Raw genomic sequence first — 52187 nt, 5'->3', positions numbered from 1 at the left:
AGGCTGAGCGGGCCCGCCGGAGAAGCCGCCTCCGGCTCGCGCCGGCCTGTCAGGACGCTGCCCCAGAGCCAGTCGGCGAAGACGCCCAGTCCCTTCGGCCAGACCAGCATGATGATCACCACGGCGGCGCCGAAGGCGGCCATGTAGTAGGTCTGCAGATCGCGCAGCGCCTCGGGCAGGATCGTCACGACGATGGCGCCGAGCATCGTGCCGGGAATTGAACCGAGGCCGCCAATAACGACCATCAGCATCATCTTCACGCTCTCGGCGATGGTGAAGTTGGTGGGCGCGACGAAGCCGACCAGCAGCACGTAGAGGCCGCCGGAAAGCGACGCCCACAGGCTGCAGATCACGAAGGCGATCGTCTTGACCCGGACGGAGTTCACGCCCATCGCCTCCGCGGCCATCTCGTCGTCGCGCACGGCGCGCAACTCGCGGCCGAGCGCAGAGCGATGAAAGAGGATCATCAGCAGGTAGCTGGCAAGCATCAGGCCGGCGAGCGGCAAGTACAGCTGCTGCGTGATCGACTCGCCGAGCCCCGGAATCCGCAGCGTCGGGATGTTGCGCAACCCCATCGGGCCGCCGGTCAGCGCCTCTTCGTTGACCGCGACGATGCGGAAAATCTCGTTCAGGGCGAGGGTGACGATGGCGAGGTAGTGGCCTTTGATGCGGGTCGAGATCAGCCCGAGCATGGCGCCGACCGTTCCGGTCAGCGCCATCGCCAGCGGCAGGGCGAGCCACCATGGCAGAGACAGGCGCATCATCAGCAGCGCCGTCGCGTAGGCTCCGATCCCGACGAGGGCGGCTTGTCCGAGCACGATCTGCCCGGCGACTCCGGTCGCGACCGAGAGCCCCAGCGCGGCAATGGCGAAGATCCACGCCAGGTTCAGCACATGGAGATAATAAGTATTCATGCCTATCGCGATGGGCGCAACAATCGCGGCTGCAATCAGCAGCCAGGCAGTCAGACGCAGGAAAGAAGACATCGCGAGCACCTCAGGCGCGGTCTGCGTTGCGCTCGGGGATGAGCCCTTCGGGGCGCACCACGAGGAAGACGAGCAGCAGCGTGAAGGCGATCGCGTCCTTGTAGGTGGACGAGATGGTGAAGGCGCCGACATTCTCGATGACGCCGAGCAGAACGCCGCCGACGATCGCGCCCGGGACGCTGCCGAAGCCGCCGATGATCATCGCGACGAAGCCCTTGAGGCCGACGAGCGTGCCCATCTCCGTGGTGACGTAGAAAAGCGGTGCCAGCAGGATACCTGCGAGCGCCGCCAATACGGCGGAAAAGGCGAAGGTCCCGGCCAGCACTGCATTGACCGGGACGCCCATCAAGGCTGCAGTCTCGCGGTCCAGCGCCGTGGCGCGCATGATCTTGCCGATCATGCTGTAGCGCAGGACGAAGTACTGAGCCGCGGTGACGACGACAACCACGACCATGATCAGAAGCTGCTGCACGGACAGGCGGAATGCGCCGAAATCGAGCATGTCATCACCGAACGGGCTGACATAAAGCAATGGCTCGGGCCCGTAGAGGATGCGCGCCATCTCCTTCAGGAAAATGCCGAAGCCGACGGTCGCAATGATCGCCACGAGCGCGCGCTGGCGCTGCAGGCGGGCGAAGACGAGGCGCGAGAACAGGGCGCCGAGCGCCGCCATCGCAATCGCCGTCAGGAGCAGCGACAACCAGAACGGCAGGCCCAAGCTCATCGTGAAGGTGGCGACAAAGACATAGGCCGCGAAGGTCAGGAACTCGCCAGCAGCGAAATTCACGATCGCCATCGTGTTCCAGACATAGGCATAACCCAGCGCCACAAGGGCGTAGATGCAGCCCATCGCAAGGCCGCTGGCGACCACTTGACCGAGCATTTCTCCTCCCGCCCCGTCGAGCGGGCGGAAGCCGCCAGTACTCCGGGGGTGCTAGCTATTCTTTGATTTCACCTGGCCGGCCGACGAGCAGACACGGTGAACACTCACTAACATGCTACAGCGTGTTTTGCATTCGCTTATGACGTTGTCAAGCCATCACGCGGACCTGCTGGAAATGCGGAGGCCGGGGTGATAGGCTCCTGCGCGTACGAGGAGCCAACTTGTCCAAAGCATTGAGAAAAAGAAAAACGCCGGTCGTGTCCCAGCGTCTGCTCGCCTATGAGGGATTCCGCGAGAAGATCATAAGCGCACAAATCCGCCCGGGGCAGTTCGTCTCGCAACGTGAGTTGACTGAGCAGCTTGGTCTACCGCTCGGCGCCATTCGTGAGATGATTCCGCGGCTCGAGGCTGCGCGCCTGATTGTGACCGTTCCAAAGCGAGGCCTGCAGGTCGCTCCCGTCGATCTCAAACTCGTGCGCAACGCATTTCAAGTTCGCAGCATGATCGAGTGCGAGGCCGTCCGTCATTTCGCGAGGACGGCCTCCGACCAGGAACTCGATGCGCTCGAGGTCGCCCATCGCGATATTCTGCGGCGCGCTGAAGGTTCGCATGACGAAGAAGCGCTTGACGCTGAGGCGAGAGCAGTGGATTGGGGCATGCACGATCGCATGGTCGACGCCATCGGCAACGAGATCCTGTCCGAAATCTATCGCGTCAACAGCCTGCACGTGCGGTTGATCCGGATCGATGCCGATCGGGTCGTACGTCAACGAGTCTTGCCGGCCATGCAGGAGCATCTTGTCATCCTCGCTGCTCTGAGGAAACGAGACGAGACGGCTGGCATCTCAGCGATGATGGCTCATATCGAGAGTTCAAAGCAGCGCGTGCTCGAAGCCATGCTTCATGGTTGATTCTGCGGCTTTCCACTCCAGCGGAACCGTGGTGTCAGGGCCTCTGTCGAATTAGCTGCAACATCGAGGTGCCGGTTCCGGCCCGACGAAGAGCGAATTCGTCGGGCCGATCGCTGCGCCGGACCTGCCGGCAATGTCAGAGCGGCTTGATCTGCACTTTCCGGAATTTGACGACGCCGGAGCCGTATTGCAGGGCGAAAGGTCCTTCGGCGTGCTGGGAGTCCTGCACGTCGGCAGTCTTCTCGCCGTTGAGCACGACGATCAGATGCGGACCCTGCGCCGTAATCTCGTAGGTGTTCCATTTGCCCGCCGCTTTGGGCATTGAAGCGGGCACCTTGGATACGTCGACGATCGCTCCGGTGGCATAGGTCTGGTCGGGGCGCTTGTCGAAAATGTTGACCTCGTAGCAGACCTTGGCATTGATCACCTTAGGGTCGCCATCGCAGCGGATGAATATGCCGCTGTTGGCCGCCTCGTCGGTCCAGAACTCTACCTTGAGCTGAAAGTTTTTGTAGGCGTTCTTGGTGACGAGGTAAGAGTCGTCCTTGCCCGGTATGCCGGCGGTGAGCTTGTCCGCAGCGAGCGTGCCGTCTTTGAATTCCCAGTTGGCTTTGCCGACCTCGTCCCACTCGCCCATCTTGGTATTGTCGAGCAGCGTGACCCAGCCGCCGTCAGCTTGGCTTGATGCGGGACTGGAATATTGCAAGGCGACAAGGCCAATAGCAACGCCGGCCGCAAGCGCAGTGATGCGTTTCATAATAGTGCTTCCCCCTGTTATCGTTTCTAACAACTTTGTTAATACGCGTTGACATGTTACGCTAGCCTTTGTGCGCCGGTCAATGAGCCTGCCAGGCCGCACGGAACGAACGGAGCCAGGCATCGCTCCGCAGCGGCTCCTCGCCTACGAGGACTTCCGCGATCAGATTGATCAGATTGCCCGGACCATTCGCCTCGCAACGCCAGTCGACCGAACCGCTCAGCTCTCGTTCGGCCGCGAGACGATGCCCGGCTGGGGACAGCGCGCCTGATCGTCAGTGCGACACGAGGCAGAAAGTGCCATCGATGCAGCTATCCGGGGATACGATTGCGGTCACCGCTCGCGGGAATATTGCAGAGTGTTGTCGGATCGCTGATCGCTCCGACGATCCGCCGCTCGCCGTCTTTTCCAGGACGCCCCGCGTTCGTGATGGGATAGGGGCCGCGGCCCTCAAGAGCACAGAATCGTGGACGATCGGAGTTTTGCGGGAAAATCGTGCAAATGGCGGAGAGAGTGGCCGCCTTTACAGGGTCCGGAAAGCCCCGAAGACCCCCGAAAAGGACCGGCGGCGAGCCCCCAAAAAGCCTTGCGCCGCAGGGGTTTCCTCACTTGTTCTTGCCCGTTTTGACCCGATATTGGTCGGTACGTACCGGCATGGCCGTGCCGGGGGTCTAGCCGGGGGTTTGCGCCTGGCGGAAAGTGGAGGTTGCGATGGCGCTCACCACGAAGCTGGTCGCCAAACTCACTGAGCCAGGCCGCTACGGCGACGGAAAGGGGCTTTACCTTCAGGTTGGACCGACCGGCGCCCGCTCGTGGCTGCTGCGCTACGAGCGCGGCAGACGCGAGCGCGCGATGGGACTGGGCCCGGTCGAAGACTTCACCTTGGACGAAGCCCGCGAGCGAGCCCGCAAGGCGCGGCAGCTGCTGAAGGACGGGATCGACCCGATCGATGCCCGCAAGGATGAACTCGCCAAGCAGATCATGGAGAAAGCCCTGGCTGCGGCGGCGAACGTCACCTTCAAAGAATGCGCGGAGCAATATCACAAATTTCATTCACGAAAATGGAACAACGCCAAACACAGCGCGCAATTTCTCTCGACGATGAAGATGTACGCGTACCCGGCGCTAGGAAAGATGCCTGTCGCGGCGATAGACAAGGCTCTCGTCCTCAAGGCGATCGAGCCAATCTGGTATACCAAAACCGAGACGGCGAGCCGAGTGCGCGGCCGGATCGAAGCGGTTCTCGATTTCGCGAAGACACGCGGTTATCGGACGGGAGAAAATCCAGCTACATGGGATGGCAACTTGGTCCATGCCCTGCCCGCCCGCAACACAATTGCCAAGGTCGAGCATCACGCAGCCCTGCCCTTTGCTGAAGTATCCGACTTTATGGCTCAGCTCGCAGCTCGCGAGGGCATCGCCGCGAGGGCCTTGGAGTTCGCGATCCTCACCGCCAGCCGCACTAGTGAAATCATCGGCAGTCGCTGGTCGGAGATCGACTCGGATGCGAAGCTGTGGACCATCCCGGCCGAACGCATGAAAGCCAAAAGAGAACATCGCGTACCGCTGAGCGGCCGTTCTCTTGAGATTTTGAAGGCGCTACCTCGTGAGGGGGATTTTGTATTCCCCGGTGGTCGCAAGGGCGTTCCCATCTCAAATATGGCGATGGCCGAGGTGCTGAAGCGTATGGATCGACTCGACATCACCGTCCATGGCTTCCGCTCTACATTTCGGGATTGGGCGGCGGAGCGGACCAGCTATCCTAATCACGTCGTCGAGATGGCACTCGCCCATGTGGTTGGCAATAAGGTCGAGGCTGCCTATCGACGTGGCGATTTGTTCTCCAAGCGTGCGCGGCTTATGGCCGACTGGGCGAAGTGCTGCATGACGACACCGGTGGACAGGGCGGCAACTAATGTCACGCCGATACGGAGGGCAGGACAATGACCAGGCAGCCACCGAGCTTTTAAGACGCCTGCGGGGTTAAACGGGGTTTAGCGGGGCTAAGATTTAACGGGGCTAAAAGCAGAGTTGCGTGTTTGTCCGGTGCTATGGCATACTAATATTTAAGGGCTTTAGAAGCAGGCCACTTCTATACAACAGCACCTTTGGTCCTTTGCCTTTCAATGGGGTGGCGCCCCGGCTCCCCAGCCGTAAAATGGGGAACGGTCTTCAGGGGTGCGACTACCCCAGTGCGGTTGGCCCATCGAGCCGCGCAAATGCAGTCCGTCCGAGCACTTAACTGTGCTGGGCGGATTTTTGTTTGCGCTCGGCAAATCGATGGACACAACGAGATGTCATCAATTCCAAATTCTGAAAAATCAGATCGCTCGGTCGGCAAAGGCGCCGACCGCGGGCCGATCGGCAAGCTATTTGTCGAGATGGATCCCAACGAAATCGTACGAACGAAAAACGGACGGAAAGTTTTCGGTTTCGGACCAACGCAGATCGCGAAGAAAATCAAGCTCGGCGAAATTCCGGCTCCTATCAAGCTCTCCGAAAGCGGCAGGGCGTCTGGTTGGACGGGACGCCAGATCAACGAATATCGTCGCGTGCAGGCAGAGCGCATCCAAGAAGCCCCTATCGCCTCCGCAGCCAAGACCGAGGGGGGCAAGTGACATGTCCCAAAAGAAAAACCCCGCCGCTGTGGCAACAGCGGCAGGGGCACAGGGCATTGCTGTATCTAAGAATACCGCAACTATAGCCCGAACTGGGGGCAAGGCCAATAGGCCCGCAATCACCAGCATCCGGCGCAGGCCGTACGGCAAGGCCGCGTGGTTGGTGTCGATCGAAGGCGTCTGCGCCGACACGCCAGTACGCGATCGGAAATTGCGCCGCTACCGCAGGTTCTGCAACGCCATCAATTATCGGTTCGGCGTCACCTTCGATCCGATGCCGCAGGTCGATTGGTTGGCCATGGTCGAGGCGGCGATGGCGGAAGGCGGTGTATCATGAGCATCGTCACAAAATTAAAGCAGCCGAGCATCGCCGAGCAAATGATGCGGCTGTTTCCCGCGAGTCAGCGGGCGCATGCCACTTACGATCCTGACGAGTCCACACACACGAGACGGGCGGACGGTAAGCTCGCGGTGCCGTACCGGACGGTGCGCAAACCTGTCACACTCGATCTGTGGAAGCGGCACCTCGCCGGAAACTCTCCGCTCGTTCTCAGCATGGCCTGCGACGACTGCACGAGCGGCGTAAGTGTGGTCGATGTCGACCAATACGACACCGACTGTACCGCGATCGTCGGAGCGATCAAGGCGCACAAGCTGCCGGTCTACGTTCGGCCCTCCAAATCCGGCGGCGCGCACGTTTACGCTTTTCACGATAAGCCGATCCCGGTGGCAGAGGCGACCGCGGTCGCGGAGGGAATGGCGCGGCGCCTTGTCCTCACAAAGGTGGAGTTTTTCCCAAAGCCGCAGAACCCCGATCCCGCCGTGCTATCGAAGCCGCTGAACATGCCTTATTTCGGCGGTGCAGGCGGCTTCATTCGTCCCGGTTCTAAGGTGCGCGACCAGATGCTCGTGGAGGAGTTTCTGCGCAATGTCAATCGCCTGACCGCCGAACAGCGTGCCGAGTTGACTTGGCTCGCCACGCCCGCCAGAAAACCATCGCCTCGCGAAAACAGGAACGATCACGTCCACGATCCTGTTTTGCTTGCTATCATGAAGGCCGATGCGGATAAGGGCGTATCGACTGATCCCGACGACTATTTCGCCGATGTCCCTGACCTCGAACTGAAAATCAGAGCTGCGCTCTCAGTAGTTCCGAGCGACGATTACGACCCTTGGTTTCGCATCGGCGCAGCAATTTACTCGGCGCTCGGCGACTCCGGCTTCCCACTTTTCGACGAGTGGTCCCATGAGTCGTGGAAGTACGATCCGCGCGCGTGCCAACGCAAGTGGCGGGAGTTCGCAGAGATCCGCTCCATCCGGGTCGAGACGATATTCTGGTATGCCGACCAGCACGACCGTGGTTGGCGCGCGTTATATCGGCGCCTGATCAACGGCGAGGTGGCGGCATGACCAAGCCATCAATCGCAAAGTTGAAAACAATGCAACAGGCCGACGCGCAAGGCTACGAGCTGGTTCGCGCTAAAGACGTTATAATTCGGGGGAAGCAATGGATCTGGCCGGGCCACCTGCTGCGTGGCGCGCAGGAGCTTCTGACTGGCATTCCTGGCCTCGGCAAATCGCAAACGCAAATTCACTTTATCGGCTGCGTGAGTGCTGGTCTCCCGTGGCCAGATGGTGCCAAGGCGTTGCCGCCCGCGAACGTCATCATGCTGACGGCAGAGGACGTACTGCACGATGAGGTAGTACCAAGGCTGCTGGCCGCCAACGCGAACTTAGATCGAGTGCACATCCTTAAGAAGATTAGAAAGGATGGCCAGGATCGTCAGTTTCTGCTCGGCGAAGATCTCGACATGTTGGAGCGGGCAGTCGCCGATATCGGCGAAGTCGGCCTCATCACCATCGATCCCATCACAGCGTACATGGGAGGAAGGCTGGATAGCCACAAGACGACTGAGGTTCGCGCCCAATTGGGGCCGCTAAAGGATTTCGCCGAGCGTAATAACATCGCGGTCTCGACGATAACCCATCCACCAAAGACCGCGGGGCAAAAGGCCATCGACCACTTCATCGGCAGCCAGGCATTCATTGCTGCCGGACGAATCGGGCACGTGTGTATCGAGGAGGTCGAGGAGGACGACGACGGCACAAAGAATCCGACTGGGCGCGTCCTCTTTGCGAACGCGAAGAACAATCCGCACACCAGGATGCCAACACTCGCCTATCGCATCGCGGAAACCGTCGTCGGTCGCGACCCTGAGACCCACGAAAACATCGCCGCGCCGCATGTGGTGTGGGAGGGCGCAGTAGACATCACCGCCGATCAAGCTGTCGGCGCGGCATCGCAAAGCGGTGGCAAGGAGAAGCGGAAGCCGCGCGGCGAGCAGAAAAAGGTTCAGGCGTTCCTGCAGTCCATCATGAACGGCGCACAGCCAGAGCTGGATGGCACCCGGACCGTGGCCGCAAGGCCCGCACTAGAGGAGGCAGCGAAGCGCGGCATTACTGCCGAGCAAATCAAGACCGCCCGCAAAAGGATGGGCATCAGCTCAACACAAACGCCAAAGGGTTGGGTATGGCGTGAGGAATTTTGAGCCGGTCTCCTTAAAGCCCACAGCCCCTCTGCCCTTCTGGCTGCAAATAAATGTACTTAGCCGCAGGGGGTATTATCTTCTGCCCCAGAAGGTACCCCCTGCCCCAGAAGGGCCTTTAAGTGTTTGTTTTTGTATCAGAAAGGCAGAGGGTCCCTAATCTCTAATAAGAGAGCCCCTGCCACTCTCCACCAATGGCCCGCCCTAAGCCCGCCCAGCGTCTTTGGCCGCCTAGCCTGCCCCCCACAACCCCGCAAGCCGCGCTGGACGCACCCAGCGAGTCCCCAGAGCCATGGCGTTTTTAATATAACCCGGGTATAATTAGTCCAAGGGTAACACCGTTGCGAGGCAGAAGCGGTGCGGTAGCTAAGTTAGAGGATAGGTAGGCGATACACGATGCCCCGCGGCCATACAGCGAGCTTGAAGATACCTAAGAAAGGCGAACGCTTTGGGGGCCGTCAGAAGGGCACCCCGAACAAGGTGACACGCGAATTGCGGGACGCAATAATTCTTGCGGCCGAGAACAGCGTGCACTCGAAGACCAAGGACCTCGTCGGTTACGTCAAGTACCTTGCGGACAGTAAGCCAGAAATCTTCGCCAGTCTGCTCGGCCGCCTGATCCCGCTGCAGGCCAAGGTGACGGCGACGTCGACCATCGAGCACACCATCAAGGCCAAGCCAGAGCCGACCATGACGCCCGAAGAGCTGGCAGACTACTACAACAAGCTGCGCGCATTGCCAGCGAGCTCGAAGCCCCTCGTCGTCATCGACAACGATACCGGCGAGCCGCTGTACTCGAAGGCCGCAAAATGATTGTCCTGCTCTGGCCACGATCGCCCCCAACAGCATGCGATGCTCGGCGCTGCTGGATGCCGAGCCGCGCGGGTGCATCGTGCAAACTCCAGCTCTGCTTGCCGTCGACCCGGAGAGGCGCTGTCCCGCTGGTACGCGCACCCCCAGTGTGCACAGCACCCGCCGCGACCTCCGCATGACGGGTACTGTGGTGTCGCCCACTGGGCGGGCAAGTCCGCAAAAACTGAAATCGAGACGGCGCTCGGATTTCCTCATGGTGCCTCCTACGGCGCTGGAGTACCAAATATGCCGAAATCACGCTTTTCAATCGCATTCTGCGTGTTGGTGAACCTCGTAACCTCAGACGCAAAGGCCAATAGGCTCTTTTCACTAGAGATTATTCGTACCGGAACCATCGCTTTCTGAACTGACTCGGGATTTAGGGTCGCTGCCGCAAAGATCGAACCTACTGTTTGCGCGCCATTCACGACACAAAAACCGGTGCATTCAAAGATGCCCGTTTCGGTCGAGTTTCCGCCTAATGGCTTCTTCGCCACGCCGGATGCAACAACTGTGATGCCGTTGTTGAAGTACCAGAAATCCTCCGGACGCTTCAACAGCGTGTCCACGATGTCCTGATTGACCTGGCTCGTCCCCAAGAACTGCCGAAGGTTCTTGTCAAACAATCAGCTACCGTTGGCTTTCATCCAACTGGCAACATCAGCGGCGCACACCTGGCCATAGACACCGAAATGCGGTTCTTTTGCTTGCCCCCATCCATATAGCTGAACTTCAGCCGATACCGGGGCTCCCGCCAACCCAGCCGCAACGGCTTTGTGTAGATCGCCCTGCTTCAGCACACGCACGAACATTAGGTCAGACGTGTCATTTTGCGATGTCACGTAATTGTCTAGCGCAGCTTGGACCTCGGTACTCAAGTCCTCTTGGCCGGTATGAGCTACAACGAGCACAAAATTTGCATTTGCGTCGAACAGAGCACTCTCAATGTCCGGCCTCTTAGCCTGTATTCGCGAATTTAGCGACGCGATGTCATTGTCGAGAAGTTTCTTCACGCCGTCGATAAACTTCAGGACCTCGCCGAGTTCAATGGACCCGTGTAGGTCCTCATGCCATTTTGTCTGGACCAGATATAGAGTTCGATCGTTCGGACTGAAATGGACCAAATCGATACCGCCATCCTGCGCGCCGTCCGTCACTGACTTCGCCAGTTCTTCGATATAGGGATGGACGTGTTCACGAGAGATCAGTCTCTTCTCACCGGCTGATATCGGTCCACTTCCCGATAACAAAAGTCACACAATTGCGTACCAAACCAACCCGCCGGTCGCGTACTTCTGCTCGCACCCCCGCCCGATAACTGCACTGAACTATGCCGCATTCGGCCAAAACGCTCGCGCAGTCTTCGAGCAACCGCAATATAGAACTTTGGAGAGTTCATCCCGATTGCTCAGAGACACTGTGCGAACTTTGGTTAGTCCCCAGATGCGAGGTGCTGAAACGGAGCTTGCGCAACGGGTCAGGACGAGGCGACCTGCCGAGCCGACAGGCTCTGCAGCTTCCGAAAATGTGGAGAAGGTGGTCGAGGATATTTTGGTGGCGCGAGAAATGGCGCGGCTCGATCTCGGCGTGGACCTTCTGATCACGCAGCCGCGGGATTAGTGGTTATTCGAATCCGCCAGCCCGCAGAAAGCCGGCGGGCGCTACATAGGGTCCTGCGCATCGGCACCGCGCATCCCGCGCAGCGTCGTTTGCAAGGAAAGGAATTTTCGATGACCAAATATTTTGGAAGGAAGTACGTCGAGGTCGACGCGGACTTTCTCGCGCCTGATGGCGCCGCGCCTTATTTACAGAGGGACTCAGCGCTCGTTCCGAGTACCAGAACGGAGTTGAACGGGGAACCGGAACAGTCCCGCATGGATGTGCAGGAAATGTTCGGGACCAACATGAGGCGGTGTCGCCTCGCGGCAGAGTCAAATGCTTCTCACACTACGCCGCAAAATCTTGCACGATGACAACTGCTGGCTGACGGCCCATCGGTCGGTCGTCCCAGGACTTTGGTTTTGTTCTTTCTCCAGAGCCACTCTTTCATTGCTAGAAATTGTTCTCGAAGCTCCGGCACGAGATTTACACGCTGCCCACGCCCAAGATTTTCCACGGCGTTGGCAATCAATCCGTACCTTGATTTATACTCGTCAGTACCCTTCAGGCCAAAATATCGAAAATCGCGACTCAGAAGCACATTGGCCCTTGCATATTGAGGGAAACTACCAAGGTCGTGGTTCAGATCGGATGGCTTGTCATGAAACTTTGCGCCAGCACGCCTAACATAGTGGCCGGATCGTAACCTAAGATGCAGTCCTGGCGCGAAGAGAATGTATCACCCTCGTAGTATTCCCCATCCGTCAGCTTCTTCGTGATGCGCGCCGCGTAGATTAATCGATTGCGCGGATCGATCGAACTAGCTGTAAAACCAAAAATCAGATCATCGACCTCCGCACTGCTGCGCATCATCGGCTTACAAATCGCCAACGATAGCATGCCGCGCTCAACGCAAGGTGCTGCTCCTGCATCTACCGTCAGCTTATAGAAATAGATGCGCTCGATGATAGTCATCTGATCGGAGCAAGAGAATTTGCGCTCGGAGGCGGACGATTATTCCCACGAATGCTGTTTCAACCGTTCCGCCAGTTCATTTATGTTACTGGGCGGGGTGTGACCTAACACTTCTTGAAGATCGAAATATCGGTGTCCCATAATGCCGCCGGGCGACGTTTTGCGGAACACTGTGTCTACCATTGTGTCACAGAGAAAAAATTTGTGGTTCGAGTTCAGATCCCAATCGCGCTCTAAGGCGGCCCTGCTTGCTCCAATAATTCGCGCCTGTTCCTCCGCCGTCACCGTTTCAGGCTCTCCCGGCTGTACAGTTACCGTGCCGGCATGAATGTCAACATTACAGGCGACAACTTTGGCTATGCCGCCAATCGCTCGGACGCACTTGTCCTTGTAGATGCCTAGGTACTTCGCGTTGCGACGGGTCCATGTCACCGGACAATAGTATAGACGAAACGCTGTGTTTTCGTCGAAGGATTGACCGCATGGCGGTACAAATATCGTATACTTGTCCCTAGGCAATAAATCCATGTAGCTGCAGAAGGCCTCGTAATCGTTAACAAGTGCCACCATTTCTTCCTCGTGTGTCGACAAGCAATTGCGGGCCTTTTCGACAATTTCTTCAAAGGACGTATGAACGACCTGTATGTTTCGCGGGGCCGCGTGCTCACGTATGGAAGCAAGTTGCTGACTTGAGTGTGCTCCCAGCGATGGACTGAGCAAGATAAGGAGCTTGTGTTGCTCTGCTCCAAACACAGCGAGGTGGTTCGTGAGCTGGACGGCATCGAAGGTCTCGGCCAACTTTGTCTCGACGGCAATCTTGACGCTGTCTTGCGCGATGAATCCGTCGACGACGCTTTTTCCCGTCCCCATCTGTTGCCGAAACTGTAGCCACGAACTGGCGAGCTGGATCTCTTGGTCAGAGCAAATCGCTTCCATCAGCTTCTCGAACTTGAAGCGATTGTATTCCCGAAATCTCAATAGTAGGAGCAGCGTGTTATTTGTGACCACGTTCTCCGGCTGCGAGTACCGCGGAAAATAGTGTAACTCGCTCATCTCTGCCCCTCCTGTGCCAAGTACAATTGATGCTTGCCCCAGCGCCCTAACGCCGGTTCACGGAGCAAAACGCTTTTCAATCTGTATACGATGCTTCCCGACTGGGCCATGAGATGGCCAAGTCTGCAGCCAATCACGGTAGCTAAGCGCGTGGAATGATACTTCGGCACCCCGCACTCGGTCAGCAAAGCGAGCAATCTCACCTCGGTGGTCGGAAAACGACTTGGCATCGATATCGTTGCCGTTCAACGACTTCGGTTCAGCGTAAATGTAAACCAGTACCGGCGACTTCGATCTGCGCTTACCATCCGTCACAAGTCCAAAGGCGTGCTTTACCAGTTGGGCAGCGTCCAGATAGCGGAAAGGTTCGTCGTCAGCCCTCAGGATATCGCGCATGCGCGCGAAAGGCGCCATCCTAGAGCCCCAAACGTCTCGGTCGTACGCTGTCGACAATGAAACGACCTTCTTGTCCCTGTACGGTTCGAAACGCTTGGACTCTACGCCGATGAGCTGTCTGTCGGTTTCGATGACAGCGTCGAGCCACGGGTGCCTCCCACCATTCCACGGAAAACGTGCACAGTATTCGATCTCGATCCATCTTGCCGGAAATGTCGCGGCCAACGATGGAAAGGCCGGTAGCATATTCGGTCGCTCGACGAACCACCCGAACGCATTCGCAGCAAGCGCCGCTGAACTCTCTGAACTTAAAAGCTTGCCGCTTGCCAGTTCATTGCCACCGGCCTTCGCAAGACGATCAAGAATGTGAGCGGCAGGAACTCCAGGAAGAAATGATACTTTGATATTGATTGCCATTTGAGCTTTCGGCTGTGCGCGCCCACTACCGCTCGGGCTTGCTGGTTATTTCTCGCAACGCCAAGCTAAGCTCCATCTCCGTGAGCTGCTCGATCAGCAGCTCTATGATCTCCTCGCAGTCCGGCCGCGTCAGCGAACGCACGTCGCGCATTGCCAATTGATTCTGGAGGATCGTCGCCATCATGGCTTTAACGCTCACGGGGGCCTCGATTGAAAATCAGATCGTCATGAAAAATCAATCTGAAGTAGATGCCAAATATCGCGTAGGAGCAACGCCCGTGAAACTACGGACAGCAGAGGTGTTCGCGGCGCACAATAGACCAAAGTGCTCTATGGACCGACGCAGGGACCCTTGCGTGTGGAAGAAGCTGGTCGAGCATAAATCAAAGGGCGGGACAGATCACCGATCTCTGCCAGCACCCCGACAGCCGCAATGAGATCAATCCCCCGCACGGCCTGCAGGGCCGCCACAACCTCGACAAACGACCACTCGGGCACCGCGTCGCGGACAGCTTCCCAACGCTCGACGCGCTCGTTTTCCTGGCGCATCCCCTCAAGTAGTTCTTCTAACGTGATGCGCTGCTCGCGATGCTCGAGCTTCTGCGTCATCAGCCACTTCATGTGGGTTGGTCCCCACGTCGTCTTGCCCGGATAGATGCGTCCCAGCCGCAGCATCAATGACGAGATCGGTTGACCCTTGGAGGTCCTTCTTCGCTGCCTGACGGGCGCGCGAGAGATCGCGCATAGCCTCATGGCGCTCGTCCGGCACCCATACCGCGGTGAGCTCGCCTGCGCGCAACAGCTTGGCGAGGCTTACCGCATCGCGTCGGTTCGTCTTCACTCGGTCGCCCGCCGAACGAGTGAGGGAGCCACCACCAGGCACTTGTGAACATCATTCAACTTCAACGTCCTGCCGGAGACGTGCAATTGATCCCCATCGAGGTCGGCATCCCGCTGGACGGTACGGGATAAGTCGTTCCATTTAGGAGATCGGCATGAGAATTATCGTACTGCTCTTGCTGTTGCTGCCGGTCTCGGGTGGGACAATAGCTTTTGTGATCCCGGCGCGGTTATGTGCCGTGTTCTTAAGAACGGCCATGTCGAGTTTCACGTCAGTGGGCCGGATCGTTGCATCTACGTCATCGCCAAGAAGGACCGGGACAACGCGGATACAGCCAAGCCGATCAAGTCTACCTGCAAGTGGGATAGGAGGAAGCCATGAGGTTCATCGTTCTATTCGCACTGTTGCTGCCGGTCTCGGCGAATGCGGCCACGTATAACAAGGCCGATTGCGAGTGCTTGCAGCACGCGGCCGAGAACTGCTATGGTGGCTACGGCGCGCTCCGCTCAGGTGCCGAGGCACGTTGGGGCCAAGAGTTCAGTGAGCGTCATCCGAGCTTCAATGCGCTGTGTCCGCAGATAATCACCATACATCACAAATACTGCAATGCCAGTGCTACACCAATCACCAATGGATGTGAGGGGAGGTCGTCGCTGTGCAACGAACTGCCGGACGGCAATTTAGAGTTCAGGTGCTACCAAGGCACCTATGTCGCCTCCAAAGAGACTGGAAAAATCGTCAAAGACAACTGCAACAAGTACTAACACGGACTCGCGCGTTCACCTTCAATCGGCGCGGTGCGAGGATCAATGTGCTGCGTATATCCAGTAGATATGCCCAGCGGCGCTTAGCCTGCACCAGCTAACGAGCCAGCCGAGTTGCCAAAAAAAGCCTTGATCGCGGCCTCGCGGTTCTCCGCAGCAATGATCAAATTTACAGAATGCGGTGACAAAACGCATCCTGTCGGCGACAATCCCATGATGTTGCAGAACCTCACCTTAAACGGCAAGTCTGAAGAAACGCCGCCGAAGCGGTCAGCGTCTGCATGCTGTGGATTAATCGCCGATGCAATCGAACTAAGATTGACCGCCGTACAGACGTTGTGCACCCACAACGTGCCTCAAGCCTTGTCATCAATTTTTGTCTTGCGCTTTTCAAGTTGTTGCGACATGTTTCACCCGCAGGGGTTGGGAATGTCATTCTTCAAATTGACTAGGAGCGCCTCGCGCGATGCTTTCGCCGTGGATGCTCCGTCTCATTCCACAACGACAAGGTTGTTTAGCGCATCTGCGCCGTGAAAGGCGGTGCTGTGCATGAGGTGGCGTGTGCTTTAACATCGGCTGATCTACAAGGGAGAAGCCAATGCCGACCACCGGGAAGAAGGCGCGTGGAGAGAAGCGGATGACTCAGGCTGGAGTCGCAAAGCGGGTTGATGAGGCGCCGTCGAACGCGGCCGAGCAGGCGAACGCTGGTCTCGGCGGAGCATCCGGCAGTGTTCCGCACGCGAATGGCCCCCAATCCGCGAATCAGTCGGATGGCGCCGCCGGCGCGCAATTACCGCAATCGCCGAAGACCGTATCTCAAGTGCTTGGCGAGATCACCTGGTTGATGACGCAAAGCCCCCGTCACAAAACCATTGCGCTCGGAGACCTTGAGTGGCTTGTGATGCCGGCGATCCTGCTACAGCAGTTCCGGATTTTTTATAAGGGCGAGCAGCCGGTTGGTGTGGCGTTCTGGGCACTGGCGGACGAGATCGTCGCGAAGCGGATCGATGCGGGGGACATGCGCTTGACGCCGGCGGAGTGGAAGAGTGGGGCGAATAAGCGGATCATCGATGTTGTCGCGCCGTTTGGGGGCGAGGGAGAGATGATCCAAGCGTTACCCACGTGATACCAAAGCTCGATGAGAAGATGTCGCTTAACCTCCCATTCAAGGGGGCGATGCACGGCATCCTGATTTGGATGCTGCCATCCCTCTTTTTCGCCACGGCGATTCACGCTGACGATACCCCGAAAGCTCGTTGCAGAAGTGTTGCTTCACTCGCGCAGGACGTTCGGCCGAGTGACCTTGCCGAATTGAGCGATATGCAGCGCTCAAATGTCCAGTACTATCTCGAAGAGCAACGGAGAAATGGGGGCACTATCGCCCCCAGAATACACGTGCTGAACGGGCTAAAATTCAGAGATCCGTACCTTAAAGATGTGGAGTTGTCGTTTTCGGTCATTTTCGAATCGCGAGATTGCGAAACGGTATGCACGGGTACAGCAGTGTTGCCCAGAGCGAGCGGCAGAACGTCACGTAAATTCTCCTATCGGAGGAATTTGGTCGTTCGTCCTGTGCCGGGATTGCTCCCTGCCCAAGATGCCGAGCGTGAATTTGGCTCTCTGATTGTGTTGGACGAGTCAGGGAAGTCACTCGTTGCTTTGTTCGATCTTTATCGGAATGCCTCAAGAGACGAAAGCTCTCACGAGAAGGCATACGTTCGGTCGGATTATCTAAAGATTTCATCTGGCCCAAATGGACATGACCGCGCGAACTATTTTGCATGTTTGCGGGACATTTTTGACATAGATGCTCCGATGCCGGGCAGCGGTGCAAGATAGAAAGTTTGATTGAGGGGGGCGGCGTGGTTGATGTGAAGATCAATTATAGTGGGCTTTCGGCTGCGATGTTGCCAAGAACGCAGCAGGTGCTCAACACGATCGTGAATGACCCGACCACCAATCTGTTGATCGGTAGTCAAACGCAATCGCTCTCGATCAAATTCGGAAACCTCGGGGCTGACAAAGCTTTCGGGATAACTGATGGCGGAAAGGCGATAACCTTCAATTTAGATCGCTTAAAAATTGATAGTAATGGAGAACTTGTCTTCAATACCGGACAAGGCGTCGATAAGCCGTTCTACGTTGTTGCGGTTCACGAGGTCACTCATGTTGAATTTCCTGATCTAACAGGTGGTGGATATTTTCACGGTGAAGTAGGCCAAACTCCGCCGGGCGATCTGGTTCTAGGTCAAGACGCCACCGGCGAAGTCGCCTTCAGATTAATTACGCTTCAGCAGGTCCAGGTATTATTCGGGTCAGCAACGCCGGATCCATTCGAACTTGGAGCGCTCAATCGGGCCAAAGTGGAGCTGAACGGAAATCCTACGACAAAGCCGGCCGTTTCGGGAATTAATTGGGATTCGTTGACCGCCGACGATATGTACAGGCTTTTGGCTGACAAGAGCAGTTCGTTTTATTCGCATCTGCCGATCAAAGCGCAAAATCGGAACTACGATACGGTCGATCCCACGCAGCCGAATGACCCAAATCTAGTTCAGGAGGATTTTTCGAACGGCTCGTCTACGATTACTGAGCATGATCTTTATAATACTCAGGCGTGGCTCTCGTACGCTTTCTTTCGAGAGGCGGATGGATATCTGCAGTTTCAACAGGAGGTGTTAGATTCCGGCGAGCAGATGCTCAAGTACTGGGACACTCACAACAAGCACCCCTACTCCGAACTCGACGTGTCCAAGGACGAGACGGGCAAGATTACCGCCGCCAACGTCCTTCTTGATCCAACAGTTGCGAACACAGGCTCCGTCGGTCAGATCTTCGGCTCGGCAATCGGACGGGCCGTTGCGGGTGACAATCAGTTCGCGCAACTTGCGGCCGGCGCAGTCGGCGGCCTAATTGGTCAGAAGCTTGGCCAACTCGTCGCAGCTTCGCTGCTCACTGACGGCTCGAGTGTTGCGATAGAGGGCGTCTTCAGCAACGTCGGCCTCAATATCGCCGGCGCGGCCGCCGGCTCGGTTGCCTCGTTCCTCACGGCCGAACTCGGCACGGCCCTCGGGCTGAGCGGCTACGGTGCCCAATTGTTCAACTCTGCCGTGGGCGGCTATGCCGGCAGCGTGCTCAACCAAGCTCTTGCCCATACGTTCGAGGGCACCGCCCTAGCCATAAACTGGACCTCCGCCTTGAGCACCTCCGTTGGTGCTCTCAGCGGCTCCGTAGGGTCGCTTCTCGCAAACCAGATTGTTCACGCCGAGAACATGGGCGGTGCGATCGGCGGGCAGCTCGCGGGGGCCGTTGGAGGGCTTATTGGGGTGGCCGTGGCCGGCGCCAGTCTCGCACTTAACCTGGTGCTGCCGGGCATCGGCGCCTTCCTCGGCACACTGCTCGGCACGATCGTCGGCGATTGGGCCGGCGGCAGTTCAACTCCGCTAGCGACAAATGTAGTGAGCCAGGGCGAGCGCTTCTACTCCACCAGCCTGAACCACGTGCAGGACGGTGGCGATGCTAGCGTGTCGGCTGCGATGGGTAACGCCGCCATCGGCATGGCCAACGCCTATTTGTCGGCGGTGGATGGCGTTGGCATGACGGGAATCGCTACGACCCTGATCGGTTATGCCGTCGTCAGCAATAACACGGGCGTGATCTATCGGGCTTCCCTCGACAGCAGCACGCAGAACTTCAATAACCTAGCCTCGGCCGACGAGGTGACGCGTTGGCTGGCCGTAAACTTGCTCCAAGGCACCGAGGCGATCGGCGGCAATCTGCTGCTGAAGCGCGCTCACCACAACGGCAATGTCGCGGATATGCTGACGCTGGCGGGCGACCTTCAGGTGGCGCAGGACTATGAGCGCTATCTGGACAATCGCGAGGTCATCAACGCGCTGATCGCGGCCAATCCGAACACCGCCTTCACCGAAGGCTGGGCGGCGACGTTCGCGCGCGTTCAGGACCTTGGGCTGAGCCACTACGGTGCCGTGGATTTTCTGGGCGGCATGGTGACCGGTTATCTCGACTCCATCCGCAAGGCGGGGCTTAGCTTCAGCCTGGCGGATTTGTCCGTGAAGCACGGCGGCGACGGTAGCGTCACGATCGCCATTCACGTCCCCGGTAATGTCGACATTCCCGGCGCGCTGTCGGTGTTCGCGAGCCACACCGACGTGGTGGTCGATGCGACTGGCAAAACGGTCGAGTTCGTCTTCGCTGACGGGCTCGCGGCCGGGAGCTTTCATGGCCCGGCGTCATCGACGATCGTTAACGGCGTCCAGGTGGTAACCGGGTCGAACGGCAACAACATTTGGTTCGGTCGCGACGATATGCCGAACAGTTTCAGCGGCTCGGCGACGAGCCAGAACGTCGCGGTCGGCGGCGCGTTGAATGACTCCATCGCGGGTGGCGCAGGCGCGGACTTCTTGGACGGCGGCGCCGGCAATGACACCCTTTTCGGTGGCCAGGGTAACGACGTCCTGCGGGGCGGCAAAGGGAGTGACAGCCTCAACGGCTGGCTAGGCAACGATACTTACGTCTTCAGCCGGGGCGATGAGACCGATACTATCTTCGACCACGTGGTCGTGTCAGGAACAGTGGTTGGCCATATTGACGGCGGCCTCGATACCCTAGCCTTCGCTTCGGGCATCAGGCCATCTGACATTGTCTTCCAGCTTTCGGGCAACGATTTCATCGTTGGCATCAAGGACCCGGCCAACCCGAGTTTGTCGCTCGCTCAGATGACCGATCGCATTACGCTGCAAAATTGGCTCGACCCGCTCGACCGCATTGAAAAGCTCGTTTTTGCCGACGGCACGACGCTTGACTTCTCGCCTCGAGCTGGTTTGGCGGCGGGCTTTGCGACAATTGATACAGCCGGTTCGACGAGCCTGATGCAGATCGGGACCAATTACTACTTCTACGCCGATGGCATCGGACCAATGTTGAAATACGGCGGCGTGCCGTTCACGTCCGACATGCTGGAAGGCCGCACGCTCCTTGGCGTAGAGCAGACCTCATTCGGCTACGAGCTCGCGATCCGCCTGCCTGGTGCTGACCAGTATACCGTCTGGAACACCGACAGCAGCGGCAATGTCGTCGGCAACGGCACCGGCGGCGTCGTGCAGGGAAACAGCACGGAGCTAATGTCGCTCGAGCCGAGCTTCCACCAAGATTTGAACGGCGACGGAGCGATCGGCGTGCCACCGGTTGAAGAAGCCGGGTCAACTATCCTGATGCTGTCCAACAACAACTATTACCTCAACAGCAAGACCACTGGCACCGGACCGGTCCTGAAGTATCAGGGTTCGCCGGTGATGGCCGCCAATTGGGGCGCGTGGTCTGTCATTGCTGCAGAGCAGGTTTCGGGTGGTGGCTACGACGTCGTCTGGAAGAGTTCAACGAGCGCGCCGCACTATTCTGTCTGGAGTACAGATAGCGACGGTAACTTCCTCACCACACTAGCCGCCGCTCCTGAAGTGCTTGGCAACGATGCCTCGCTCCTAGCGCTGGAACCGGTGCTCCATCAAGACCTCAATGGTGACGGCACGATCGGCGTCCCCACGACGATAGAGGCGCTCGGATCGACTAGCTTGGTTCTTTCGGCGAACAATTACTATCTTATCGGCTTGAGCACGGGGACTGGGCCGATTCTGAAATATCAAGGCTCATCGGTGCTTGCTTCGGCTTGGGGCGCATGGACTGTCATAGCCGCCGAGCAAGTGACAGGCGGCGGCTATGACGTCGTCTGGAAGCATTCAAGCGGGCAATTCTCGGTGTGGAGCACGGATAGCAACGGAGCGTACCTTTCGACCCTTGCGTCCGCTCCCCAAGTCTCGGGAACAGACCCTTCACTTCAGGCGCTAGAGCCGACATTCCACCAAGATCTCAATGGCGATGGCATCCTCGGCATCGTCCCGATGGAAACCTTTGGATCGACGGGGGCAGTCCTGTATGGCGGCTACTATTACCTGAACAGCCTCAGCACCGGCACCGGCCCACTCCTGAAGTATCAGGGCTCTGCAGTAATCGCCGCGAACTATGGTGCGTACAAGGTCTTTGCCGCTGAGCAGATGTCGGATGGCGGTTATGCCGTCGCTTGGAAGGACGCCTCGTCCGGTTACTATTCGATCTGGAACACAGACGCTAACGGCAATTTTGTGAAGACTCTTGCGGCTGCCCCTGAGGTCCTTGGCAATGATTTGTCTCTTAAGGCACTCGAAACAGTTTTCCATCAGGATCTTAATAGCGATGGCACCATTGGTGTACCTTCCATCGAATTGAATGGCGCGACCAGCACGGTCCTCTATGGCGGCTATTACTACATGCTCAGCACCAGCTCGGGTGCCGGCCCGATGCTGAAGTATCAGGGCTCTGCGGTAATTGCCGCCAACTATGGAGCCTACTCGGTCATCGCTGCTGAACAGGTGTCAGGCGGGGGCTATGACGTCGCCTGGAAGAACTCCTCGACCGGAAAGTTTTCGATCTGGAGCACAGACAGCAACGGTAACTTCCTGACAACGCTCGCCGCTGCTCCTGAAGTGAGTGGAAACGACCCCTCTCTGAAAGCGCTTGAAGCCACTTTCCACCAGGATCTCAATGGCGACGGCGTGATCGGTGCTTCTCCTGTCGTGCTTGACCTCGATGGCAACGGCGTCAATCTCGTAAGCTTGTCCAACTCGTCCGCTTCCTTCGATATGGACGGCCAAGGTGATCCCGCACATACGGCCTGGATATCGGGCGGCGATGGCCTGCTCGCCATTGATCTCGGTGCCAATGGCTGCGCTGGCCCAGACGGCGCGATCAATCAAGCCAAGGAAATCGTATTCACGGCTTGGGCGCCGGGCACGACCTCCGACATGGCTGCGCTGGCGCAGGTGTTTGATACCAATCATAACAGCCTACTCGATGCCGGCGACAGCCGCTGGAGTGACTTCCGGATTTGGCAGGACGCGAATGGCGACGGCATTTCGCAAGCGGGCGAACTCAAGAGCTTGGATGCGATCGGCATCGTCTCGATCGGGCTCGATCCAAAAGGCCCGTTGCAGACCTTTGCCGATGGCTCAATCATCAGCGGCTTGGCAAACTTCGCATGGAAGGACGGCACGGTTGGCACAGCTGGGGATGTCTCTCTCGCTTATGAAGCTGGAAGTTCGGCCGTCCACCAACTCTCTCAGCTGGCGGCCGACGAATTGCATGGGGCTGGCGCTCACGTTCCAGCGCTCGGGGAAGGCTTTGCCTTTGCTGTCAACTCAAGCGCGTCGATGGATGTTGATCACCTAGCATCCCACGTGATGAGCCAGCTTGGATGGCACGTGGCATAAGAGGGTTGGGGGACTCATTGACTGCGATCGAGCGTGATCACCTTGCATCGAGGAGACGACTTCGATGCAGGTGATCTTGTGCTCGCCGCCTTTTGACGCGTCTCAAACACACAACGCGCCAATCTCGACGGCGACCAGGTCGATTCCGATACGAGATGTTATGGAACATTTCCCTAAGAGCCGCATTGGCGGTCCGAGACCGCACTTCAGCGACTACCGCAATTATCCAACCAGCTTCAAGCCAGCATCACCGGTAATAGGAAAACCCAAGCGCAGCCACCCTCGTCGTTCATCGCGGACTGCCCCCTTAGTCCCGAGTGAAGCCCGCGCAGAGCCAGCCGATCAACCAGAAGCCGGAGAATGAAAGAGCCGCGCTAATCAACGTGATTGCCAACCCGATGAAAAACGGCTGCACCGCATTTTCGAGCATAGCAGGCGGCCCCGCCTTTGCCGCCCTCAAAACCGTCTCTAGGGAGTCTCCGTAGAAGTAGTATCCCCCACAGCCGGAGTCTTCATAGTCGATCTTGCTTTGATCGTAAGGTTTCATCTTGAAGGGGCGCTTATCGCGGACCAAACCTGCTATGCAACTGCGGCAGATCAAGGAAGCAGAACGGTCGCTAAGTGCTTAGGCTGGCTCCGGCATCGGACGGGACTCCCTGGCGCCGCAGAGTGAAGCAAACTCACTCCCTTGAAACGATCGCCGCACCTACTGCGGAAGGCGCGTTTAGTGGAGACTGGGGCGCATCGAAGCGAGTGGCTGCCTTCTCCCGGCCTGCAACCAACCACTGATTAGGCGGTGCTTTCACAGGATGGTTCCAGCTTCGACGAAGTGCGTAGTGCACCCGCGGAACCCCTAGCCGCGCAGGACGTTAGAGAGGGTTCGGGCCACGGGGGTTTTGCCCAATGTCCCTTGTTGAACAGGCTGGCTCGTATCGGGCCGTCCTTCTCTCCCACCGAGAGCACCTTTATGTCGAATGTCGAAGAATTTCCGCTGGCTGCTCGTCGCCCAACGGAGTTCGAAGCGTTGGTCGCGGCTGGACACGCGGCCCTCGATGCCATTCCTGGGGCGGTGTACGTCTGTGACGCGGAAGGATGGCTCGTTGCTTACAACAGCGAGGCCGTGGACCTGTGGGGACGAACACCAGACGCTGCCACGAAAGAGCGCTTCTGCGGTTCGCATCAACTGTATCTGATGAATGGAACGCCGCTCGCCCATAGCGACTGCCTTATGGCCACGGCGGTGCGTCTCGGCAGGCCTACGCGCAATGCCGAAGTCATCATGGCGCGGCCGGATGGGTCCCGCTTTACGGCCTTGGTGAACATCCGTGCGTTGCGCGACCACTCCGGCCGCATTCAAGGCGCTATCAACTGTTTCCAGGACATCACGGGACGCAAGCAGATCGAAGAGGAAGTTCGTCGGACGACAAAGGATTTGGAGGACTTCTTCGACAACGGCGCCGTCGGCCTGCATATCGTCAGCAGCGCGGGCATTATCCTCCGCGCCAACAAAGCTGAACTTGATATGCTTGGGTACAGGCCTGAGGAGTACATCGGCCGTCACGTTGCGGAGTTTCATGCCGACGCTCCGGTCATCGGCGATATCCTTCAGCGGCTTTCGTGCGGCGAGCCGCTCGACCGCTATCCTGCCCGGCTGCGAGCGCGTGATGGCTCCTTGAAGCATGTGCTGATCACGTCCAACAGCCGCTTTGTGGATGGCAAGTTCGTCAACACGCGCTGCTTCACCATTGACGTGACGAACTTGCATGCTGCTGAAGACGCACGCCGAGCCAGTGAAGCCCGGTTGGCCGCAACTTATGAGGCCGCCAGCGTCGGCATCTCAGAGACTGACGAGAATGGGCACTTCTTGCGAGTGAACGATTCCCTCTGCCGCATCACGGAGCGCTCGCGCGACGAGCTGCTGCGGATGTCCTTCTTCGACTACACCCATCCGGATGACCAGACCGAGGATGCGGAACTCTACACGCGGCAGGTCCGCGGCGACATAGAGAGCTACACCGTTCGCAAGCGCGCCCTGCGGCCCGACGGCTCCGTGCGCCATCTCGATATCTTTAGTTCATCGGTGCGCAATTCGGAAGGTCGCTTCCTTTACGGCGTGCGTGTCGCCCAGGATGTCACCGCCACCAAACAGCTGGAGGATCGCTTGCGCGAAGGGGAGCAGCGCATGCGCGATCTCCTCGAGGCGCTGCCCGCAGCCATCTATACGACCGACGCAGAGGGCCGAATCAATTTCTTTAATCGGGCCGCGATCGAGATGGCCGGGAGAACGCCGCAGCCCGGCGACGAGTGGTGCGTAACCTGGAAACTCTATTGGCCTGATGGCTCTCCGCTGCCGCACAACGAATGCCCAATGGCCGTCGCGCTGCGCGAAAACCGACCGGTTCGTGGTGCCGAAGCGGTGGCCGAGCGCCCGGACGGCGGGCGCGTGCCGTTCATTCCCTATCCGACGCCGCTGCGCGACGCGGCCGGTAACCTGGTCGGCGCTATCAACATGCTCGTCGACATCAGCGAACGAAAGCGGGCTGAGAACGCCCAAAAGGTGCTCATCGACGAGCTGAACCATCGGGTGAAAAACACCTTGGCCACAGTGCAGTCCCTCGCGAGCCAGACTGCTCGTCATGCCGCAGACCTTGACGAGTTTCTGCCGACGTTCACGGGACGACTCCTTGCGCTCGCCCGCGCGCATGACCTGCTCACCAAGCGAAACTGGCAGGATGCTCCGTTCGAAAAGCTGGTGCACGACATCGTCGCCTCTGTTTCGGGCGGAGGGATGGTGACAGCGGGGCCACACGTCGATCTGGACGCGCGCACGGCGCTAAACATCACCATGGTCCTCAATGAGCTTCTGACCAATGCCGCGAAATATGGCGCACTCTCAGTGCCAGAGGGATCGGTGTCGCTCACCTGGCGGTTCGGCGCCGGTGAGCGGCCGCAAAGCGTGCTGGAATGCGAATGGCGCGAACGTGGGGGACCGCCGGTCACGCCGCCCAAGCGGCGCGGATTCGGCACGCGGTTGATGGAGCGTTGCGTAGAGCATGATCTTGCCGGGGAGTTCGATCTGGTGTTCGAGCCGGAGGGGATCCGCTGCCGCGTGGTGTTTCCCATCAAGGTTCCGGTGTCCAATGGCTGAGGTGTCTGGCGCCAGGGTTTTCCTCGTCGAGGATGAAGGGCTGGTCGCCCTCATGCTCGAAGACATGCTCGAAGAATTGGGATTGAAGGTGGTGGCCTCGGCTGCCCAAGTGAAAAAAGCCTGCGAGCTCGCGACCACGGAATCGTTCGATTTGGCGCTGCTTGATGTGAACCTTGCTGGCGACTTTGTTTTTCCGGTGGCTCGCATCTTACGCGACCGGAGGATTCCCTTCCTCTTCAGCACGGGCTACGGCGGACCACCGCTTGAGGAGGAGTTCAGAAATGCGCCCACCATTGGGAAGCCGTTCTCCGTAGATCAATTGAGCGAGAAATTGCGGACGCTTTTGCCGGGTCTCTAGTCATGGGCATTCACCCTGCTCGCGCTGCCACTGCTGGGCGCAGCATGATCCTGCTGGCGGCATTCATCCGGCTGCTCGCGGAACCGCTTTGCGTCTTCTTGGCTCATGGGCCGAAATGCCACAACGTCGCTTGAGCGTCCACTCCGTCAGGGTTGGGCACGCGGTGGCGGCTCGAACTGCTCAATCTTCGCGTTGCCCCGCCATAACTCAACGGCGTGACCATCAACAAGCTGCTTGGCGCGCTGGCGTGCGCTGTCCTCGTCTTCACAGAGGAGGTCGATCCGGCTGGTAATGTGACCGTCTTTGTCGACGATATATGCTCGGTATTCTTCCACCTTGCGCTCTGGTCTGTGCCGTCCCGAGGGCATTTTAGAACACTTCAAAACTTGGCGTCCAGACCCTACCCACCAGGGGGGGCCCGCCCTGGTGCCAAACGCAGCCCGACAAGGCTGTTTGGCGGGAGTTCTCACGCTCCGCCTGTCATCTCACCTGATTAACAAATCCATCCCCATCAGGGGCGCCTCGGCGCGCTGGAACGTTTGGTGCCGCGGCGCGTCCTGAAGGCATCGATCCTGTTGCCTGTGATCGACCGATGGACACAGTAGTTGCCTATGCGATCTCGGCCTTTATCGTCGGCTTTGGCATCGGGATCTTCATTGCCGGTCTAAACTCTGGCGCGCCAGCTTTCTGGGCCTGCGTCGCCCTGATACCCGTTGCGATCGGGCTCCTGAGCGCTTTCGGTCCCAAATAGGAAATCCATCTCCCCTTCAAGGGGCGCTTCCGTGCGCCAGGGACTGTTGGGACCGTTGACCCCACTTACCTGATCAAATTGCCTACTGCCATAATACGCGCCCTCGGCTGATCGACGCCGGCAGAGAAACGGCCCCAGCAAAATCACGATGGTGCTGGGGCCGCTGGAGTGCCTGGCGGTAATGGGAAACGCCAAGGTGGTTCGAGCCTAGGAAAAACCGGCAATCAGTTCTGTCCGCTTTTGCACACACCGGGTATAGTTCCCGTTCGGGAACGGACCGACCGCAATGAAAGACATGCAGGCTCAGTTGGAAAAGCTCCGCACGGATGCGGCGGAATGCGCCCTCATCCGCGATTTGGCCAGCGATGCTAAGAAGCGAGAACTCTTCAGCCGGCTGGCGGATCACCTGAGCGGGCTCGCCGCCGAAGTCGAGCGCGCGATTGCGGAGGGTGTGAAGAGCAAAGGATGACTGGCGGCTGGGGCGGCCTTTCGAAGATCCGATAGACCTAGGCGGGGCTCCCAAGCTGGTGACCCGCTAGACGTCGGCGAGTGCAGGAAAGGCCCGCCAGAAAGAGGCCGCCAATTGGGGCGGCCTTAGTTCATCTTCCGGCGGAGGTTCCGGATGATCTCTCGCAAGTCGTTGGCGTACTCCTCAACGATCCGACGAGCCTCCTCCAAGAGAGAGGGCTTGGCCTCTTTCTCCTCGCTCTGTTCCTCGGGCTTGGTCATGGCCCAGTGGTGCAACTAGCTTAAAAGAGGCCCGTTGACTTGAATCAAGGAGTGACCTTACTCCGTTTACCGCAACTCCGGTGAGGTAAGCCAATCGCTGAGATGGGCGCCGGTCTCAGCTAAGCGTGCCCTCCTTAGGAGCCCCTCGCGCTCACTTCCGGCGGGCAATTGGTCGGCCAGTGCTTTCAGCTTGGCGGCCTGTTCGGCCAATCGTTCTTCAAGGGTTCGAGTTTGCTTCACTCTTCGGCGGCGCTGTGTCATGGCGCGTTCCTCAGCCTTTTACGACGACTCCGCAACGGTATTGGGCAGTTTCAGTTCCTAACATGAACCAGGCCGCGCCTCGGGAAGCCAGGCCTGCGTCGCTAGTGCTCAGAAGGGGCTCTCCCTTTGGGCTTTGCGCGCCATCTCCATCCACTCTCCTGCGAGCTTCAGCCAAGCCGCCTTATCGACCTCGCTCGTGGCCTTCCCTGCCTCGTCTAGGCAGTCCTGCGCTTGCTGGACGTATCTTGCAAAATCAGCTTCGCTCATCGCGATCAACGCGACCCCGAAAGGAAGGTGCCTACAAAAGTAAGCCGCAGGCGCTGCCTTGCGACATATCCCGCGGCCGGTGCCGCGACGAACCGCGCAAGCATCGCGATGCAGGACGCGCATGCCAAGTGCCCTTAGCTCGATCCCAAACCGCTAAACGCCTCGCGATCGCAGGCGAAATGCTCTTTCGTTGGCGAGTTAGAGTTAGCCCCCTCGATTGCCGCCTACACGCCGCACCAGGGGGTATCTTACGAGGAACGACTCTCCGGCCGAGGATATTAAGATTTTGGTCTGTGGCGCGATACCTGGACCACTCCAGCTTCGCGACATCCACCCGGGACGGCCCATCGTTCGAACGCGCGTTTGGCGATGGGTCGGCTCTCGCATGGCCTTTATCGTAGGAACTACCAGCAAGCGACTGGATTGGTGCCGTGCTCCGGCTCAAAGCCCCCCTTGGTGCCGGAGCGTTCCAACGGCCCCAGCCGCCGCCAAACGCTGGGGCCGTTTTTTGTCGATCGACCACCGCCGCCAAGTTTGCCTGTGCCATAGCAACGATGGTCGCGCAGGAGAATCGTATTGGCAGCTTTCCGCACCTGGAAAATGCCATGCAGTATATTGCATATGCGGTCGATTTGTTCGGCATTGCTCGCGCAGTTTACGAGATCGATTGCCAGACAGACAAAGACGCGGAAGATCGGGCCGAAAAATTTCTAGATCCGCACCCTGTTGTAGAGGTGTGGGACGGTCCCCGCAGGGTTGTCCGGCTAGCGCGCGATAGCTCGAACTGACCGGTCAAGCCGCATCGGCCGCCGATTTCACGCGGGCGGGCCGCTGCCGGTTTGAGAGGGCTGCTTCTCCGCAGGCGAAGAAGTAAGCGACCGTAGCACTTGTTCAGCTTTCTCCTTGGTCAAACTGGCCGCCCAGGCGGTCCCGATCAATGCTGGGCCCTTGCGTTCTCGATCGTAGACCATCCAACCGTTGCCTCCGATTCGAACCAAAAATCGGCTCTGCGATGGAACTTCGTCACTCAATGAAGCATGCTCCCGATTGCACCTAGCAGGGAGGACATTCATCTTTGAAGCGTCATTCACGTATGTGAATCGCATCGGGAAAATATGGCAATGCGCCAAGTTTTCCCTGGTGGAAATAATCAGGGGTCGGCGTGGCTCATGTCGGAACCGGGGTGCGTTGTTCGTCTTGAATCGTGCAACAACGTTCCGGAGTTCCGCGTTATGGCCCCTCGCGCCAACTGGAAAGGCTTCCTGCGCCTGTCCCTCGTCACCTGCCCCGTGGCGCTCTATCCGGCTACATCCGAGAGCGAGAAGGTCTCATTCAATCAGCTCAACCGGCAGACCGGCCACCGCATCAAATACCTGAAGGTGGACGCCGATACCGGCGACGAGGTGCCAAATGATGACATCGTTAAGGGCTACGAGCTCGAGAAGGGCCAGTACATCGAGGTATCGAAAGAAGAGCTCGAGGAGATCGCGCTGGAGTCCACGCGGACCATCGAGATTGACGAGTTCGTCGACAGGTCCGACATTGACCCGCGCTACCTGATCCGCCCCTACTACATCCGGCCTGACGGGAAGGTTGGCCACGATGCCTTCGCGGTGATCCGCGAGACCATCCGCGAGATGGACAAGGTCGCGATCGGACGGGTCGTGCTGACCAACCGCGAGCACATCATCGCGCTTGAGCCAATGGACAAGGGACTTGTCGGCACGCTGCTGCGCTATCCTTACGAGGTGCGCAGCGAGCAGGAGTATTTTGACGAGATCCAAGACGTAAAAGTCACAAAGGACATGCTCGACCTAGCCAAGCACATCGTGAACCAGAAGGCCGGACGGTTCGATCCCGAGAAGTTCGAGGACCACTATGAGACCGCGCTGATCGACCTGATCAATCAGAAGCGTGCCGGCAAGGTTATCCAACCCAAGGAGAGGCCGAAGGGCGAGAACGTCGTCGACCTGATGGAGGCGCTGCGGCGGAGCGTTGGCAAGGAGGCCCCTGCGAAGGCAGACAAGCCTGCCAAGAAGCCCAGGAAGGCGGCGGCAGGCCAGAAGGAGATGCTGATGCCGATCGCGGGCAAGAAGGCGGCCGTCAAGGAGTCGTCCGCGAAGAAGTCCGCGGCGGGGGCGCGGCGGAAATCAGCGTGAAGCATCCGGTGACGCTAGATGGACGCTACTTCGTCGTCCGTGGTCGCCTTTGGAGAATGGCCAACCCGAATCTCGGAGAGGATGAGCGCTCCGGGCTGGTGAAGCGGTTGATGGCGGCCAGGCGGGCGGTCCGCGACGCGAAGGCGGACAAAAACCTGGAAGGCGAAGTGGCCGCGCATCGCAACGTGGATCAGGTCAAGCAAGCGCTGGGGGAGCGGGGGCCGGTCTGGTGGAAAGATGGCGCCCCGGACTTCAATCGGCATATGGCAAAAAATACGCCTTATGCCGCGTGGTACGCCAACATCCAGGCCAGTCTCACTGGCCCTCGTCAGAGCACTCTGGACACGAGTCGCCAATTGAATCGAGGACATCGTTGATCTCCGCCACGGCTTGATCCGCGGAGACGCCGTGTGGTGGATCGTGGCGGGCGAGCTCGAAAGCGCGGTGGCGGGCGTGAGGGTCCGCCCGGTCTTGAGCCCAACCGTGCTCCTCGCATTCGTGAATGGCGCCGGCCTCCTGCAGCACGGAGAGCGCCCAGCCTCTCAGGGTCCTGATCGCCGGCCGCCGTTCCTTCGTCATCAGCATCGAAATCACTCCTGCCGGGACGAATCCTTCCGCCCGCCTGCTCGTTCCAGCCGGTTAGCACGGGTCTGGGATTCAAAATCGGTAGGGCTACGGCTTGTCCACGTGTTCCGCGGGGCCTGTGCAGAACGTTACGTTCCGGAAGCGGCGTCTTCCTTCACCCCGCGCGCGACGATCCGCAGCGTCCCAACCGGCTGGGGCCGCTGCAGCTTCAAGGCTTCGTCCGCTGGGGCCGTCATCCATGTCTCCACCTCGTCGGGCGTTCTCAGGATCACAGGCATCGCCTTGGGATGGATAGCGCCCACTTCGGCGTTCGCATCCGTCGTCAGGAACGCGTATACGTCGTTGGTGGTCTCCCCTTCCTTGACCTTTCTGACGGAGGTCCAGTTGGTCCAAATGCCGGCGAAACAGGCGAGTGGTCGCGTCTCGTCCAGCGCAAACCAGATGTCTCCGCCTTCCGCCTTGTTGAACTCGCTGAACGAGTTGAACGGCACCAAGCAGCGATTCTCGAGGCCGAGCCAGCGCGTCCAGTGCTTCCCTGCCAGGACCGATGGAGATTTGGCTGGATCCGCAAAGGCCATGCCAGCGGAGTATTTCACGCAGAGAGCGCTGCAGGCGGGCGCAAGGAGGACTATCGGGTGGGTGGCACCTTCCATCCATAGGACTGGCGCGGGATCTGGCCAGTAATGTCGACGTCCTTTTCGTCAGAGAGGCGCCAAGCCGCTACTCCGAAGCAGATGGTCAGGACCACGGCGGTTGTTAGCAGCAGAATCGATAGAAACTGGCTCACATCTACACCCCTGAACGCGACGCATGGGCGAGCGACCATGGAACTTCGATTCGGAAAATGCAGATGCGTTGACCTAACGGCAGAATTTCCCCAAGCTTCTGCTACCCGGCCGAACTTAAGTGCTGGAGGGGACCATTAGGGCTGGCGCAAACCGTTCCGAGAATGTTGCGGCCTTTGCATCCCGCGCTGCAGAAAGGGCGGCCGAAATAAACGATGAAAATCCAATCGTTGCTACAGCCACGAGCACTACGCCGAAAATCAGGCTACGCATCTAACCCTCCTTCAGGGGCGGCAATCGTTCTCAGTATGGGATCGCATTGTTTCAACACCGCTTCGTGCGCGACCAAAATGGCTTCGTGTGGAGGAAGCGGTCGGATGAAACGGAGCGTGAGATTTACGGATCGCTCAATCTGAACAAGCTCGCGACGCGGAGCTCAGCGTTTGCGCATTGCAACAAGACGGGTGCCAGACACGCCGCGGCTGGAGCTAGCCATTTCTCGGACTTCGGCGCGTCTTGGGAAGTCATCGCCGCCATTGGGGGTGAGCTTCGAATGCGTTCGGTAGCCGAGGAATAGTGGTCGGAAAATTCACGGCGTCGAGCTGATCGGGCTACGCCAGCCGATTGCACTGGCCCAGTTCAAGCCTGCCCTGGCGATGAACGCCGACATCCTCGCTCGCTATGCCGCCAACCGATTGCGCGTGGTCCGGCAGGCCCGCTACTCTTTGGCGAGCGAGAATTGCATCGATCTGGTGCTGTTCCTCAACGGGCTTCCGGTCGCGACTGCTGAACTGAAGACGGACTTCACCCAGAGCATCGACGACGCCATCGACCAGTATAGGTTCGACCGCAACCCGCGACCGAAGGGCCAAGGCGTCGAGCCGCTGCTGAACTTCCTCAGCGGTGCCCTGGTCCATTTCGCCGTCAGCAACAGCGAAGTCCACATGACGACGCAGCTTGCCGGTCCAGCAACCGCCTTTCTGCCCTTCAACAAGGGCGATCATGGGGCGAAGGGCAACCCGCCCAATCTGGCTGGCCACCGCACCAGCTACCTGTGGGAGGAGGTATGGCAACGGGATAGCTGGCTGGAGATCATTGGCCGCTATCTCGTCACCCGGCGGGACGACAAGAAGAAGATCGCCAGCATCACGTTCCCGCGTTACCACCAGCTTGACGCGACGCGAAAGCTACAGACCAAGGTTCTGGAGGAGGGGGCGGGCGGCAAATTCCTCATCCAGCACTCGGCCGGTTCCGGCAAGACCAACTCCATCGCTTGGTCTGCACACTTCCTTGCCGATCTCCACGACGCGAAGAACGAGAAGCTGTTCTCCACCGTCATCGTCATTTCCGACCGCAACGTGATCGATGCCCAGCTTCAGGACGCGCTGTTCGACTTCCAGCGCACCACCGGAGTGGTCGCCACGATCAAGTCCGAAGGGGCGAGCAAGAGCGGGCAGCTTGCGGAGGCATTGGCGGCGGGCAAAAAGATCATCGTCTGCACCATCCAGACCTTTCCCTTCGCCCTGGAGGAAGTCCGCAGGCTTGCGGCCACCGAGGGCAAGCGGTTCGCCGTGATCGCCGACGAGGCGCACTCATCGCAGACCGGCGAAGCCGCCGCGAAACTCAAGCAGGTGCTATCACCCGAGGAGCTGGCCGAGCTGGGAGACGGTGGCGAAGTCAGCACCGAGGATATGCTGGCCGCTCAGATGGCGGCTCGCGCCAACGACAAGGGCATCACCTACGTCGCCTTCACCGCTACCCCGAAGGCCAAGACGCTGCAACTGTTCGGGCGTCCTCCAAAGCCCGATCAGCCGGTTGGTGACGACAACCTCCCGGCGCCGTTTCATGTCTACTCGATGCGCCAGGCCATCGAGGAAGGCTTCATCCTCGACGTGCTGAAGAACTACACACCTTACCGCCTGGCCTTCCGCCTCGCCAACAATGGGAAGGAATGGGACGACAAGGAGGTCGAGCGCGATGCGGCGCTGAAGGGGATAATGCGCTGGGTGCGGCTCCACCCCTACAACATCAGCCAGAAAGTTCAGATCGTCGTCGAGCACTTCCGTGAGACCGTCGCGCCGCTGCTGGAAGGCCGCGCGAAGGCCATGGTGGTGCTTGGGAGTCGCCTTGAGGCAGTGCGCTGGCAGCTCGCCATCGAGAAATACATCAAGTCTCGTGGCTACAAGATCGGGACGCTGGTTGCCTTCTCCGGGGAGGTGGATGACAGCCAGTCCGGCTCCGATCCTTTCACCGAGACCAGCAAGGTGCTCAACCCCGGCCTGAACGGGCGCGACATCCGCGACGCCTTCAAAGGCGACGAGTTCCAGATCCTCCTGGTCGCGAACAAGTTTCAGACCGGGTTCGACCAACCCCTGCTCTGCGGCATGTATGTGGATCGGCGTCTGGCAGGCATCCAGGCAGTGCAGACGCTGTCGCAGCTCAACCGTGCTTACCCCGGCAAGGACACGACCTACGTGCTGGACTTCGTAAACAGCTCGGAAGAGGTGCTCGCAGCCTTCAAGACCTACTACTAAAGCGCCGAACTTGAAGGTGTGACTGATCCGAACCTGATCTACGACCTGCGGGCTAAGCTGGATGCGTCAGGGCACTACGACGAATTCGAGGTAGATCGCGTCGCGGCGGTCGAGATGAACTCTAAGGCCAAGCAGGGTGACCTGATCGCCGCCCTTGAGCCGGTGGTGGACCGGCTCCTGAAACGGTTCAAGCAGGCGCAGGAGAGGCTAAGGGCAGCACAAGCGACGAACGATGCCAAGGCTATGGTCGGCGGCTCGCCGCAACAAAGGCAGGGTGCCGGGTGGTTCGGCTTTCGCCCGAAATCGACGATCTCATTTCCATTGCTCGGCTGGAAAAGCGCATCCGCGAACTGCTATGGCATCACGACAAGCCCGATAACATTTCGGCTGCGCGCACACTGGTTCGAGAACAGTCGCGGTTGCAGCTTGCCTACGAAAGGCGCCATGGCAAGCCGGCAGACACGAGGCGCATGCCATGATTGGTCCAACTCCCGAAGAGCGCCGTGCGATCGAAGCCAGGGTGTCGCCCCAGCGGCGAGCCGAGATCGAAGGCCTCGTCAAATCGCTGGCACCGGTGATCGGCGATTTCGTGCTGGCAGCAATCACGCCGCTGAAAGACCGGATCAAGGCACTCGAGTCGCGTCCCACACTGCAAATGCCGAGTTGTGCCGCCATCGCGATCTTGCGCTCACCGCATACGCGCGCCTTCTGCTTGCGCGCGGTGCAGACATTGATGGAGAAGAGTTTCGCGCGGACTTGTCGAAATACGCCGGCGAGCTGGAGGCGTGGCGGAGCAAGGCTATGGAGGGCTTGCGGCAATTTGTCGAGGCGATGATGGAGCGGCCGTCCGCGACGTTGCATTAACTGGGCGATCCTGGCTCTTAACGCGAGCTCGTAGCGGCGTTAGTCTGCTGTTCTGGGAAAAGCGGAAGTCGCGATTGCGTAGTTCGACTTCCGAATCTGACCCATTTGAGACATCCGCCGTCGGTAGAGGCGAACCGTCTGGATAATTGCGAGGGAGCTTTCGCGCCTTTCAAATGGCTGACGTGCAGCCTCAACTTCCCAAAGATGCTTGGGGTGCGACGATCTGCATCGAGCGCCAGGCCCTGCACCTGGTATCCTGACGCGTCCCCTCTCATTACCTCCGAGGCCCCCAAATGAGGCGGCGGGAGTTCATTGCGCGTTTCATGGTCGCGGCAACTCTCTTGCCTTGTGCGGCTTACGCAGAGGGCCGCGCCTTACCATTAATTGGCTATCTTGGCTTCGACTCGGCCGAGAAAAGTAAGGATTTGCTGATCGCCTTCCGCGATGCTCTCCGCACAAAGGGCTTTGTTGAAGGCCAGAACGTCGTAATCGAATATCGTTTCGCTGATGGCAAATATGATCGCTTCCCAGAATTGATTGCAAGTCTCATTCAGGCTCGCGTTCAATTGATTGTCGCCGCAACTGGTACCAACGGCGTCATGGCGACCACGGCCGCGACGAAGACAATTCCAATCGTGTTTGCAATTGCCATGGACCCGGTGCACCTCGGCGTGGTTTCCAGTTTGAACAGGCCGGGAGGTAACGCGACTGGCGTGAGCATGTACACTCCGCAACTCACCGCCAAGCGACTTGAATTGTTGACTGAGGTGACGCCTGGAGGCGGTACAATCGCCATGCTTGTAAACCCGACGAATCCTAACGCGAATTTTGTAGTGTCGGATGCTGAAGTTGCGGCCAAGTCGCTCGGCCGAGAACTTCACGTGTTGAAGGCGAGCACGGACGAGCAAATTGCTGCTGCCTTCGACGAAGTCAGAAACCGAAGGTATGCAGCGCTTCTTGTCAGTCCAGATGCATTTTACATTGCACGCCGCGAACAACTCGCCGCGTTGTGCGAGCAGTATCGTATACCCGCAACTTATGAATGGTCATTTTTTGTCAAATCTGGCGGACTGATGAGTTATTCGCCTCGCATTACCGATGTTCAGCGTCAGCTTGCCAACTATACAGCGAAGATTTTGACCGGCGCTCTACCCGCTGACCTTCCCGTGGAGCAGCCAACCGTATTCGAGTTGGCGATCAATCTCAAAGCTGCAAAGAATATCGGCCTTACTATCCCGCCTAATCTCCTGGCGCTGGCCGACGAGGTGATCGAATAGACCCCTTCTGCTGCGCTGCACGAGACCGGAAGTGGCCCATCGCTACCGTTGGGGCGGTGCCGCTACATGTCGGCTCAGAGCGGTAGACCGGAAGTTTGCAGCGGAGTGCTAGACTGACGCTTTTGACCCGAAGCTGCCGTTGTAACAAGTGGCTCAAGGAGCGGCCGTCAGCTTGAGTTTAAATAAGATTCTCGGCGCCTTCTCGCATCTTTCATGGCAGCCTGTGTGCTCAATGGAAACCCATTGGCGGTCTATATTGCGTGCGGAGGGCGCCTCGTCGAGTACGCCATCCGCACCCGCAATAGGTCTCTTAGGAAGAGACGAGGCTTAAGCCTTCAGGTCCGTGATCCGCATGATTGCGACCACGTTCCCATCGTTGAACGCCTGCTCTTTTGTGTCCTTGTTGCAGGTCCAGACAAAGTTCTTCTTGGCCGTAAAGGTCTTTCCATCCTGCTCGAGCCGCATCTCACCTTCAGTGATATGGCAGATCATGGCATTCTCCATCGGGGGACCCATAGTCTTCGATCCCGGCTGCATAATGACATCGCGCATTGAGACGGTCTTAAAACTGGGGATCATGGATGGTGTCTCGCCATCGTAAGCGCGCACCACGACGCCTGGCCACGGCGTCGCATCCTTGTAGCCCGTGGTTTGAGCAGTGGCGGGCTTCATCATAGCCACCGAAGCCGCTGCCAACCCGATTCCCAATGCTGACCTTCGATCGATCTTGTTCATCGCTTTTCTCCAGAGGTTACGCGACAGCAGCCGCAGAAGCGGCGTGCGCATTTCGTGGAATGTGAGTGGTGGTGCGAAACCAAAAAAGGGTCGGTCTCTTCAGAGCGCGCGCCTGCCGATGGCATCCAATGCTGCTTGTCCGCCCCGAACGAAGATTTCGGCACGTCCCGCTTCAAGGGCAACTACATTCATGCGCGACTTAACGGCCTGAGAAACAGGTAGTTCCGCCCGGAAGATCCGATTGCCATCCCGTCCGAGGCGATGACTGCGGCTCCCAGGAATGTCGGGAGTTGGCCCATCCCGTCGGTTGGCGCAGTGCAGCGGCAGGTCTGGAACCGGGAGTAGAGCCGAAGTCATCGCCCCCTGTGCAGATCGGCCGTTGAGGTCGGCTGTTAGTGCAGTAGTCGGGCGATCTCTTACCGACGCTTTACGGCGGCGTGGGCTGGCGATGCTGATCTTTCAGCAGCGCGGGAAGCGAGCGCGAGCAAGCTCTGCTGGTCATAGCTCGCGCTCCATCGCTGGACGCTTGCGGTTCTTCACTTTGATCCAATAGCGACAGCGACCGTCCTCATAAGGACGGTCCCGCCGCTTGGACACCAGTCCCTCAAGCCCGATGTTGCAGGCCGCTCGAAACAGATCAGGCCCAAGCTCACCGCGTTCGAAGGGATTGACGAAGACACCTTCAGGCCGCCGCGCCAGCAGAGCGCTCCAAGTTCACCTTCCGCATCGACAAGGGCAGCATGCGGAGGTCATCACCGCCTTCGGCGAGAATATCAAACGCGCAGAACTGCACTTCGTGATCATGTTTGCGCGAGTGCAGCGCGTTGAAATCTGAGATGCCATCGACGCCCAGCACGACCGCTTCGCCGTCGAGCACGAAGTGCTTCTGGCGGACCTTACGAGCGGCTTCTACGATCCAAGGATAACGGCTGGCCCAATTGTAGCCTCCGCGCGTGATCAAGCGCACGCGGGCGCCGTCGCGCTCCAGACGGAGGCGGTAACCGTCGTATTTTACTTCGTGAAGCCAATCGGCGCCGTCCGGGACCGTGGTGCCCCTGGTCGGCAGGCAAAACTCAAATGAACGCATGCGGAAAAAATAGGTATTCCCGACCGTTTTGGCAGGTCGGCAGACCCGTAGATCGCATCTACGGGAAAATTTGTAGCGCTCTGAGCGGTAGTTATCCGGACTCCCCCCGGCACACCGATACCTTTAAGTAGACAGCGCCGGGGCTGGCATTTCATCCCGAACAAGATTGTAACCGGCAAGGGGTCGCTGTGAGGCGGCCCCTTTCGGTTTTGGTGTCTCGCGCAGATTAAGCTTGAGCAGCCGCACTTACGGACCGCTCCGAACTTCGGGCGGATTTCGCACTGCACAATTGGTTCCCATGGTCCTCCCTTGAGGCTTGGCTCCGAGGGCAAGATGGCGATCTATCTGCATCTACAGACCCACGGCATGGCGCCGAAAGAGGTTGCCTGCATCACCAAAGCATACGAGCAAACGTTGCATGCCCTCTCTGTCAAGGATCGCGACGACCCGCTAACGGAACTGATTGCGAAAACGATCATCAAAATCGCGCAGACCGGCATCAAAGACGCTTCCCACATTTCGGCTCTGGCGATCAGGGAACTCGAAATGCGCTAAGGCGCCCCCCGTGGGAAACCGAAACATTTCCGAGCCTCCGGGAGTTTGGTTCTCGGCTCGGGGCTTCGCAATCACGCGAGGCGCGCTATGACCCATTTACCGGCGGGCGACGCAGTTCTCACTGTCGCCATCATGGGCATCACCTTCCTCATTGAAGTGGCTTTTTTCGCCTGGATAGGGGTGTTCTGAATGCGCCGCCCCGGATGATTGATCGAGCAACGGCAGCACCGGCTTAAACGGCGTTTCGGATGGTAAGGGCGGGTGACAAGGTTGTAAGCCGCCCGTTAAGCCTTCCGATTGAACGGGAGGAGTAGCGCGAGGTATCTCTCTCTGACGGCTACTTCTTCAACAGTATCCCTAGTTCGCGCCATTCGCCTCACTGATCCTGCGTGACGGCCCAGCTCTGCTGCTATCTTCGATACGCCAGCGCGTGCCCGAGCGAGCCTGACCAATCGTCGGACTTCCTGCTCGTCCCATTGTTTTGGCTTCGGTGTTTTCGGTGCGGCGCTCAAGACCTGCCGACCCAAGTTGCCCACACTTGGGAAATTTACGGGTGGGTGCCTGCCACCAGGAGGCTCAGCCGGTGCGGCGGCTTTGGCGCGCGCGAGATGGGGGCGCGGCGTCCAAGTTCATCGCGCGAACTCTAATGGGATCGGTCTGGTGTCGTTGGCGCAGGAGGTCCGGTGTCAAGGGTAGATCGGACCTGCCGTATGCGAGCACCGGACCGCCGCTTTTGACCCGAAGCGGACTAAGCCGCCGATGTGCGAACTGCCTTGGTGAGGCGTCGCGCATCCAGCGCGGCGGCCGATTTATCCATAGACATAGAAGAAGCGCTGCGCTTCAATCGCCTTGCGGGCTAAAGCACTACTGGCAATTCCGGCGAGAGTGCCGATAGCCACCTCATAATATCCAAAGAGGAGGACAGTGAAATGCGCAGAGCACTGATGTTGGGCGCTGGCATTGCGCTCGCTTTATCAGCTTCCGCCTATTTCGCATTTGCGGAAGATGCGCCTAAAGACAACCAAGGATACACGACCCCGAAGACCGTCGTGATCGACCTCAGTAACGAAATTCCAAGCATGGCGGGTTGGCAACTGCGGTTGCGTGTTCTGAACATCGCGCCGGGCGGGCACATCGGACTACACAGCCACAAGGACCGGCCGGCCGTGGTCTATTTCCATCAAGGGACCGATGTCATCACAAACGAAGATGGCACTTCGAAAACATTCCACTCCGGCGACACCACCGCTGAAGGCGTCAACACAGTGCATTGGCACAAGAACGCCGGCAATGATGCTGTGGTGATTTACACTGCCGATCTGGTCAAAGCACCGGCGAAGTAAGCTGCAAGCCCACAACCGCAGCCGCTGCGCGGACTGCGAGCGCGAAGCAAGCCTCACGTTCAGTTCACCTGCCTCTGTTCTTTTCAGTGTCGCAATATATCGAACGCGGCTCAAGTCGTCGCCACTCTGTTGCCGCACCGCCCTACAAAGGCTTGATCTGCACCTTGCGGAACTTGATCGCTCCCGCGCCGTGTTGCAAGGCAATCGAGCCTTCATCGAACATTCCGTTCCGGAGTTCGGCCGTCTTCTTTCCGTTGAGCACGACCGTGATGTCGCGTCCCTTCGCTGTGATCTCGAACGTATTCCAATTGCCGCCGGCTTTCGGCATCGGATTGATCTCGATGTAACGTGTGATCGCGCCGGTGCCGTAACTTGGATCGGGCCGCTGGTCAAAGATATTTGCTTCGTAGCAGGTACGGTCGGTGATCTTCTTGGCATCGAGGCAGCGGAAATAAATGCCGCTGTTTGCATCATCGCTGGGCCAGAATTCGATGCGCAGCACGAAGTCCTTGTACGGCTTCTTGCTGACGAGATAACCGGCCTCTTTGTCTTCCATCTTGTCGGCAATCACCGTGCCGTCCGCCAGATGCCAATTGGATTTCCCGACCTGATCCCATTGTTCGAGGTCTTTGCCATCGAACAGCGTGATCCAGCCGGCTTCCTCACCTTTAGCCTGCGGCAGCGACTGACTCACGGTGAAACCCAAGGCGACGAGTGCAAGAGCGAATTGCAAAGAACGGAGTAACGTCTTTGGCATGATTGACTTCTCCTGGTCGGTCCGCCGATTGTCCTTCCGGTCGGTAGTCTTGATGATAGGGCCTTGCGTAAATTCTGGCTAGGCTCCTCGCTCACGCATTCAACGAAGATACGGGGGGCATCAATGGACTAAGGCTCCCTATGCTGAAGTTGGCGATGCGCAGGAGTCGCTCGCTGCCTTCGATGAGGTGCCCTCTTGGGGCGACGAGGCGCTGAAGCTGTGCGACCGCAGCATGCTCGTCGTGGACGCACTGCGCTGCCGATCGCGACGTAACGAATAAAGCCGGTCTCCTAATGCCGTCTGTTGGCCCTTAGCAGAACCGCGTACGAGCCACTGCTATGTCTGTTCTCCAGCCGACAATCGGACGTGACCGTGCATGTCCGCATCCGGTTTACGCAACATGACATTCAGCGCGTAATCCGCCATTGGCCGTTGCACGACTTCGCCTCGTCCACGGCACGCACCCAAACGTGGCGCCGCTTAAGGAATTGGTTACTGGTCACTGTCACCATTTGCATATAGGTCGCCGTTGTGCGGCAGCGCATTCTGAAAACAGTCTATTACTTCAACACGCCCGGTTGGCGGTCTCTTGTAGGAGAGGCCCAATGTTTAAGGGCTTCACGGTGGCAGTTGTGGCGCTGATTAGTACAGCGCAGGTGGATCAATACCTAACCCACAGTCGGTACACCGACGCGGCTATGGCTATGCTGCGGCAAATCAGGCACGCGTTTGGATTTTGAAATGTCCCTCGGGGACGGATTTGAGGCGCATGATGGAAGGCATCTCATGGGCTGATCTCGACGCCAATGAGCAACGCGCTATTGCGGTATTGGGAGCCGGACTTTCTATCGAGCTGTGTGACGCTGTTGCTCTCGTGACCTTAAGGCGGCTCGGGCTGATCGTCGGGTCTCATCTGACCGCTGCTGCGCACGAGTTGCGGAGGCGCATTGTTCTAGAAGAACTCAGTAGGCGTGATTGCAAGCTTGAGAGTTATGAATGAGGCTCTGGGAAATGTTGAGAGCGATTGAACAGATCGTCGAAGGATACGTTTCGCTCAAGGACCAGAAGTCTCTCGACGAGCTTCGGATGCAGCGCCGGAAACTGATTTCAGACCTCAATGCGTGTACCGGCATCGACTGCACGAGCACTATCCAGCAGATTGAGGAAGACATCGTCGTCATCGAGACTGGACTGGCGCGGTTGGACGGCGCGACGGCGAGATAACCGGTCGCTCTGTGTTCACGTTCAACCTGTTGGCCCGTAGGTTGCGGAGGTAATAGCCTTGTCGCTCAACGGCTGACTTGATTTCCTCGCTGACCTTGAGAACTCTTTTTCTGCTCTTGCGCCATTTATGTGCAGAGCAAAGCACGGGGACGGCAGAGCCTGTGCTTAGAACGAGCAAGTCTCGCTTATCATTGCGATAGACATCAAACATTTTTGCCCCGCAGTTCGTATGAACTAAACAAGAAATATGTTTCGGTTGTCTCAATAGACCAGCTTAGTGTCTCGGATGTCGTCGCGGGTTGTAAATGTGCAACGTCCGGGATTTCTTCAACCTGTTCCGGATTAGGAACGAACTGGTGCAAGCTATGCGCGGATGCTCGAAATCCCCGTTGCGATCACTGCAAAAAGAATTCGCGCCCAAAGAGCTGACTGTGTTTGCGCCACCGGCCGGGGACGGCGAATTGATCTGCGCTCGGTGCATCGAAATCAAGCTCCGCCGAACCATCGCGAAGCTGCCGCTCGGCGATTACTGATGCCCCCAATGCAGCATTCTCGTGATGTCGGTTCCGGTTGCCGAAGTAGCGGTTGACCCCGCAATGCGGGATTTGATCGCCTAGTTTGGCTTCAACTCACTGGCCTTCCGCACGTGTAGTCCTACGATTTCAAGGGCCAGATCATCTTAATAGCGAGCGCCATCGCGATAAAGCAGACAACCCACAGAATTATCGGCCCGGACGCCTCTTCGAGCTTTAATCCCGGCAAGGTTATGATGATCTTACCAGACACCTGCCGGAACAACGTAACCATTACGAATGCGCCAGCGGCGGCTGCGGGCAACCCAACAATGGCAGCGTAGTGCTCCCGAAGAATTTGTATTTGCCAATCCGATCTGAAATTTGCAATCCAAACCGCGAAAGCAGCAAGAAAGCCAAGCGCAATGACAACAACCGCCGCCCAAAATGCGACTGTTTGATACCAGTCCATGTCTGCCATTTCAGCCCCACCGACGCCCCAGAGAATTCGACCAATATGCTCTATTCAAACGATGCTAGATCGACCGTTGTCGCAGCGGGGTAGTCAAAAGCAGGCTGCTCGATCATTTCGTTTGAACAAACTATCGGCTCTAGCGGTGAGTTGGAGAGCAACCGAATTCCGCCACAACCGCGTGAGCAAATACGCGGATGCACGAAATCCCCCGCTGCGATCACTGCGAAGACGAGTTCGCACCTGAAGAGCTAACAGTTCTTGCGCCACCGGCCGGGGACGGCGAGCTGATCTGCGCTCGGTGCATCGAAATCAAGCTCCGTCGAGCTGTCGCGAAGCTACCGCGTGGTGATAACTGATGCCATCCATGGAGACCTGATTAGCGCTGCTCACGGCCGCTGCATGAACTTCGCCCTATCCCAAGGCGCATGCCATCAAGACATCGCGCTCGTGCTTAGTCTGAATCAACAACATGCCTCTTACCGCGAAGCCGAGCAGCAACAGCCCGCGAAGTGATCGCGGAGCACAGCGCTAGCGCCTCGATGCCCATCAGGGCCGGACCAGTTCGAGCGGGAACACCGGATAGCCTCTGCCGGGCTCATACGACAGACCAAGAAAGGCATGGGTTATCATGGCGGTGTTGAAGCTAGCGCCTTTCAAGAAACGTTCGACGTTGACGCTATCCAAGAACATCTCATCGGTGTGAATGACCAGCACATACCGTTCGTAAGATCGGGTTAGCTTTGCCGAGTCTTTTGCTACCAGCAGTGCTTGAAGCGCGGCAATTAAATCATCGCGTTCCCAGATAAAATAAGCCTCAGGTCGCTCGGGGGTTTCGCCTCTCGAACGCTGTCTCACCGCTTTGATGGATCGCTCAAGTGTGGGGCGATGAACTAGCTCCGTAACCTCAACTCCAGAAAATGTGCCGTCTAACGTTGCTTCGCAATCGGGCGGGTCTTGGTCCAGCGACCTTAAACCCTCAACTTGAAACCCGGCCCCCTCAAGTATGTCGCGGGCAATGCCACTTTCAGCAATTGGCTTGTCGCGCCAAAACCAGAAGCAATTCCACTCGCGCCTATTGGCCAGAACCAACTGTTTGAAATCCTCATCGTCGTCCATTTGAAAATGATCCTTCGCGTCTCAGGACAGTCGGGGGTGTGTACACTGTACAACGGCGGAGCCCCGCGCGGCTGAGGTTCGTGGCTTGGCTATTCAGCGCGACCACGTAGTCTCGAACTCTTTGAACAGCTCCTTGCAGTCCCATCGGCTGTCTATATGAACTTGCCAAGTACCCCCACGCGGGCCAAGCATTTCTCGCATTTGGCCGTCGATTTCTTTAAGTGCCGATGACGAGCGTTGGATTCCAGTTGCGTAGATGCTGACATTGCCGCCTCTTGCGGGTAATGCGGCGCGCAACAATCTCATGTTCTGTTCATGAAAGTGACAGCCTAGAAAAACGATCCGCTCAGCGGCCGACACTTTGTCGGCCAGCTTTTGCAAGAGCTGCGCATCTGAGATTTCCTCGTTGAACGTAGTGATGTGATTCCAGAGGTGGACCAAATCGCGAGCCTCCGGTTTTCGGCCGAACGCAAAACCATGCCCCTTATCTTCCCACGGCAAGTCTGCGACCTTTCCGTATACATGGTTTATGTCGAGTCTCGCATTGATGATAGCGGCGGCGTCTTTTTCCGGCAGGTGGTAGGCGTGTTGCAGCCCTATAAGAAGGAAATGCTCAAGGGTCCTGTCGTAGTTGAACGAGATCACGTTGAGCTTGTCGAAGATGCTTTCAAGATTCTTGCTTCTAATGATGCCGGTTTCCAGAATTGACCAAAGTTGCTGAAACCACGATTGGCGAACTTTTGCCGGGTCGCGAAAAACAAGCCCGCGTGGCGAACGCGAATCGACGTACATGTCGCAACCGTTCTCGCTCTCAAGAATGACCTGCGCGATGGCAAGTTTGCCGCACTGCTGCACTAGCGGTTGGTCTTGATGACGATTCAGATAACCGTCGATCGACGAAGACCAGCCGACTAGTCCTTCAGCGATTTGTCGGCCAGCGTGATAGTAAGGGTTCGGATCGGCGCGGTGGTCAGCTTCTCTAGCGAGCAGTTTTATTGCCTCCGCCGTAAGATCATTGCCGCTCCTTTTGCGGTATCCGTCTTCGAAGCTGATGTTCACATACTCCGCGATCCGGCGGGCGAGCTTATCGCCCATGGGCATCTGAATATCGAAACCGGCGCCCGCGCCGATTATGAAGAGGGTCCTTCGTCCAAGCATCAGGGCCTCTGCTTTGGTGGTTTTGAAAAGTTGATTCGCGCGGGCCAAGGGTGACACAATGCAGAATAGCAACGCGAGGATCGGGACGCTTGTCCCGGTTATTCACAAGGCTTGATTACTTTCCGTGGTTTCGCAGTTGCGAGCCACGCCCCACGCCGAAGACGGATCTGAGAGGGACCGTATGACGTTCTGGCGACGACTATTTGGTCTTGAGCAGAGCGCCAGCCTTGTGCCTGGACGCGGTTGGATCGTGCCGGTAGTTGGCGAATCGAACTATCAAGGAGTGCTGGAGTCGCTCTATCGGGAGCACGGGGGGACGGAGCACGACGTCAAAGTGACCGCAGGGCTGGTGCCGGAGGATGGCAATGCGTTCGATTCGAACGCGGTGCGGGTTGAGATCGATTCGTGCTTTGTTGGTTATCTCCGGCGAGACATGGCTCTGCAATACCGGACGGCACTAGGCCAATTCGCCGGCCAATGCAGCGCCAAGATCGTCGGCGGCTTTGAGCAGGAGGACGGCACTTCGGCTTTCTTCGGCGTCAAGCTGAACCTTGCGTGGCCACCGCGCATCAAGTGACGGATGGGTTATTTCGGCCGCACCTCCGCGTCGCGCTGGCCGCACTCCAACACCCCACTGAAGTCTCTACTGAAGACACTCTTACGATCGAGGTCGGCCCCAGGGCGACGCTTCCGGTGTGCTTCCGGTGAGAATTTCCTGGGAAGCAAAAACTAAAGAAAACCTTAGTTTTACTGGCGCACCCGACACGATTCGAACGTGTGACCTTTGCCTTCGGAGGACAACGCTCACTCGATTCTGGTGGGCGGCCTTCAAAGATTGATTTGACCAAGTTAACCGAGCTCCAGGCTCGGGCGCCCGTTCCTTGGCCTAGAAGTGGCGTCAAGGACGGCACGCGGCTTTCAGGGGGCATCGGGGAACCCGTCGGCGGCAAGCCGCCAGCCTGCGGCGCCTTGCCGGACCGGCGACCGCCCGCCTGGGGCAGCTTTGGGTCTTGGGCTCTGTAACCTGGGTCGGGCTCGGGGACGCAGCCTTTTTAAGTTGTCAAACCTCTTATCGGCACCTCCAGACAGATGGCCGTACTGGGGGTGGATCCGGGGGTCACTTCAATTATATCGACAAAACTTCAATCAATTCAAATATATATGGCGGAGAGAGTGGGATTCGAACCCACGGTACGGTTTCCCGCACACACGCTTTCCAAGCGTGCGCCTTAAGCCACTCGGCCATCTCTCCGGAGCGCCTCTCTTGAAGGGGCGCCGATGATTTTGCAAGGGATCGAAGGGGAATCGGGTGAATTTTCCGCAACTTGTTGTATTTGCAAGATAATATCTGTCGTCATACATGTCATGGCCGGCCTGGCGGCTGAACCCGCGGCGGGTTTAGGACGACGATTCACACGAGAACGCCAACACGACCGGGGATGCCATGACGATCCGCAAGACCATCACCGTACTGGGCCTGATATCGGCCCTTGTCCCCGTCTTCGCCGTGCCGGCCCTGGCCCAGGTCTGCACGCGGCAGGGCGTCGATGTGAGCTGCAACGACGGGCGGCGCGGGGTGCTATCCGGCGATGCCATCATCTGGCCGGACGGCACGCGCTCGAGCTCGACACCGCATCCAAGCGTGATCATCGGCAACAAGAGCTCGGTGCATGTCGGGCCCGGCGTGTTCGTCGGCCAGGGCAAGGGGGTGGTGCCAATGGACGATCCCAACGCGCCGAACAAGCGGCAATGCGCGATCCTGGATGGCGTGTCGTATTGCTATTGAACTGCTATTGAAGCTCGTTATTTGCGGCTGGCCGTCATGCCCGGGCTTGTCCCTGCGCGGCCGAAGCCGCTTCGGCCGCGCAGGGGGACAAGCCCGGCCATGACGCAGGATCCTAAATCAACCGCACGCCTGATATCGCCGACCTCAGCCAGCGCAGTGCTTGCGGCGGCTGCGCTGCGAGCGGCGCTTCCACGGCCTTCTCGGTCCGGCATTTTTCCAGCTCTGCGACGAAGTCGGCCGACCATTGCTGGATGGTGTGGCCGCGCAGCTTCTTCATCATCGCATCCCAGCGCATCTTGCGCTCGGTGAGCGGCATTGCGGCCGCCACCGCGATCGCGCGCGCCATGCCGTCGATGTCGTGCGGATTGACCAGCAAGGCGGTATCGAGCTCGTTGGCCGCGCCCGCAAACTTCGACAGCACCAGCACGCCGGGATCGGCGGGATTCTGCGCGGCGACATATTCCTTGGCCACGAGGTTCATGCCGTCATGCAGCGGCGTCACCACGCCGACCTGCGCTGTCCGATAAAGGCCAGCGAGCACGGCCTGGCTGAAACCCTTGTTCAAATAGCGGATCGGGGTCCAGTCCACTTCGCCGTGGCGGCCGTTGACGTCGGTGACGAGACGCGCGACATCGTTCTGGAGATTGCCATAGGCCTCGATCGCGCCGCGCGATGGGTTGGCGATCTGAAGCAGCGAGATGCTGCGCGCAAACTGCGGCTGATCCGTCCAGAGCCGGTCGAATGCGCTGATGCGGTTGACGAGACCTTTCGAATAGTCGAGGCGGTCGACGCCGATCGCGAGCCGCTCGCCGTTGAGGCTGCGCCGCAGCCGCGACACATCCGGATGCGATGCCGATTTCGCGGCATAGGCTGCGAACTTCTCCGCATCGATCCCGATCGGGAATACCTCGCAGCGGGTGCGGCCATGCTGGGAGATCGCAACGCCGTCCTCGATGGTGAGGCCAAGCTCGCCGCCGACATAGCCGAGGAAGTTCTGGCAATCCTCATTGGTCTGGAAGCCGAGCAGATCGTAGGCCAGCATCGCCGTGATCAGCTCACGATGATTGGGCACGCCTTGCATTACCGCGGCGACGGGCCACGGCGTATGCAGAAAGAAGCCGATCGGATCGTTGACGCCGAGATCACGCAGTTCCGCACCGAGCGCGAGGAAGTGATAATCCTGCACCCAGAACGCGGTCTTGGTTTTTCGGAAGCGCATCAAGGCGCGCGCCATGAAGGCGTTGACCTCGCGATAGCTGACATAATCTTCGCGGGAGACGCGAATCAGATCGCTGCGCGAATGCAGTGCCGGCCACAGCGCCGAATTGGCGAAGCCTTCGTAATAGCCGCCGTAATGCGCCGCCGGCAGATCCAGCGTCGCAATCGCGCCCGTTCCCAGTGCTTCGATCTCGGCGAATGGCTCCTTCTGATGACCATCACGCACCCGGCCCGAAGATCCCACCCAGATCGCGCCCGAATGTTCCACCACCGGCAACAAGGCCGCCGCGAGGCCGCCCGTCATGGGCTCGTTAGGCTTGCCGCGCGCGACGCGATTCGAAACGACGACTAAGTTCACAGGTCGTCCCCTCCTGTTTCATTCCACCCCGTTTAACTGCCGTTCATCAATATGGTTCCTGATCATCGTTTCAACGAATTGAAACCAAAATCGGGCGCGCGCGTTGGAACTGGTTTCGCTTGTGGGAACCGGGAATTTCACTGCAAAGACAGCTTTTGCGGCGATGTTGCGCGGCACTCATTGCGGCCGCATGGGCGCCATCCCCAGAGCTTCATGTCGGCGGCGTGGCGCTGCCTTGGTTTCACCTTGGATCGAGCAGGCGGGCAAGGAACGCGCGGACGTCGCTCGGGGCGTCGAAATGGCCGTTCACGCCCATGGCACGGCGGCCGACCGAGAAGGCAAGCCCGTTCATGTCGGGCATGATCGCGAAGACGGTTTCATCGGTGACGTCGTCGCCGATGAAGATCGGACGCCGCCCCTTGAATGGCTCCCGCTTCATCAGTTCACGCACGCCGGTCGCCTTGGTGAATCCGGAATGCTTGATTTCGCAGACGAACTTGCCGGGCAGCACCTCGATGGGCGCATTGGGCAGGTCGGCGCGGATCACCGAGACGGATTCATAGATCGCTTTCTCCGCATGCGGCGCGAGGCGGTAATGCAGAGCGAGCGAATAACCCTTGTCCTCGAGCAGAATGCCCGGGCTGAGCTTGGCGATGGCCGCCAACCGCCGCTTCAACTCCTTGTCCAGCGGCGGCGCGTGCACGGCATCGGCCTCATTGTCGACCGACAGTCGCATCTCGGCACCGTGGCCGGCGACGGCGCGAAACACGTCGGGCGCGAAGATCAGGTCGATGTCGTTGAGCGAGCGGCCGCTGACCAGTGCCAGTGCGCCGGAGGTGCGCTCGGTCAGATGTTTCAACGTTTCCGATAGCCCCGGCGGCACCCACACCTCGCGCGGGGTCGGCATCAGGTCGAGCAGGGTGCCGTCGATGTCGAGCAGAATTGCGGTCTCGTTGAGATGCGGCACGAGCGCATGCGGCACCGGCACCGTTTCGGGCGTGTCGTCGTCGAATACGGTGGGCTGCTGGTCCAACGCCATTTCTGCAAGTTCCGATTTCATCAGTCTACTCCATAAAGGCGAGCGGCCGTGCGATTTGTTCGAGCGATTTGCGCTCCGCCGCAACGGCATAGCGCCACGCCACGATCGCGGCCGCGATCATCAGGGCTGCCCCCAGCAGATAGCCGGCGAACACGCTGGTGCGTGATCCCGTGTCGATCAGCGCGCCGAACAGCGCCGGCCCGATCACGCCGCCGATACCGGTGCCGACCGCATAGAACACCGCGATCGCCAGCGCGCGAACTTCGAGCGGAAAGGTCTCGCTGACGGTGAGATAGGCCGCGCTCGCGGCGGGCGAAGCAAAGAAGAAGATCACCATCCAGGCGACGGTCTGACCCTGCGCGGTGAGCACGCCGATGGAGAACAGATAGCCCGAGATCGCCAGCAGCAGGCCCGACATACCATAGGTGAACATGATCATGGCGCGGCGGCCGAGCGTATCGAACAGCCGGCCGAGCAGCAGCGGCCCGAGGAAATTGCCGGCAGCAAAGGGGAGCAGGTACCAGCCGACGTTTTCGGCACTGATGCCGTAGAAATCGGTCAGCACCAGCGCGAAGGTGAAGAAGATCGCGTTGTAGAAGAACGCCTGCGCGCTCATCAGAACGAGGCCGACCAGCGCGCGCTGCCGGTACATCGAGAACAGCGTGTGCACGACCTCGCGGATCGGCGTGTGGTCGCGCATCTTCAGCCGGATCTTGGGGAAGCGCCCCTCGTTCGTATGGTCGCGTCCGATCACGGAGCGCTCGATCTCGTCGACGATCGCATGAGCCTGATCGGGGCGACCATGGATCATCAGCCAGCGCGGACTTTCCGGAATCCACATTCGCATCAAGAGCACGACGAGACCGATGCTCGCGCCGATGAGATAAGCCAGACGCCAGCCGAGATCGGGCGCGATCACGGCGGGATCGAGCAGCACGATGGCCGCGACCGCACCCATCGCGGCGCCGATCCAGAAGCTGCCGTTGATGACGAGATCGGTCCAGCCGCGATAGCGCGCCGGCACCAGTTCCTGGATGGTCGAGTTGATCGCGGTGTATTCACCGCCGATGCCGGCACCGGTGAGAAAACGAAACAGCGCGTAGCTCGCCACGTTCCACGACAGAGCGGTCGCGGCCGTCGCCGAGAGGTAGAGCGCCAGCGTGATGAAGAACAGCTTCTTGCGGCCGATGCGGTCGGTGAGCCAGCCGAAGCCGAGCGCGCCGAGCACGGCACCGGCGAGATAGGCGGAATTGGCAATGCCGAGATCGAGGTTGGAGAAATGCAGCGACGAACTCTGCTTCAGCGCGCCCGAGAGCGCGCCGGCAAGCGTCACCTCGAGCCCGTCAAGGATCCAGGTGATGCCGAGCGCGAGCACGACGCGGGTGTGAAAGCCGCTCCAGGGCAGCGCGTCGAGGCGCGAGGGAATGCTGGTCTCGACGATGCGATCGGCGGCGGCCGCCGCGACCACAGGAGCATAGTTCGGCGCTGGGCTTTGCTGCAATGCCATCGGGTTGTTGTGTCTGATCAATGGACGTGCCCCCGGCTCACGTGTTGTGGACGGGGTCGATCCGATCATCGGGGTGCGGCATTCCGCCTGCCACCTGCGACAACGTCTGCGGCGAGACCAGGTTCCCACGGGCACGGCCCTTCCTGCCGCTGGTTTCCGATGGGCCGCAAGGAGTTGACGCATGGCTCATGTCAGAAAGACGACACAATCCCGCAAAACGGCCGCGCGCAAGAAGACCAGCGCGAGGCGCCCCACGACGGCGCGCAAGAGCACCAAGCGCGGCGCGCCGAAGCGCTGGTCGCAGCGCGTGACGAAGCAGAGCGACGCGCTCGACCTCAAGCAAGGCGTGTTCAAGCTGACCAGCGCGAAAAAGATCGCGGCCTCGCTGAAGCGCTCGGCCGAGCACAGTTCACGCCGCAAGACCGGTGCTTATCGCTCGGCGCTGTCGATGCTGACCTTCTACATCAACCGCGCCGGCAAGACGCTGCCGAAGACACAACGCGCGCGGCTGGAGAGGGCGAAGGTGGAGCTGAAGCGGGAGTTTGGAAGGGAGTGAGGCCAGGTGGCGCCGCTGTCGTCCCCGACAAGCGAAGCGCAGATCGGGCCCCCCGCGCGAGCGCTTGCGCTCGTCGCGATAGCCACCGGGAGAAGTTTGGCGACGACTCGGAGTTGCCGGCTT

55 protein-coding genes and 1 tRNA gene are annotated in these 52187 nt (G+C 58.9%); 30 read left to right on the top strand and 26 right to left on the bottom strand.

Translation table 11 applies throughout. The features are described from left to right. The coding region (locus MOV75_RS02020; RefSeq protein WP_247004710.1) for a branched-chain amino acid ABC transporter permease at positions 1-986 on the bottom strand (986 nt) is incomplete at its 3' end. Positions 987-996: 10 nt separating this feature from the next. Next, positions 997-1869, bottom strand: coding sequence for a branched-chain amino acid ABC transporter permease (locus MOV75_RS02015; RefSeq protein ID WP_246920956.1), 873 nt, complete (start codon positions 1867-1869; stop codon positions 997-999). 221 nt (positions 1870-2090) lie between these two features. Between MOV75_RS02015 and MOV75_RS02010 the strand changes: the two genes are divergently transcribed. Beyond that, positions 2091-2780: a GntR family transcriptional regulator gene (locus MOV75_RS02010; RefSeq protein ID WP_246920954.1), complete on the top strand. Its 690-nt coding sequence runs from the start codon at positions 2091-2093 to the stop codon at positions 2778-2780. Positions 2781-2916: 136 nt separating this feature from the next. On the opposite strand, the gene MOV75_RS02005 is transcribed toward MOV75_RS02010, so the two are convergent. Further along, entirely contained in the window at positions 2917-3540 is a 624-nt protein-coding gene (locus MOV75_RS02005; protein ID WP_246920966.1) for a DUF1080 domain-containing protein, read from the bottom strand. A 708-nt stretch (positions 3541-4248) separates the two neighbouring features. On the opposite strand from MOV75_RS02005, the gene MOV75_RS02000 reads away from it, so the two are divergent. The 6 genes from MOV75_RS02000 to MOV75_RS01975 all read left to right on the top strand — a co-directional run bounded on the left by MOV75_RS02000 (position 4249) and on the right by MOV75_RS01975 (position 9514). Further along, positions 4249-5484 (top strand): site-specific integrase, encoded by a 1236-nt coding sequence (locus tag MOV75_RS02000; RefSeq protein WP_247004708.1) that lies wholly within the window; start codon positions 4249-4251, stop codon positions 5482-5484. Positions 5485-5831: 347 nt separating this feature from the next. Further along, complete coding sequence (locus MOV75_RS01995) at positions 5832-6155, top strand: AlpA family transcriptional regulator (protein ID WP_247004706.1); 324 nt, start codon at positions 5832-5834, stop codon at positions 6153-6155. Position 6156: 1 nt separating this feature from the next. Then, positions 6157-6492 carry a hypothetical protein gene (locus MOV75_RS01990; protein ID WP_247004703.1) on the top strand — a complete coding sequence of 112 codons (336 nt, stop codon included), beginning with the start codon at positions 6157-6159 and terminating at the stop codon, positions 6490-6492. After that, positions 6489-7565 carry a PriCT-2 domain-containing protein gene (locus MOV75_RS01985; protein WP_247004701.1) on the top strand — a complete coding sequence of 359 codons (1077 nt, stop codon included), beginning with the start codon at positions 6489-6491 and terminating at the stop codon, positions 7563-7565. The genes MOV75_RS01990 and MOV75_RS01985 overlap by 4 nt, the downstream gene beginning before the upstream one ends. Beyond that, positions 7562-8704, top strand: coding sequence for an AAA family ATPase (locus MOV75_RS01980; protein ID WP_247004699.1), 1143 nt, complete (start codon positions 7562-7564; stop codon positions 8702-8704). Before MOV75_RS01985 ends, MOV75_RS01980 begins: the two co-directional genes overlap by 4 nt. A 393-nt stretch (positions 8705-9097) precedes the next feature. Beyond that, positions 9098-9514, top strand: coding sequence for a hypothetical protein (locus MOV75_RS01975; protein WP_247004697.1), 417 nt, complete (start codon positions 9098-9100; stop codon positions 9512-9514). A 263-nt stretch (positions 9515-9777) separates the two neighbouring features. On the opposite strand, the gene MOV75_RS01970 is transcribed toward MOV75_RS01975, so the two are convergent. The 7 genes from MOV75_RS01970 to MOV75_RS01940 form a co-directional block, all read right to left on the bottom strand. After that, on the bottom strand, positions 9778-10179 hold the full coding sequence (locus MOV75_RS01970) for an AIPR family protein (protein ID WP_247004695.1): 402 nt from the start codon (positions 10177-10179) through the stop codon (positions 9778-9780). After that, positions 10180-10710, bottom strand: a complete 531-nt coding sequence (locus MOV75_RS01965; RefSeq protein WP_247004693.1) for a hypothetical protein — start codon at positions 10708-10710, stop codon at positions 10180-10182. Between the two features lie 1084 nt (positions 10711-11794). After that, entirely contained in the window at positions 11795-12127 is a 333-nt protein-coding gene (locus MOV75_RS01960; protein WP_247004691.1) for a hypothetical protein, read from the bottom strand. A gap of 39 nt (positions 12128-12166) precedes the next feature. Continuing rightward, on the bottom strand, positions 12167-13180 hold the full coding sequence (locus tag MOV75_RS01955) for a hypothetical protein (RefSeq protein ID WP_247004689.1): 1014 nt from the start codon (positions 13178-13180) through the stop codon (positions 12167-12169). Between the two features lie 57 nt (positions 13181-13237). Continuing rightward, positions 13238-13993 (bottom strand): hypothetical protein, encoded by a 756-nt coding sequence (locus tag MOV75_RS01950; protein ID WP_247004687.1) that lies wholly within the window; start codon positions 13991-13993, stop codon positions 13238-13240. Between the two features lie 25 nt (positions 13994-14018). Then, entirely contained in the window at positions 14019-14177 is a 159-nt protein-coding gene (locus MOV75_RS01945) for a hypothetical protein (RefSeq protein WP_247004685.1), read from the bottom strand. Positions 14178-14323: 146 nt separating this feature from the next. Continuing rightward, positions 14324-14671 (bottom strand): hypothetical protein, encoded by a 348-nt coding sequence (locus MOV75_RS01940; protein ID WP_247004683.1) that lies wholly within the window; start codon positions 14669-14671, stop codon positions 14324-14326. A gap of 540 nt (positions 14672-15211) precedes the next feature. Between MOV75_RS01940 and MOV75_RS01935 the strand changes: the two genes are divergently transcribed. The 5 genes from MOV75_RS01935 (at position 15212) to MOV75_RS42595 (ending at position 22920) form a co-directional block, all read left to right on the top strand. After that, the gene (locus MOV75_RS01935; protein ID WP_247004681.1) at positions 15212-15598 is read left to right on the top strand and encodes a hypothetical protein; all 387 of its coding nucleotides are present in this window, start codon (positions 15212-15214) and stop codon (positions 15596-15598) included. Positions 15599-15712: 114 nt separating this feature from the next. Further along, positions 15713-16132, top strand: coding sequence for a hypothetical protein (locus tag MOV75_RS01930; RefSeq protein WP_247004679.1), 420 nt, complete (start codon positions 15713-15715; stop codon positions 16130-16132). 64 nt (positions 16133-16196) lie between these two features. Beyond that, on the top strand, positions 16197-16724 hold the full coding sequence (locus tag MOV75_RS01925) for a toxin-activating lysine-acyltransferase (protein WP_247004676.1): 528 nt from the start codon (positions 16197-16199) through the stop codon (positions 16722-16724). A gap of 20 nt (positions 16725-16744) precedes the next feature. After that, complete coding sequence (locus MOV75_RS01920) at positions 16745-17437, top strand: hypothetical protein (protein WP_247004674.1); 693 nt, start codon at positions 16745-16747, stop codon at positions 17435-17437. A 23-nt stretch (positions 17438-17460) separates the two neighbouring features. Continuing rightward, positions 17461-22920 carry a calcium-binding protein gene (locus tag MOV75_RS42595; RefSeq protein ID WP_247004672.1) on the top strand — a complete coding sequence of 1820 codons (5460 nt, stop codon included), beginning with the start codon at positions 17461-17463 and terminating at the stop codon, positions 22918-22920. Between the two features lie 307 nt (positions 22921-23227). On the opposite strand, the gene MOV75_RS01910 is transcribed toward MOV75_RS42595, so the two are convergent. Next, positions 23228-23467: a hypothetical protein gene (locus MOV75_RS01910; RefSeq protein WP_247004670.1), complete on the bottom strand. Its 240-nt coding sequence runs from the start codon at positions 23465-23467 to the stop codon at positions 23228-23230. A gap of 420 nt (positions 23468-23887) precedes the next feature. Here MOV75_RS01910 and MOV75_RS01905 point away from each other — a divergent pair, with 420 nt between their 5' ends. Together MOV75_RS01905 and MOV75_RS01900 are read left to right on the top strand one after the other, a co-directional pair. After that, a complete protein-coding gene (locus MOV75_RS01905; protein WP_247004668.1) occupies positions 23888-26068 on the top strand; it encodes a PAS domain S-box protein in 2181 nt (726 codons plus the stop codon). Continuing rightward, complete coding sequence (locus MOV75_RS01900) at positions 26061-26426, top strand: response regulator (protein WP_247004666.1); 366 nt, start codon at positions 26061-26063, stop codon at positions 26424-26426. Before MOV75_RS01905 ends, MOV75_RS01900 begins: the two co-directional genes overlap by 8 nt. A 146-nt stretch (positions 26427-26572) precedes the next feature. On the opposite strand, the gene MOV75_RS01895 is transcribed toward MOV75_RS01900, so the two are convergent. Then, positions 26573-26761, bottom strand: coding sequence for a hypothetical protein (locus MOV75_RS01895; protein WP_247004664.1), 189 nt, complete (start codon positions 26759-26761; stop codon positions 26573-26575). A gap of 257 nt (positions 26762-27018) precedes the next feature. Here MOV75_RS01895 and MOV75_RS01890 point away from each other — a divergent pair, with 257 nt between their 5' ends. Further along, entirely contained in the window at positions 27019-27177 is a 159-nt protein-coding gene (locus tag MOV75_RS01890; RefSeq protein WP_247004662.1) for a hypothetical protein, read from the top strand. Positions 27178-27463: 286 nt separating this feature from the next. Further along, positions 27464-27646, top strand: coding sequence for a hypothetical protein (locus MOV75_RS01885; protein ID WP_246917581.1), 183 nt, complete (start codon positions 27464-27466; stop codon positions 27644-27646). A 125-nt stretch (positions 27647-27771) separates the two neighbouring features. Here MOV75_RS01885 and MOV75_RS42405 read toward each other — a convergent pair whose 3' ends face one another. Further along, positions 27772-27906, bottom strand: coding sequence for a hypothetical protein (locus tag MOV75_RS42405; RefSeq protein WP_258719577.1), 135 nt, complete (start codon positions 27904-27906; stop codon positions 27772-27774). A gap of 959 nt (positions 27907-28865) precedes the next feature. Here MOV75_RS42405 and MOV75_RS01875 point away from each other — a divergent pair. The 3 genes from MOV75_RS01875 to MOV75_RS01865 all read left to right on the top strand — a co-directional run bounded on the left by MOV75_RS01875 (position 28866) and on the right by MOV75_RS01865 (position 30970). Then, the gene (locus tag MOV75_RS01875; protein ID WP_247004658.1) at positions 28866-29222 is read left to right on the top strand and encodes a hypothetical protein; all 357 of its coding nucleotides are present in this window, start codon (positions 28866-28868) and stop codon (positions 29220-29222) included. Positions 29223-29666: 444 nt separating this feature from the next. Beyond that, positions 29667-30593 carry a Ku protein gene (locus MOV75_RS01870; RefSeq protein ID WP_247004656.1) on the top strand — a complete coding sequence of 309 codons (927 nt, stop codon included), beginning with the start codon at positions 29667-29669 and terminating at the stop codon, positions 30591-30593. Next, entirely contained in the window at positions 30590-30970 is a 381-nt protein-coding gene (locus MOV75_RS01865) for a hypothetical protein (protein ID WP_247004654.1), read from the top strand. Before MOV75_RS01870 ends, MOV75_RS01865 begins: the two co-directional genes overlap by 4 nt. Here the strand turns inward: MOV75_RS01865 and MOV75_RS01860 are convergent. Next, entirely contained in the window at positions 30909-31178 is a 270-nt protein-coding gene (locus MOV75_RS01860) for a hypothetical protein (RefSeq protein ID WP_247004652.1), read from the bottom strand. The two genes, MOV75_RS01865 and MOV75_RS01860, sit on opposite strands and share 62 nt — an antisense overlap. A 128-nt stretch (positions 31179-31306) precedes the next feature. Then, positions 31307-31756, bottom strand: coding sequence for an SOS response-associated peptidase family protein (locus MOV75_RS01855; protein ID WP_258719578.1), 450 nt, complete (start codon positions 31754-31756; stop codon positions 31307-31309). Between the two features lie 863 nt (positions 31757-32619). On the opposite strand from MOV75_RS01855, the gene MOV75_RS01850 reads away from it, so the two are divergent. The 3 genes from MOV75_RS01850 to MOV75_RS01840 all read left to right on the top strand — a co-directional run bounded on the left by MOV75_RS01850 (position 32620) and on the right by MOV75_RS01840 (position 36638). Beyond that, entirely contained in the window at positions 32620-34497 is a 1878-nt protein-coding gene (locus tag MOV75_RS01850; protein ID WP_247004649.1) for a type I restriction endonuclease subunit R, read from the top strand. 18 nt (positions 34498-34515) lie between these two features. Then, on the top strand, positions 34516-35361 hold the full coding sequence (locus tag MOV75_RS01845) for a hypothetical protein (RefSeq protein WP_247004647.1): 846 nt from the start codon (positions 34516-34518) through the stop codon (positions 35359-35361). A gap of 323 nt (positions 35362-35684) precedes the next feature. Then, positions 35685-36638, top strand: a complete 954-nt coding sequence (locus MOV75_RS01840; protein ID WP_247004645.1) for an ABC transporter substrate-binding protein — start codon at positions 35685-35687, stop codon at positions 36636-36638. Positions 36639-36965: 327 nt separating this feature from the next. Here MOV75_RS01840 and MOV75_RS01835 read toward each other — a convergent pair whose 3' ends face one another. Then, positions 36966-37373: a hypothetical protein gene (locus tag MOV75_RS01835; RefSeq protein WP_247004643.1), complete on the bottom strand. Its 408-nt coding sequence runs from the start codon at positions 37371-37373 to the stop codon at positions 36966-36968. Between the two features lie 682 nt (positions 37374-38055). Continuing rightward, positions 38056-38460: an RNA ligase family protein gene (locus tag MOV75_RS01830; protein WP_247004642.1), complete on the bottom strand. Its 405-nt coding sequence runs from the start codon at positions 38458-38460 to the stop codon at positions 38056-38058. A 333-nt stretch (positions 38461-38793) separates the two neighbouring features. Here MOV75_RS01830 and MOV75_RS01825 point away from each other — a divergent pair, with 333 nt between their 5' ends. Then, positions 38794-39015, top strand: a complete 222-nt coding sequence (locus tag MOV75_RS01825; protein ID WP_247004640.1) for a hypothetical protein — start codon at positions 38794-38796, stop codon at positions 39013-39015. A gap of 929 nt (positions 39016-39944) precedes the next feature. Continuing rightward, positions 39945-40358 carry a cupin domain-containing protein gene (locus MOV75_RS01820; protein ID WP_247004638.1) on the top strand — a complete coding sequence of 138 codons (414 nt, stop codon included), beginning with the start codon at positions 39945-39947 and terminating at the stop codon, positions 40356-40358. 142 nt (positions 40359-40500) lie between these two features. Here MOV75_RS01820 and MOV75_RS01815 read toward each other — a convergent pair whose 3' ends face one another. Next, positions 40501-41115, bottom strand: a complete 615-nt coding sequence (locus MOV75_RS01815; RefSeq protein WP_247004636.1) for a DUF1080 domain-containing protein — start codon at positions 41113-41115, stop codon at positions 40501-40503. A gap of 769 nt (positions 41116-41884) precedes the next feature. Between MOV75_RS01815 and MOV75_RS01810 the strand changes: the two genes are divergently transcribed. Next, a complete protein-coding gene (locus MOV75_RS01810; RefSeq protein ID WP_247004634.1) occupies positions 41885-42115 on the top strand; it encodes a hypothetical protein in 231 nt (76 codons plus the stop codon). 11 nt (positions 42116-42126) lie between these two features. Further along, positions 42127-42339 (top strand): hypothetical protein, encoded by a 213-nt coding sequence (locus MOV75_RS01805; RefSeq protein ID WP_247004713.1) that lies wholly within the window; start codon positions 42127-42129, stop codon positions 42337-42339. Here MOV75_RS01805 and MOV75_RS01800 read toward each other — a convergent pair. After that, positions 42293-42550, bottom strand: coding sequence for a hypothetical protein (locus MOV75_RS01800; RefSeq protein ID WP_247004632.1), 258 nt, complete (start codon positions 42548-42550; stop codon positions 42293-42295). The two genes, MOV75_RS01805 and MOV75_RS01800, sit on opposite strands and share 47 nt — an antisense overlap. Positions 42551-42644: 94 nt before the next feature. On the opposite strand from MOV75_RS01800, the gene MOV75_RS01795 reads away from it, so the two are divergent. Then, on the top strand, positions 42645-42872 hold the full coding sequence (locus tag MOV75_RS01795; protein WP_247004630.1) for a hypothetical protein: 228 nt from the start codon (positions 42645-42647) through the stop codon (positions 42870-42872). Positions 42873-42993: 121 nt separating this feature from the next. On the opposite strand, the gene MOV75_RS01790 is transcribed toward MOV75_RS01795, so the two are convergent. From MOV75_RS01790 to MOV75_RS01780, 3 genes are all read right to left on the bottom strand, one after another. Next, positions 42994-43332, bottom strand: coding sequence for a hypothetical protein (locus tag MOV75_RS01790; protein WP_247004629.1), 339 nt, complete (start codon positions 43330-43332; stop codon positions 42994-42996). Positions 43333-43872: 540 nt separating this feature from the next. Next, entirely contained in the window at positions 43873-44442 is a 570-nt protein-coding gene (locus MOV75_RS01785; protein WP_247004627.1) for a hypothetical protein, read from the bottom strand. Between the two features lie 93 nt (positions 44443-44535). Then, a complete protein-coding gene (locus MOV75_RS01780; protein ID WP_247004625.1) occupies positions 44536-45648 on the bottom strand; it encodes a hypothetical protein in 1113 nt (370 codons plus the stop codon). Between the two features lie 133 nt (positions 45649-45781). On the opposite strand from MOV75_RS01780, the gene MOV75_RS01775 reads away from it, so the two are divergent. Beyond that, entirely contained in the window at positions 45782-46177 is a 396-nt protein-coding gene (locus MOV75_RS01775) for an HIRAN domain-containing protein (protein WP_247004623.1), read from the top strand. A 585-nt stretch (positions 46178-46762) separates the two neighbouring features. On the opposite strand, the gene MOV75_RS01770 is transcribed toward MOV75_RS01775, so the two are convergent. After that, positions 46763-46852, bottom strand: a tRNA-Ser gene (locus MOV75_RS01770). A 192-nt stretch (positions 46853-47044) separates the two neighbouring features. On the opposite strand from MOV75_RS01770, the gene MOV75_RS01765 reads away from it, so the two are divergent. Next, positions 47045-47386: a hypothetical protein gene (locus MOV75_RS01765; protein ID WP_246920952.1), complete on the top strand. Its 342-nt coding sequence runs from the start codon at positions 47045-47047 to the stop codon at positions 47384-47386. Between the two features lie 112 nt (positions 47387-47498). Here the strand turns inward: MOV75_RS01765 and MOV75_RS01760 are convergent, their stop codons facing one another. From MOV75_RS01760 to MOV75_RS01750, 3 genes are all read right to left on the bottom strand, one after another. Further along, on the bottom strand, positions 47499-48962 hold the full coding sequence (locus MOV75_RS01760) for a trehalose-6-phosphate synthase (protein ID WP_246920950.1): 1464 nt from the start codon (positions 48960-48962) through the stop codon (positions 47499-47501). A 241-nt stretch (positions 48963-49203) separates the two neighbouring features. Continuing rightward, positions 49204-50022: a trehalose-phosphatase gene (otsB, locus tag MOV75_RS01755; RefSeq protein WP_246920964.1), complete on the bottom strand. Its 819-nt coding sequence runs from the start codon at positions 50020-50022 to the stop codon at positions 49204-49206. A gap of 4 nt (positions 50023-50026) precedes the next feature. Then, positions 50027-51508, bottom strand: coding sequence for an MFS transporter (locus MOV75_RS01750; protein WP_246920962.1), 1482 nt, complete (start codon positions 51506-51508; stop codon positions 50027-50029). A gap of 181 nt (positions 51509-51689) precedes the next feature. On the opposite strand from MOV75_RS01750, the gene MOV75_RS01745 reads away from it, so the two are divergent. Beyond that, positions 51690-52064 carry a DUF3175 domain-containing protein gene (locus MOV75_RS01745; protein ID WP_246920948.1) on the top strand — a complete coding sequence of 125 codons (375 nt, stop codon included), beginning with the start codon at positions 51690-51692 and terminating at the stop codon, positions 52062-52064. Positions 52065-52187: the final 123 nt, after the last annotated feature.

Source organism: Bradyrhizobium sp. PRIMUS42, assembly GCF_023006515.1.
GTDB lineage: Bacteria > Pseudomonadota > Alphaproteobacteria > Rhizobiales > Xanthobacteraceae > Bradyrhizobium.
Note: the sequence above shows the minus strand (reverse complement) of the source record. Positions and strands in the feature narration are given on the sequence as shown.

What these genes read in the sequence shown, in the direction of transcription:
- MOV75_RS01975 (WP_247004697.1), top strand. Translation starts at nt 9,098, where the DNA reads ATGCCCCGCGGCCATACAGCGAGCTTGAAGATACCTAAGAAAGGCGAA.
- MOV75_RS02015 (WP_246920956.1), bottom strand. Translation starts at nt 1,869, where the DNA reads ATGCTCGGTCAAGTGGTCGCCAGCGGCCTTGCGATGGGCTGCATCTAC.
- MOV75_RS01850 (WP_247004649.1), top strand. Translation starts at nt 32,620, where the DNA reads ATGAACGCCGACATCCTCGCTCGCTATGCCGCCAACCGATTGCGCGTG.
- MOV75_RS01900 (WP_247004666.1), top strand. Translation starts at nt 26,061, where the DNA reads ATGGCTGAGGTGTCTGGCGCCAGGGTTTTCCTCGTCGAGGATGAAGGG.
- MOV75_RS01800 (WP_247004632.1), bottom strand. Translation starts at nt 42,550, where the DNA reads ATGTTTGATGTCTATCGCAATGATAAGCGAGACTTGCTCGTTCTAAGC.
- MOV75_RS01825 (WP_247004640.1), top strand. Translation starts at nt 38,794, where the DNA reads ATGGCGATCTATCTGCATCTACAGACCCACGGCATGGCGCCGAAAGAG.
- MOV75_RS01835 (WP_247004643.1), bottom strand. Translation starts at nt 37,373, where the DNA reads ATGAACAAGATCGATCGAAGGTCAGCATTGGGAATCGGGTTGGCAGCG.
- MOV75_RS01815 (WP_247004636.1), bottom strand. Translation starts at nt 41,115, where the DNA reads ATGCCAAAGACGTTACTCCGTTCTTTGCAATTCGCTCTTGCACTCGTC.
- MOV75_RS01855 (WP_258719578.1), bottom strand. Translation starts at nt 31,756, where the DNA reads ATGGCCTTTGCGGATCCAGCCAAATCTCCATCGGTCCTGGCAGGGAAG.
- MOV75_RS01750 (WP_246920962.1), bottom strand. Translation starts at nt 51,508, where the DNA reads ATGGCATTGCAGCAAAGCCCAGCGCCGAACTATGCTCCTGTGGTCGCG.
- MOV75_RS01925 (WP_247004676.1), top strand. Translation starts at nt 16,197, where the DNA reads ATGCCGACCACCGGGAAGAAGGCGCGTGGAGAGAAGCGGATGACTCAG.
- MOV75_RS01920 (WP_247004674.1), top strand. Translation starts at nt 16,745, where the DNA reads ATGTCGCTTAACCTCCCATTCAAGGGGGCGATGCACGGCATCCTGATT.
- MOV75_RS01950 (WP_247004687.1), bottom strand. Translation starts at nt 13,993, where the DNA reads ATGGCAATCAATATCAAAGTATCATTTCTTCCTGGAGTTCCTGCCGCT.
- MOV75_RS01790 (WP_247004629.1), bottom strand. Translation starts at nt 43,332, where the DNA reads ATGGCAGACATGGACTGGTATCAAACAGTCGCATTTTGGGCGGCGGTT.
- MOV75_RS01830 (WP_247004642.1), bottom strand. Translation starts at nt 38,460, where the DNA reads ATGCGTTCATTTGAGTTTTGCCTGCCGACCAGGGGCACCACGGTCCCG.
- MOV75_RS01765 (WP_246920952.1), top strand. Translation starts at nt 47,045, where the DNA reads ATGACGATCCGCAAGACCATCACCGTACTGGGCCTGATATCGGCCCTT.
- MOV75_RS01945 (WP_247004685.1), bottom strand. Translation starts at nt 14,177, where the DNA reads ATGATGGCGACGATCCTCCAGAATCAATTGGCAATGCGCGACGTGCGT.
- MOV75_RS01910 (WP_247004670.1), bottom strand. Translation starts at nt 23,467, where the DNA reads ATGAAACCTTACGATCAAAGCAAGATCGACTATGAAGACTCCGGCTGT.
- MOV75_RS01990 (WP_247004703.1), top strand. Translation starts at nt 6,157, where the DNA reads ATGTCCCAAAAGAAAAACCCCGCCGCTGTGGCAACAGCGGCAGGGGCA.
- MOV75_RS01820 (WP_247004638.1), top strand. Translation starts at nt 39,945, where the DNA reads ATGCGCAGAGCACTGATGTTGGGCGCTGGCATTGCGCTCGCTTTATCA.
- MOV75_RS01955 (WP_247004689.1), bottom strand. Translation starts at nt 13,180, where the DNA reads ATGAGCGAGTTACACTATTTTCCGCGGTACTCGCAGCCGGAGAACGTG.
- MOV75_RS01905 (WP_247004668.1), top strand. Translation starts at nt 23,888, where the DNA reads ATGTCGAATGTCGAAGAATTTCCGCTGGCTGCTCGTCGCCCAACGGAG.
- MOV75_RS01870 (WP_247004656.1), top strand. Translation starts at nt 29,667, where the DNA reads ATGGCCCCTCGCGCCAACTGGAAAGGCTTCCTGCGCCTGTCCCTCGTC.
- MOV75_RS01785 (WP_247004627.1), bottom strand. Translation starts at nt 44,442, where the DNA reads ATGGACGACGATGAGGATTTCAAACAGTTGGTTCTGGCCAATAGGCGC.
- MOV75_RS01980 (WP_247004699.1), top strand. Translation starts at nt 7,562, where the DNA reads ATGACCAAGCCATCAATCGCAAAGTTGAAAACAATGCAACAGGCCGAC.
- MOV75_RS01960 (WP_247004691.1), bottom strand. Translation starts at nt 12,127, where the DNA reads ATGACTATCATCGAGCGCATCTATTTCTATAAGCTGACGGTAGATGCA.
- MOV75_RS01985 (WP_247004701.1), top strand. Translation starts at nt 6,489, where the DNA reads ATGAGCATCGTCACAAAATTAAAGCAGCCGAGCATCGCCGAGCAAATG.
- MOV75_RS01890 (WP_247004662.1), top strand. Translation starts at nt 27,019, where the DNA reads ATGGACACAGTAGTTGCCTATGCGATCTCGGCCTTTATCGTCGGCTTT.
- MOV75_RS02000 (WP_247004708.1), top strand. Translation starts at nt 4,249, where the DNA reads ATGGCGCTCACCACGAAGCTGGTCGCCAAACTCACTGAGCCAGGCCGC.
- MOV75_RS01885 (WP_246917581.1), top strand. Translation starts at nt 27,464, where the DNA reads ATGAAAGACATGCAGGCTCAGTTGGAAAAGCTCCGCACGGATGCGGCG.
- MOV75_RS42405 (WP_258719577.1), bottom strand. Translation starts at nt 27,906, where the DNA reads ATGACCAAGCCCGAGGAACAGAGCGAGGAGAAAGAGGCCAAGCCCTCT.
- MOV75_RS01805 (WP_247004713.1), top strand. Translation starts at nt 42,127, where the DNA reads ATGTTGAGAGCGATTGAACAGATCGTCGAAGGATACGTTTCGCTCAAG.
- MOV75_RS01995 (WP_247004706.1), top strand. Translation starts at nt 5,832, where the DNA reads ATGTCATCAATTCCAAATTCTGAAAAATCAGATCGCTCGGTCGGCAAA.
- MOV75_RS01935 (WP_247004681.1), top strand. Translation starts at nt 15,212, where the DNA reads ATGAGGTTCATCGTTCTATTCGCACTGTTGCTGCCGGTCTCGGCGAAT.
- MOV75_RS01745 (WP_246920948.1), top strand. Translation starts at nt 51,690, where the DNA reads ATGGCTCATGTCAGAAAGACGACACAATCCCGCAAAACGGCCGCGCGC.
- MOV75_RS01860 (WP_247004652.1), bottom strand. Translation starts at nt 31,178, where the DNA reads ATGCTGATGACGAAGGAACGGCGGCCGGCGATCAGGACCCTGAGAGGC.
- MOV75_RS01840 (WP_247004645.1), top strand. Translation starts at nt 35,685, where the DNA reads ATGGTCGCGGCAACTCTCTTGCCTTGTGCGGCTTACGCAGAGGGCCGC.
- MOV75_RS01795 (WP_247004630.1), top strand. Translation starts at nt 42,645, where the DNA reads ATGTGCAACGTCCGGGATTTCTTCAACCTGTTCCGGATTAGGAACGAA.
- otsB (WP_246920964.1), bottom strand. Translation starts at nt 50,022, where the DNA reads ATGAAATCGGAACTTGCAGAAATGGCGTTGGACCAGCAGCCCACCGTA.
- MOV75_RS01810 (WP_247004634.1), top strand. Translation starts at nt 41,885, where the DNA reads ATGATGGAAGGCATCTCATGGGCTGATCTCGACGCCAATGAGCAACGC.
- MOV75_RS01775 (WP_247004623.1), top strand. Translation starts at nt 45,782, where the DNA reads ATGACGTTCTGGCGACGACTATTTGGTCTTGAGCAGAGCGCCAGCCTT.